Here is a 56,055-nt window from a genome sequence, read left to right as displayed (position 1 = left end):
GGTCAGGTTGTCGATGGCGCTGATCGCGATGATGCGGCCGACGGCCTCGTCGTATGCGACCTGCACCTGAACGGCGTTGGAACCGTGGACGGACGCCGTGGCGGGCCACTGGCCCTCGGGGAGCAGGTGGACGAAGGGCTCGTCGGCGTAGGCCTTCTCGTAGGCGGCGCGCACGGACTCCCCCGTCACCCCGGCCACGGCCCTGGCGCTGCAGGTGGCGAGGATGCCGCGGGGCATCGGCGCGAGCGTCGGCGTGAAGGAGACGGCGACCCGCTCCCCCGCGACCGCGCTGAGGTTCTGGATCATCTCGGGGGTGTGCCGGTGGCCGCCGCCGACGCCGTACGGGGACATGGAGCCCATGACCTCGCTGCCCAGCAGGTGCGGCTTGGGCGCCTTGCCCGCGCCGGAGGTGCCGGACGCGGCGACGATCACCGCCTCGGGCTCGGCGATCTGGGCGGCGTAGGCCGGGTACAGGGCGAGGGAGACGGCGGTCGGGTAGCAACCGGGCACCGCGATGCGCTTGGACCCCTCCAGCGCGGCGCGGGCACCCGGCAGTTCGGGGAGGCCGTAGGGCCAGGTGCCGGCGTGCGGGGAGCCGTAGAAACGCTCCCAGTCGGCCGGGTCGTTCAGACGGAAGTCGGCGCCCATGTCGACGACGAGGACGTCCGGGCCGAGCTGCTCGGCGACGGCGGCGGACTGCCCGTGCGGGAGCGCGAGAAAGACGACGTCGTGCCCGGCGAGGGCCTCGGGGGTCGTCTCCGCCAGCACGCGGTCGGCCAGCGGGAACAGGTGCGGCTGGAGCGCGCCCAGGCGCTGGCCCGCGTTGGAGTTGCCGGTCAGGGTGCCGATCTCGACCTCGGGGTGCGCGAGGAGCAGCCGCAGGACCTCTCCGCCCGCGTACCCGCTCGCTCCGGCCACCGCCGCACGTACCGCCATGTCCATCCTCCTCCAGATGGCATGACTATACGGTCCCATGCACTTTTATGCAATGTATTCCGGGGCAACGGCACATCCCTCGGTGACAGGATGTCCGACGGGGAGCGGGCGTGCCGAGATCACGGGGGCGAAAGTGACGGAGATCGTCCTGGCGGCGCTGGACGACGTGCCGTGGGAGCGGCTGGAGTCCGCTCTGGGCCATTCGGGCGCGGAGATGCGGCGCGCCCTGCTGCATCTGGCAGGCAGGGGCGGGGCGGCCACGGAGGAGGACTGCCACCCCCTGTATGACTGCCTCGCGCTGGGTACCGGACGCGTGCCCTCCGCCTCGACCGCCGCACTGCCTTTCCTCGTCGCCCTCGCCGGCGATCCGGACATCGGCGTCCGGACCGAACTCGTGCGGCTGACGGTGTACCTGTCCCAGACGGTGATCGCGGCCGAACCGGACCGGGTGGACCCGGGGTGGCACGAGACGTGGCGGAGTCAGTACCCCCGGTTCAGGGCGCTGCTCGCGGACCCCAGTCCCGAAATACGCCGGGAGGCCCTGCTTCTCACGGCGGAGCCCGATGTGCTGCTGGAGCGGTGGATCACCGAGACGGATCCGGCGGTGCGGCTGCCCCTGCTGCTCAGGCTGGGCGCCACCGCCGCGGGCTGCGCCGACGCCGAGGCGGCGGACCGGGTGCGCGCGGCGGCGGCCGAAGTGCTGCGGGCCGGATCTCCCGTCATGCGGGTCGCGGCCGTGCACGCCTGGGCCGCGTTCGCCCCTCGGGTGCCGGTCCGAGAGCTGGATCTGCTGGTGGAGATCCTGTCCGACCCGTCCGTGCGTCACCGCTTCGAGGAGATCTGGTACGAGCCGGACGTGGACGATGCCTTCAGCCGTGAGGACGTGGTCTCCCGGACGGCCCGCTTGCTGGAGTGTGCGCCGGCCACCGCGCTCTCCTTCGTCGTCCGCCTAGTCGGCGCGGCCCGCCGGACCGGCGACGCGCCTCTGTGCCGGGCCGCGCTGGACGAGGCGTGGCGACTGCTGGTGGTCCGGCCTGCCACGGCGTCCGAGCTGCTGCCTCTCGCAGGAGAGCTGCTCGCCGACCCGGACGCCGGTGTGCGGTACCGGGCGGCCCACCTGCTCGCGGTCCTGGGAGCGCGGGCGGCCCCCTACGCCGACGCGCTGGCCGCACTCCTGGACGACCCCGGCGAGGCCGAGTTCCTGGAGGGCACCGTCGGCGACCACGCCCGCTGGGCGCTGACGCGCATCGGCGACCCTCGGGCCCTGCCGGGACTGGTCGAGCGGCTGTACGAGCCGTACCGGGGTCACTACTCCCGCTCGTACACCACGGGCGATCCACGCCTTCCGGAGGTCGAGGAGGTGCTGGCCCCACTGCGGGCACACGCCAAGAGCCTGCTGCCCTCGGTGCGCGGACTGCTCCGTGACGACGGCGCGGACGGCCCGCTCACCGGCGCCTTCCTCAAGGTCCTGACCGCCTGGGGACCGGCCGCCGCGCCCGCCCTGCCGGAGGTGGCGGCCCTCCTGGACGACACCCGGCACTCGCTGACCGCGCTCGACGCCCTGGTGGCGATGGGGCCGGCCGCGGCGTCCGCCGAGCCCGCCGTGCGCGGTTGCGCGGTCCTCGACTTTCCCGCCAACCATCAGAGGGTGGCATGGGGGGCCTGGCGCCTCGGCGGCGACCGTGACCGGGCGTTGCGACTCGTCGGCGAGGCGGTGCGGTCCGAGGACCGGCCCTGCGGCGCCGCCCTCCTCCTGGGCGACTTCGGCCCGGCGGCCCTGCCGTATGCCGACCGGGTACGGCAGGTCATGGACGACTGCGACAACTGGTGCGAGGTGTGGGCGGCGGTCGCCCTGTGGTCGATCACGGGCGAGACGGAGCCGAGCCTGTCCGTCCTGGAGAAGCACGTCCTGCCGGTCGCCGACGGCGACGACTCCTTCGGCGCCTTCCTCGAAGCGCTGCGCGCCGTCACCCGGATCGGCACGGTCTCTCCGGCCGTACGGGCCGCCCTGCGCACGGTGCGGGGGTCGGACCGGCGGCTGTCGCCGTATCGGGACTACCGCGCGTTCCTGCGGGACGAGGAGATCCGGTCCGTGATCGACGAGGCGCTCGCCCTGCCTACGCCGACTCCACCTTCGGCAGCATGACCCACCGCGACACCACAAAGGTGACCGGAATCGCCGCCGCCGACGCCATCAGCGGAGCGAACTTGCTCCCCACGTGCAACATGTCGACGATCACGTACACCCCCACCGTGGTGATCACGAAATTCGTCGCGTTGGTCAGCGGGAACAGCAGGAATTTCCGCCAGGTGGGACGCGTCCGGTAAGTGAACTTCGCATTGAGAAAAAACGAGCCGATCATACTCAGGAAAAACGCGAGAATATGCGCGGCCAGGTACGGCAAATACATCAGAAAAAGCAGGTAAAGGCCGTAGTACGTCGCCGTGTTGACGACACCCACCAGAGCGAAGGTGATGATCTGCCCGGATATTGGGCGGGTGGGTCCGGTGGCGGTCGACAGGGTGGCGTTCGGCATCAGGGGATGAGGTCCTTCGTCGTGCCGCGGGTGCGGTCTTCCGTTCGGTCCACGTTCGTCGCCTTCACCAGGAAGTGCGGGCGCCCCTTGACCTCGTAGTAGATCCGGCCGGTGTACTCGCCGATGACCCCGAGCATGATCATCTGTACGCCGGCCAGGGCGGTGACGGCTGTAATGATGGTGACATAGCCGGGCGTCTGCACGCCGTTGACCATCGCGGCGCCCACGATCCACGCCGTGTAGGCGCCGGCGAGCGCCAGCAGGGTCATGCCGAGGTAGAGCGCGGCGCGCAGCGGACGGTTGTTGAAGGAGAGCAGCCCGTCGAGGCCGTAGTTGAGCAGGCTGCGGAACGACCAGGAGCTGCTGCCGTGTTCGCGCACCGCGTTCTCGTACTCGAAGGTGGTGCTGGGGAAGCCGACCCAGGCGAACAGGCCCTTGGAGAACCGGTTGTACTCGGTGAGGCTCACGACCGCGTCCACCACCCGGCGCGACATCAGCCGGAAGTCGCCCACGCCGTCCACGAGTTCGACGTCGACCATCCGGTTGATGAGCCGGTAGTAGAGGCGGGCGGTGAGGGTGCGGGTGACGCGGTCGCCCTGCCGGGTGCGCCGGGCGATGACCTGGTCATAGCCCTCGCCGCGCAGTTCGACCATCCGCTTGATGAGGGCCGGCGGGTGCTGGAGGTCGGCGTCCATGACGATCACCGCGTGGCCGGTGGCGTGCTTCAGGCCGGCCAGCAGGGCCGCCTCCTTGCCGAAGTTCCGGCTGAAGGAGACGTACCGCACGCGCGAGTCGCGCTCGGCGAGCCGGCTGAGGAGGGTCAGGGTGCGGTCGCGGCTGCCGTCGTCGACGTACACGAACTCCATGTCGTGGCCGAGCGGCAGGAGTTCGTTGGCGATCTTCTGGACCTGCTCGTGGAAGCGTTCTATGACGTCTTCCTCGTTGTAACAGGGTGCGACGATCGATATCAGCATGGGTTCTTCCCCCTGGGGACGGGTCAGTGAGCGGTGATCGTGCGCTCGCCGGAGCGGACGGCGGTTCTGCGGCGCAGGGCCGAGACGGTGCCGATGAGGATCAGGGCCAGCAGCGAGGCGCCGCCGACGGCGATGCCCAGGCGCAGGCCGGGCGGGTGGAACGTGCAGGTCAGACTGGTGGCGGAGGCGCCCAGCGGGACGGCGATCAGGCCGTGGAACTCGCTCGCCGCGACCTCGTCGCCGCCCGCGGAGCAGCGCCAGCCGGCGATCCGAGGGACGGCCACGACGGCGGTTCCCGTGCTCCCGGCGGGCAGTCGGGCGTGCAGGGTGCCGTCGGAGACGGTGACCTTGGTCGCGCCGGTGGACTTCAGGTGCTGTACGGCGGCGCGCAGTCGCGCGGTGTCGAGGCAGCCGACCGCGCCCTGTGCCGGGACGCGGCTGAGCCGGTTGGGCTTGAGGTCGATCCGGACCTGGCCCGCGGCGGGTACCGTGCCGAGCGGCTGCATCGCGGCGATCTTCGTGTTCTCGGCGTCGGACCGGTACAGCTTCTGCGCGCCGCCACTGGCGAGTTGGGCGGTGCCGGAGTAGTGCGGTGCCCACAGGAAGACGGAACTCCCGGGCCGGCAACGGGCGGTGATCGTCTGCGCTCCGTCGACCAGCAGGCCCCGTGCCGCGTCGCCCTTGTGCGCACCGCTGAGGGTGGTGCGGGGCAGGGTGTAGACGCGGGCGCCGAGCAGAAGTTCCTGGTTGCGGTACGGGGAGGGGCCGAAGGCGGCCGGGGTGGAGTGCGCCGCGGCGGGCCGTACCGTCACCAGCGGCGGGACGTCCTCGCGGGTGACGGTGGACGGGCCGCCGCCCTGGGGCAGCCACTTCTGGTGCGGGTCCGGCGGGTTGTGCACCCGGGCGCCCACCGAGAAGACCGCGTCGGTGACCGGGTTGTCGAGGCTCTGCAGGCTGCGGCCGCGCGAGGTCCAGCCGTCGCCCAGCGCGGTGAGGGTGCGGCTGAGGACGTCGGCGGTGAGACTGCTGTAGTACTGGGAGCCCTGGCCGCCGACCACCATGGGGTCGTTGGCGACGGTCTGGTCACGGCCGGGTTCGGTGCGGTACGCGGGCCAGGCGTCGGCGCTCGCGACCGCGTCCGCCTCCTGCTGCTGGCGGTCGCCCCAGGGCGCGTAGTCGTCCATCTGGCCGAGCCGCATCCGGGTGGCCACGGCCGAGGTGGCGGCGGCCTCGCCGAACTGCGCGCCGATCAGCAGCGCCACGGCCAGCCCGGCCAGCACCGGTCTGCTGTTCTTCAGGCCGAGCAGCGCGAGCCCGCCGAGCGCGCCCGCGACCGCGAGCAGCACCACCGGCCAGGTGTGGTGGCTGTGCTGCTGGGTGAGGGGGCTGCGGCTCGCGGCGGCGGCGATCAGGACCAGCAGCACGGCGGCCGCGCCGAGTGCCCGCAGGTCCGGAAGTCCGTAGGCCAGGGCATGCCAGGCGGCGATGACCAGCAGGGCGCAGAGCACGAAGGCCTGCCGGTAGGAGCTGCCGTTCGGGGCGGCGAAGGCGTGCCAGGCCAGGCTGGTCGGCGCCCACTGGAGCGACAGGGCCACCACGAGCACCAGGGCCGTCCAGCCGGCCCGCACCCGGACCGGGACCTTCCGGTGGAAGGGCAGGGCGAGGGCCAGCACCAGCGCGGTGATGCCGACGTAGAGGGCCGGGGAGCTGTAGCTGTAGGTGGTCGGGAGCAGCCGGGCGAGCAGGTCCTCGGTGCCGACCGGGGCGAAGTGGCCCTCGCGGCCCGGGTAGGCGTGCTTGGTGCCGGAGTACACGACGATCACCAGCGGCGCGGCCAGCCCGATGCCCAGCCCGACGGTCACCGCGGCCCGGCCGACCGCCGCCAGGGCGCGCCGCCACGGCAGTTCGGCGAGGACCAGCCGGAGCAGCAGCACCAGGGCGGCACCGAGGGTGGCCATGTAGGCGGTGTAGAAGTTGGCGATCCAGGCGAGCGCCACGATCGTCACCCCGAGCAGCGGGCGCCGGCCGGCCATGGCCCACTCGCCGACCAGGCACAGCAGCGGCAGTGCGATCAGGCCGTCGAGCCACATCGGGTTGTAGGAGGCGAGGGCGAGGCTCCAGCCGCACAGGGCGTAGGAGGCGCCCAGGATGCCGGCCGCCCACCAGCGGCCGCGGCGCAGGCTGAGCAGCAGCCAGGCCATGGCGGCGCCGGCGGCGGCCGTCTTCAGCACGGTGATCGCGTAGACCGCGAGGTCGATCTCGTCGCGCGGGAAGAGGGCGACAAGGAGCGCGAACGGACTGCTCACATAGGTGCCGAGGTCCGGCAGGAAGCTGGAGCCGTAGCCGGACTGCCAGTTGACGAGGAGGCCGCCGTCGGCCCTGCCGTGCAGCAGGTCCCACAGGTGGGCGTGGAAGGGCACGTACTGGTTGCCGAGATCGTTGACGCTGCGGGTGCGGGACCCGAACGGGTAGCTGCGGGCGATCACGTCGGCGGCACAGAACGCCACGGTGGTGAGAAGGGCCGCGAGCAGCGCGGATGCCGCTCTCGGATCAGCGCTCCGCCATTTCACGGAGCCGGTTTCCCGTTCCTCTTCGCCCCCTGCCGGTTTCGCCCCCTGTTCGCGCCCGGCCAGGGTGGTGCGATTCATTCTGTACGGCCCCCAGATAAAAAACGGGGGCGTCACTCCCCGCAGGTCGGTGTTTCGCCGACTTAGACGGGGTGAGGTTCCTGATGGTTGTGCCACGCCTGTGAAGTAATAACCAGAATTCCGAATCCAGATGCACGGTCGGAAAGAATTCGCGACTTCAGAGGGAACGGAAGATTTCCAGAAAGTGATTCACAGGTTAACGAGCCTGTGCGGCGCCCGTACCGGCACCGTGGCGGACCGCATCGCGCACCGCCGCCGGGGCGGGCCAGCGATGGGCCCGTTCGACGGCCTGGCCCCAGTACGTCCCCGTGACGATCAGCGCGGCCCCCAGGACGGAGAGCCCGGTGAGCCGCTCGCCGCCGAGGCCGGCGCCGGCCAGCAGGGCCCACACCGGTTCGGTGCCCAGCAGCAGCCCGGCCCGGGTCGCCGAGGTGCGCTGGACCGCCCAGGTCTGGGCGAGGAAGGCGAACAGGCCGCAGAAGAGGGCCAGATAGAGGAGCTGGGCCCAGGTGGTGGCACCGGTCCGGGCGAGCGCCGGCAGCCCGGGGGCCGCGGGCACCAGGAACAGGGCGGTGCCCACGGCACACTGCACGGCGGTCAGCTGCAGCGGGCGCAGGGCCCGGCCCGCGGTCACCCGGCCGACCAGCACCACATGACCCGCGCGGACCACGGCCGCCGCGAGCATCAGCAGATCACCGGCTCCGGGGGCGCGGAGCCCGTTGCCGGAGACGAGCAGTCCGACACCGGCCATGCACACCCCGGCGGCGAGGAAGAACCTTCCCGGCAGACCGACCCGGTCCAGGACGGGGGTGAGGACGAGGGTGAGGCTGATGATCAGGCCCGCGTTCCCGGCGCTGGTGTGGGCGACGCCGTACGTCTCCAGGACGAGGACGGCGGCCTGGGTGAGGCCGAGCAGACAGCCGTAGGCCTTCTCGTCCCGGGTGAGGCCGCCGAACCGGCGCAGCACGGCCGCGCACGCGAGCGCGGCGACGGCGTAGCGGAGGAAGAGCACGGTCGGGACGGGGAGGGCGTCCGTGGCGGTCTTGGCCGTCAGGTAGCTGGAGCCCCAGACGACGGCGACGGCCAGGAGCACCAGGTCGATGCGGCGGGTGGTCGGCATGCCGTTCACGATCCACGACCTGCATGTTGAAGTAAACGACGACCTTCTCAACCAACCCTTTAGCAAAGCTACACTCACATCGTGGACGAACGGCAGTTGCGGGTCCTGCGGGAGCTGGGCGAACTGGGCAGTGTCACGGCGGTCGCCGAGGCGCTGCGGGTGACGCCCTCGGCGATCTCGCAGCAACTGCGGCTGCTCCAGCGCTCGATCCCGGTCCCGCTCACCGAGCGGGCCGGCCGCCGGCTGGTCCTCACGCCGGCCGGGCAGGCCCTGGCGGACGCGGCGATCGGCGTGGAGACGGCGCTGGCGCGGGCCCGCCACACCATCGACGCGTACGTCGACGAACCCGACGGCACGGTGACGCTGGCGGCCTTCCACAGCGGGGCCGCCGCGTTCTTCCCCCTGCTGCTGCGACGGCTGGGCGGACCGGGATCCCCCCGGCTCGCCCTGCACGACGAGGACGTGGCCCAGGCCGACTTCCCGCCGCTGACCCGCAGCTACGACCTGGTCCTGGCCCACCGCCTGGACCACGCCCCGCCCTGGCCCCGGACCGCCACGGCCACCCCGCTGCTGCGCGAACCGCTCGACATCGCCCTGCCGGCCGGCCACCCGCTGGCGGCGCGGTCCGCCCTGACCGCGCACGACGTCGCCGGGCAGCCCTGGATCACCGTGCACGACGGCTTCCCGCTGCTGGCCACGGTCGAGGCCATCGCGGCGGCGGCCGGGCGCGGAGTCGACATCGTCCACCGCGTCAACGAGATCGCCGTGGTCGCCGAGGTGGTCGCCGCGGGCGGCGGAGTCGCCCTGATGCCCCGCTGGACGTCCCGCCCGCACCCGGGCGTCACCCTCAGACCGCTCAGCGGCATCGAGGCCCACCGCCACATCGACGTACTCCACCGCCCCGAGCGCACGGCCCGCAAGGCGGTGCGCACCGTTCTCGGCGAGCTCGTCGAAGCCGCGGAGGTCATCCGAAGCCGGGGTCACGGCTGACCCGGATCCCGTTTCTTCGGGAGCGCTCCTGCACTGCACTGCACTGAGCCTCCGCCAGCTTGAAGGCACAGGTCAAAGGGCTGGTGTGACGGTCTCCCGAGGTTCTCACGCTGGTCGGAGGCGGCAGTCTCCGGAGTAGATCGTCTGTCAGCGGTTGACTTCAGGATTCGTCAGGGCGAGCAGGGCGCGCAGGAGGTGGGTGGCGCGGGTGGTCTCCGTGCTCACTCGCAAGTCCAGTGCGTCGCACAGTAGTTCCGGTCAGGAACCCGAACTGCCGCAGCATAGTCGTCCTTCCGCCATCCCGACGGCGGCAGCTGCCTCGGCGACGCTCTCCCAGCCCTTCTGCTTGAGTACAGACGCGGCGACGAGGGCGGCGACCACCAAGAAGGCGGCGGAGATGTGGAACGCCGTCTGGACCGCGCGGTCACCGGGCCCGACGGCGGCTACCGTCTCGACGTGCCGGGCCCCGGCTCGTACGTCCTGATCACCTCGGCCGGAGGTTCCGCCGACGCCAGTAGCGGCAGCGGTTCTCCTGCCCGGGACCGGTCTCGATGTTCTGCCCGTTCTGTTCTTCGGGGCCGGTGACCCGGCACCGCCGGTCTCAGGACCAGGCGATCTCGCCATGGCGGTCGATGAAGCGTCCGGTGCCGGCACCAGGCCCCTCGGTGGCGAGGGCGACGATCGCGTCCGTGCCCTCGGTGACGGTCTGGGAGCCGCTGTGACCGTTTATGTCGGTCGCGGTGTAGCCGGGGTCGGCGGCGTTGACGCGAATGCCCTTGAGCCCTTTGGCGTACTGCGTGGTCAACATCGTCAGTGCCGCCTTCGAGGAGGCGTACAGCGGCACGGCGACGAGCGACTCGGACCGGCCGGGGTCGTGGGTGAAGGCGAGGGAGCCCATGCCGCTGCTGACGTTGATGATCACGGGGTCGTCCGAGCGGCGCAGCAGCGGCAGGAACGCGGTGGTGGTGCGGACGACGCCGATGACGTTGACGTCGAGGACGGCGCGGGCGTCGGCGGCGGTGAGGTCGCCGGGATCGCCGAAGGGACCCTGGACCCCCGCGTTGTTGATCAGGACATCGATCCTGCCCTCGTGCTCGGCGACGTCCGCGGCGGCGGCGGCCACGGACGCGTCGTCGGTCACGTCGACGGGGACGAAGCGTGCGCCCAGCGCGGCGGCTGCCTCCTCACCCCGCTCACGGTCGCGGGCTCCCAGGAGAACGGTGTGACCGCACGCGATGAGGCGGCGGGCGGTCTCGCGGCCGATGCCCTTGTTGGCTCCGGTGATGAAAGTGATCGTCATGCCTTCGATAGTTGCCTTGACGAGGGAGCCGGACCAGGGACGCTTCGACGGTGGGAAGACCAGTACCACCCTCGCGCCCCCGCATGTGATCGGGGACGCGGGAGGATGGAGAGCATGACGACGACACCCCCCGGAGCTGGACTGGGCGCGATGATCCGCACGTGGCGGAACCGGCTGCCCCCGTCAGCCGCTGGGCTGCCGGTCGTCCGCAAGCGCCGGGCTGTCGGGCTGCGGCGCGAGGAACTGGCCGACCTGGCCGGAGTGTCGGTCGACTACGTCGTGCGCCTGGAGCAGGGGCGGGCCACGACACCCTCGGCGTCGGTGGTGGCGTCCCTGGCGCGCGCTCTCCAACTGTCCACCGCCGAGCGGGACCACCTCTACCGGCTGGCCCAGATCGTGCCGCCGGCGGACGGCACGATCTGCGACCATCTCCCGCCCGGTATGCAACGGGTACTCGTCCGCCTCGGAGACGTACCGGTGGCCGTGTTCGCGGCGGACTGGCAACTGGTGTGGTGGAACCACGGGTGGGCCGCCCTGCTGGGAGACCCCTTGGCCTCGCCGCCGCGGATGCGCAACTTCGCCCGCGACAGGTTCCCGGTGGGCGCCGATCACACCCCCCTCGCGCTGTGGCCGGTCACCGAGACGGACCCCGACACCGCCGACGCCGCCCTCGTCTCCGATCTGCGCCGCGCCACCGGCCGCTTCCCCCGGGACAGCCGCCTGGCCGCGCTGGTCCGCGACCTGAACGCAGGCAACGAGAGGTTCGCCGAGCTGTGGGCGACGGGAGAGGTGACCGCGAACCGCGAGGTCCACAAGAGGGTCGATCACCCGTCGGTGGGCCCGGTCACGGTGGACTGCGATGTCCTGACCGACGGCGACACGGAGCTCAAGATTGTCATCATGACCGCCGCGCCGGGCAGTGAGGACGAGACCAAACTCCAGCTCACCACCGTCGTCGGCCCACCGGCCGGCACGCGCAACTGATCCGCCCCGCCCATCGGCCGACGGACGGCTCACGGTTTTCGTGACGCACCAAACCGTTGGACACGCACCGACGGGTGATCAGGACGGCCCGCCGGCGGACTGCCCGGACAGCGCCCTCGTTCCGCCTGGCCACGAACCGCGGTGCCCTGTTGACATCACCCTCGCCGCGCTGGGTGGTCGGTGGACGCCGCTGGTAGTCCGCGAGTTCCTACGCCGCGGTCAGACCACATACTCCGAACTGTCCGCCGCCCTGCCCGCTCTCTCGGACAGGCCGACCCAGTTGACCAGTGCGGGCGTCATCGAGCGTCACCGCACCCCGGGCCGGCCTCCGCGCGTCCGCTACGTTCTGACCAGCCAGGGCCGGGCGCTGGAACCAGTGGCGCGCAGCATGTGGGAGCGAGGCACAGCGCGACGGGACGCCCTCGACCAAACGCCAGACCCGTAGAACACGGCCTGAACCTCGTCAGTTCCCCGGTTCTTGCTCGCTGCGGCTGGACGGCCTTCTACGATCCGGTGCATGGATCCTGAGCTGCTGGAACGGATCACCGCGCGGCGCGCGGAACTGGACGAACTCGAAGAGCAGCTGGCCAAGCAGTCGGCGGAGGTACGGGCCGAGCGGAACGAACTCGCCGTCGCCGAACGCGTCCTTGAACGGGTGAGCGAACAGCTCGCCAACGAACGGGCATCGGTCACGCCGGCGCCCGGGCAGGTGGGCGGACGAGCGGTGACGCTGATCCCGCACCGCACGTCAGGCGTGGAGGAGAGCACACTCCCGCCGGACTACCAGCGCATTCTCGCCGCCGTGCGGCAGGCCGCCGGACCGGTCATGGCCCGGCAGGTCGGTGACGCGCTGGGAATCGACGTCAGTGTGCGGGCCAAGCTGGAACCGCTGCGCGGGAGACTGGTCAGACTCGTCGATCGCGGCTGGCTGCGGAAACTACCCGACGGCCGGTTCACCACCTGCCTGCGACCAGGGACGCCGGCGCCCGGAGTGGTGGGGTGCGGGCGTAACCGGGGTGCCCCCGGCGGCCGTTGGAACTGTGTGACGAGATCCAAAGAACGCGCCGACGACACCTGCCCGCTTGGTTACCAGTGCCGTCTGCCGCTGTCCACGAGCACCGTCAAGTACCTCGCCGATCTACTGCGACGCCACCTGAAGGCGATTCGGTCCAGGTGGCGGATCCTGCCGCCCGGGAGGATCACGGTGATCGTCTTGGCCGTGCCGCGCCACGACCAGCGCCTGGCCGACGTGGCCGGCGCCAGCAATGTGTCCGAGTCCACCGTCCGCCGCTGGCGCGACGAGCTGATCGCCCTCCTCGCCGCGCAGGCTCCGCGCCTGGACCGCGCCCTGAAGAAGGTGGCCAAGCAGGGCGGGGAGGTAGTCCTGATCGACGGCACCCTCATCCCCACCCGACGCCGCACAGGAAAGGCCGACCGACAAGACTCCTCCGGCAAATACCGCCATCACGGCCTGCACTTCCTCGCCGTGACCGACGAGAAAGGCCGCCTGATCTGGATATCCGCCGCCCGGCCCGGCCGCACCCACGACATCACGGCCGCCCGCCACGACCACATTCTGGCCCACCTGCGCGCCGCCGGTCTCGGCGCATTGGCGGACCTCGGCTTCCGCGGCCTCGACAACGACGTACGCGACCCCGTGATCGTCACCGGCTTCACAGCCACCCGCGCTCACAAGCTCACCCCCGGCCAGAAGACCGCCAACCGCGTCCTCGCCACCGGACGCGCACCGGTCGAACACGGATTCGCCCACCTCAAGAACTGGCGGACCCTCACCAAACTCCGCACCGACCCCGCCCGCGCCACCCACCTCCTGCGCAGCCTGCTCGTTCTGACGAACCTCGAAGTCAACCGCTGACGGATGATCTACTCCGCGGACTGTCGCCCACGACCAGCGTGAGCACCCCGAGAACCGGTCACACCAGCTCTTTGACCTGTGATTTCAAGTTGGCGGAGGCTCACCGCACCGCACCGCACCGCACCGCACGCATCGCACCGCCGGACGAGAGCGAGTCGCCGCATGCAGAGCCTGACCAAGCGCCGGTTGTCCGCCGCCGGACTCGACGCCCTCCTCCGGGAGGCGACGGGCGTCGGATGCCGGCTGGAGACGGAACTGACCGACGGCTGGTTCAACACCGCCTACCGGGTCCGTCTCGACGACGGACGCGCGGCCGTGGTGAAGCTCGCGCCGCCCGCCGAGGCCCCCGTGCTGCGGTACGAGCGCGGGATCATGGGCACCGAGGCCATGGTCTACCGGCGCCTGGCCGGCCTGCCCGACGGCGTGGTGCCGACCCCCGAACTGCTGTACCGGGGAGAGGACTTCCTCGCCGTCTCCGTGCTGGAGGGCACCCCCTGGGACAAGGCGGCCGAGCGTCTCCCGGCCGCCACCGCCTCGGCGCTGCGCCGCGAACTGGGCGCCATCACAGCCCGGTTGCACACCCTGACCGCCGAGGACGGCCGGTTCGGCTATCCGGCGCCCGAGGCGGAGCTGTCCGCCGCCGACTGGCGCACCGCCTTCACGGCCATGGTGGACGCCGTGCTGGAGGACGCGGCCCGCTGGGGCGCCTACCTCGGGGTGCCCGCCACCGGGATACGGACCCTGGTGGCCGAGGGCGGCCAGGCACTCGACCGGGTCACCGAGCCCAGGCTCGTCCACTTCGACCTGTGGCCGGGCAACATCTTCGTCGACGACCGGGCGGACGCGCCCCGGATCACGGGCCTCATCGACCACGAACGGGCCTTCTGGGGCGACCCGGCCGCCGAACTGGTCTCCCTGGAGTTCGGCGGGGACATCGGCCCGGACAGCGACCTGGTGGCCGGGTACCGGGCGGCGGGCGGCCACCTCGACCTCTCCCCCGCCCTGCGCCATCGCCTGGCCCTGTACGGCCTCTACCTGGGCCTGATCCTTGTCGTGGAGTGCGGCCCGCGCGGCTACGACGGGGACCATGCCGGCTGGACCCGGCGCTACCTGGCCGAACGGGTCGCCGCACTGCGCGCGCTGGAGTGACCCGGCGCCGGCTTGACCTGGAGCACACTCCAACTCCTAGCGTTCTCGTCGTGACCGGCGGACAACCGCTCCCGAGGAGAAGGGAAGAGCTGACATGAGCGACAGCACCACCCGTGAAGAGCGTTTCGCCCGTGGTCTGGAGGTCCTGCGGAAGGTCGACGGCGAGGCCGGGCAGCGGGTCATCGACTCGCTGGCCGACATCAGCCCCGAACTGGGCCACCAGATCGTCTCCTGGGGTTTCGGCGAGATCTACGCCCGGCCCGAACTCGCGCCGCGTGACCGCCAGTTGGTGACCCTGGGCATGCTCACCGCGCTGGGCGGCTGCGAGCCCCAGCTGGAGGTGCACATCAACGCGTCCCTCAACGTGGGCCTCACCCCGGAGCAGATAGTCGAGGCCCTGATGCACGCGGCCGGGTACTGCGGCTTCCCCAAGGCGCTCAACGCGACCTTCGTCGCCAAGAAGGTCTTCGCGGAGCGCGGGCTGCTGCCGGTCGGGCAGCAGCCCGCGCCGGACGCTACTTCTGCCTGATCCGCAGGAAGGTGACCGAGTTCGCCGGGAAGGTGTAGGTGAACCGGTCGGCGACGCCGGTGAAGGTGGGCGTGACCGGGGCGACCGCGGTGGACATCTCGGTGTTCACCGCGTCGGGCGCCGCCGCGAGGGTGGTCACCCTGGCCTTCTTGCCGACGTCGGCGCCGCCGAGGTCGAGGGCCGTACGGGCCGCCGCGGACTGGGCGTTGACGACCTTGACGATCAGGTCGCCGGTCTTCTTGTCCTCGGTGACGACCTGCCGGAACGGCTCGGCCGGCTTGTCGTCGGTGAAGCTGCCCCACTCCTGCCCGTCGAGGTACAAGGTCACCTGCCGGCCCCGCACCTTGATGTCGACGTCGTAGGCCCGGCCGGTGTCGACCGAACCGGGCTTGGCGATCAGTGTCGACTTGCCGCCGTCGACGGCCTGCTCGACCGCGGTCTGGGTGTTGTTCCAGCCGCCGATGTTCCACCAGTAGTAGTTGCCGGTGTCCTTGACGCCGAAGGCGACGAGGAAGCCCTCCTTGCCGGACTTCTTGACGGCCTTCACGTGCAGGTCGTAGTCGTGCCAGCCGGTGTCACCGGCCTGGACCATGGTGTTCTCGGCGGTGTCGGAGGTCTCGACGTACTGCCCGTCCTGGACCGCCCAGCTGCCGCCGCCGGTGTGCGTCCACTGGGCGGCGTCACCGGAGAAGTCGTCGGTGAGCAGCGTGTTCCCGTCGGCGCCGGTCACCTTGACGTCGTCGTAGGCGGCGCTGGTGTTCCAGGTGGACAGGCCGACGGCACCGGTGATCGGGGCGAGCAGGGAGGGGGTGCCGGTGGCCGTGGAGGGCACGACCTGGTCGCCGACGTTGTTCATGAACAGCTTCTGGACCTCGTAGTTCGCCGAGCCCCAGGAGGCGTGGTTGTTGAACCACACCATGTCCGGGCTCCACTGGACGTAGTCCTCGTTGGCGAACAGCGGGGCGTAGGAGGCGAGTTTGACGACGTCCGCGTTGCGTTCGAGGCCGGTCATGTAGGCGGCCTCGGCGAGGCCGTTCTTGAAGGTGTTGCCGCCGGAGGCGTACTCGCCGACGAAGACCTTCGGGCCGCTCCGGTCGTAGGCGTCGTAGCGGTCGTTGTTCTGCAGGAACCACTGCGGGCTGTTGTAGTAGTGCTCGTCGACCATGTCGACCTTGGCGTCCTTGTTGAGCTGCCAGGCCGTGTCGAAGGTCGTACCGGAGTCGTCCGGGCCGGAGTTGGAGATCACCTGCATGTACGGGTACTTCGCCTGGACGGCCGTCCGGAACTGCGTGAAGCGGGCGAAGAACGCGGCGGGCAGGTTCTCCTCGTTGCCGACCTCGATGTGCGTGAGGTGGAAGGGCTTGGGGTGGCCCATCCGGGCACGCAGCTTGCCCCACTTGGAGGTCACCGGGCCGTTGGCGAACTCGACTAGGTCGAGGGTGTCCTGGATGTGCCGCTTGAGCAGCGCGTCGTCGTCGACGGCCTGGTTCTGGCCGCAGCCGGTCACCAGGGCCGGCACGACGGGCAGCGGCATGGCGCCGATGTCCTCGGCGAAGCGGAAGTACTCGTAGTAGCCGAGGCCGTAACTCTGGTTGTAGCCCCAGAAGTCGGCGTTGGTGGCGCGGGTCTCGACCGGGCCGACGGTGTCCTTCCACTGGTAGGACCGCTTGCGCTGGTAGCCGGAGGCCTCGCTGTAGTCCTGCATGGAGCCGGTGTTGACCAGGCAGCCGCCGGGGAAGCGGACGAAGCCCGGGTGCAGGGCGGCGATCTTCTCGGCGAGGTCCTTGCGCAGGCCGTTGGGCTCGTGCTTGTAGGTGTCGCGCGGGAAGAGGGAGACCATGTCGAGCGCGGCGTCGTCCGCGGTGGCCACGGTGAGGCGGCCGGCAGAACTGGTCCGGGTGGCGGTGAAGGTCGCCTTGTACCGGGCCCAGCCGTTCTTCTTCACGGCCACCTGGCGGGCGGTGGCGAGGGCGCCGCCGGAGTCCTGCAACGACACGGTCAGTGATGTACGGCCCTCGGCGCGGGCCCAGACCGAGAAGTCGTACCTCTTGCCGTCCTCGACGCGGATGCCGGTGTTGTAGCCGGAGTTGGTGACGGCCGAACCGGCGGACAGGGACAGGTAGTTGCGGTTGCGGGCGTTCAGACGACCGTCGTCGTTCACGACCTGGGCGCCGCCGGTGACCGTCCAGGCGGTGAGCGGGGTGTACGACTTGTTGTCGTCGGCCGTGTACTCGAAGGACCGGTTCTGGACCAGCTCCGCGTACAGGCCGCCGTCGGCGGCGCGGTTGATGTCCTCGAAGAAGACGCCGTACATCGTCTTGTCGATACTGGCGCCCGGGGTGGCCGGGTCGACGGTGATCGAGTAGTCGGTGACGTCCTCGGCGTGGGCGGGGGCCGGGAGGAGGCCGGCAGCGAGAAGGAAAGCGCTTGCCCCGAGGCCGAGTCTCAGCCGGGTGCGCGTGGTGCGTGACATGGATACTCCGCGGCTCGTGAGGAGAATTGCATCGTCCGAAATACCGGACGGCGGTCAGCACTTCGAACGGCAAGATAGGTAAGGGGTCATGAGCGCGTCAATGGGGCGGGGGTGGCGGGCGCCTCGGCCGAGGACTGGGGGCGGCGTAGGGTTGTGGGCCGACGAAGGGACGACCGTGGGCGAGTTCTGGCCGGTGACGGACGTACTGGCGCATCTGGCCGGGCGGTGGCGGGTGGACCGGACCGTGCGGGACCTGGCGAGCGGGGACGAGGGCCGCTTCGAGGGGGCCACGGTGTTCCGCCCGCTGGACGGCGGCGGCCTGCTGCACGAGGAGTCGGGGACGTTCACCTGGCAGGGCGTGGCCCGGCCCGCCGAACGCACCCTGCGCTTCCTGCCCGGCCCGCGCCCCGGCACGGCGGACGTACGCTTCGCCGACGACCGCCCCTTCCACGACCTGGACCTGACATCGGGCCGGTACATCACCGACCACCCCTGCTCGGCCGACCTCTACCGGGGCGAGTTCACGGTCCGGGACGCCGACCACTGGCACACGGTGTGGCGGGTAGGCGGCCCGGCGAAGGACCTGGTGCTGGTAACCGAATACGCCCGCGACCGCTGAGGGACGATTCGGCAGCGCCCCGTAAGGGGCGCGGGGAACTGCGCGACCAGCCACGACGGCGCCGCAGCCGACCGACGACCCATCACGGCCCCTCCCAGCGGAGCGCTACGTACGGGAGGCCTGAGCCCACGCCGTGTCGAAGCGCAGGTTCCAGCGGCCGCCCCGGCCCGTCACCGTGGTGGTCGAGAGCGGGCGCACATCGATGTTCCAGTAGGTCGAGGGCGGCGCCTTGAGGGCGTAGACCAGCGCGGCCCGGATCACCGAGGGCTCGGCGACGGCGACGATGCGGCCGCCGTCGTCCACGGGACGGGTGTCGAGCCAGCCGCCGACCCGGGAGATGAACGCCAGCAGCGACTCGCCGCCGTGCGGGGTGGCGCGCGGGTCGCTGAGCCAGGCGTCCACCTGGTCCGGTTCCCTGGCCATCGCCTCGCCCAGCGTCAGCCCGCGCCAGCGGCCCATGTCGCAGTCGCGCAGGGCGAGCTGGACCAGCGGCGCGTAACCGAGGACGTCGCCGGTCGCGCGGCTGCGCGGGGTCGGCGAGCAGTAGCGCAGCTCGGCCGCCGCGAGGGGCAGCAGCTCACCGGCTACGCGCTGCACCTCGTCCCAGCCCGCCGTGTCCAGCGGGCGATCGTCCTCGAAGCGCTCCGCGAGCAGCGGTGAGCTGCGCGCGGCCGCGACGAACGTGACCCGAAGTGGCATGCGGCGATGGTGTGACGCGCATGTGCGCAGGTCAAGGGCGATCGGGCTGTGAGTTGTCGGACGTGGAGGAAATGTTACTCAGAGGTCAGGAGGTGTCCGACAAGTCGGCCGGAATGTCACTCGGGCGACGGGTAGTAGAGCGCCATCCACTGGTCCGGGTGTTCGAGCGGGGCAAATCCGAGCTTCGCGTAGACCCCGTGGGCGTCGTGGGTGGCCAGCAGCACGCGCCGCACGCCGGACGGCCGCAGGTGCTCGCGGACCGCGCCGACCATCGCCGTGCCCACGCCCTTGCCGCGTACCGAGGGGTCGACGTACACGTCGCAGAGCCAGGCGAACAGCGCCCCGTCGGTCACCACGCGCGCGTACGCCACCTGCTCCCCGGTGACGCTGTCGTAGACCCCGAAGTTGAGCGAGGCCGTCATCGCGCGCTCCTGCTGCGCCAGCGGGCGGCCGGTGGCCCAGTAGGCGTCGGTCGAGAGCCAGCGGTGGACGCGCTCGACGTCCACTCGGTCGGTGTCTGCGGAGAACTCGTAGCCCTCGGGGAGGCCGGGTGTGTCGCTCATGCGGGGATCCTCACCGGTCGGGCGGCCGGGCGTCGATCGGATTTCAGGTTCTGGGACGCAGCACCTCGTCGCACGCGGCCCGCAGCCGTCGTACCCCCTCCAGGATCTCCCCCGTCCCGGCGACCGCGGCGAAGCTCAGGCGGACGTGGGCGGCCGGGGCCTCGGCGCTGAAGTAGGGGCGACCGGGGGTGATGGCGACGCCCGCGCGGAGGGCGGCGGCGGTGAGGGTCGCGTCTCCCCCAGTGCCGAAAGCCTGGGAGGTGCCCCCAGTGCCGTCGGGCAGGCGCGGCCAGAGGTGGTAGCCGCCGGAGGGGATGTGCGGAAGGGCGAGTTCGGGGATGTGGTGGGCGAGGGCGCCGGTGAGCGCGTCGCGGCGGGTCTTCAGCTCGGCCGCGAGGTTGCGCAGGTGGCGGGGCCAGGCCGGGGAGCCGACGAGTTCCAGGGCGGCCTCCTGGAGCGGGCGGGGGACGAAGAAGGTGTCGACGATCTGGATGGCGCGCAGGCGTTCCAGGACCGGGCCGCGGGCGGCCAGGGCGGCCACCCGGAAGCTCGGTGAGGTGGCCTTGGTGAGCGAGCCGACGTGGACGACGACTCCGTCGGGGTCGTCGGCGGCGAGCGGGCGGGGCAGCGGGCCCGCGTCCGCGTGCACCAGCCGTCGTACGAAGTCGTCCTCGATCACGAACGCGCCGGCCGCGCGGGCGATGCGCAGCACCTCGGCGCGGCGGTCGGGGGCGAGCACGGCGCCGGTCGGGTTCTGGAAGAGGGGCTGGCAGACGAAGACCCGGGCGCCGGTGGCCCGGAAGGCGTCGGCGAGGAGGGCGGGCTTCACGCCGTCGGGGTCGACCGGGACCGGGACCGGGCGGAGGCCGGCGGCGCGGGCGATGGCGAGCATGCCGGGGTAGGTCGGCGACTCGACCAGGACGGGGGCGCCGGGCGGGGCGAGTGCGCGCAGGGCGGTGGCCAGGGCGGACTGGCCGCCGGACGCGATCAGCACCTCGGCGGCGGTGACCGCGCCGCCGATGTCCCGCGCGAACCACTCGCGCAGTTCGGGAAGGCCTTCGAGCGGCGGCCGGCCCCAGGCGCCGGGACGGCGGCCGGCCCGCGCCAGTGCCGCCGACATCGCGCGCTCGGGCTCCAGTGAGGCGTGCAGGTAGCCGCCGCTGAGTTCCAGGACGCCGGGCGGCGGGGCGGCCAGGCACACCGTGACCCCGGAGGCGTCGACGGTGCGCGGGACCACGTCGAGGGCGCCGTCGGCGCTCAGCGCCACCTCCTGCCAGGAGGTGTCCCCGGCGGGCTCGGCCGCGGTGCGCGGCGGGGCCTTGAAGGCACCGGCGCCGGGCCGGGTGACGACCAGCCCCTCCGCGACCAGCTGGGCAAGCGCCCGGGAGACGGTCACCGGGCTCACCCGGAACCGCTCGACCAGAGCCCGGCTCGAAGGGAGCTTTCCACCAGGTGAGTAGCGGTCGAGGTCCCGTCGCAGCTGTTCCGCCAGTTCCAGCACACTGCTACGCTCTTGCATGAGAGCACAGAGTAGCGCTACCGATCCGACTTCGATAGCGGTCAGCACGCCCCCGGCCGGCTCCCCGACCGACGCCCCGGCCGGCTCCCCGACCGACGCCCCGGCCGGCTCCCCGACCGACGCCCCGGCCGGCTTCCCGGCCGTCCGTTCCGCCCAGCGGCTCGGCACCCTGCAGGCCGCGCTCGGTGTCGTCGCCTTCTCCCTCACCTTCCCGGCCACGGCCTGGGGCCTGGAGGGCTTCGGGCCGTGGGCGCTGGTGGCGGTGCGCAGTGTGCTCGCGGCGGCCATGGCGGGCGGCTGCCTGCTGTTCCTGCGGGTACGGCTGCCCGAGCGCCGGCACCTGGCGGGGCTGGCGGTCGTCGCGGCCGGGGTCGTCCTCGGCTTCCCGATGCTGACCACGCTCGCTCTGGAGACCTCCACCACCTCGCACGCGGCCGTCGTGGTGGGCCTGCTCCCGCTGACCACCGCCCTCTTCTCGGCCCTGCGCATGGGCATCCGTCCCTCCCGCACCTTCTGGGCGGCGGCCCTGGCCGGCGCGGCGGCCGTGCTGGCGTTCACGGTCGCCCAGAGCGGCGGGGCGTTCACGGCGGCGGACGGTTATCTGTTCGCGGCCCTTGTGGTGTGCGCGGCCGGCTACACCGAGGGCGGCCGGCTGGCCCGGATCATGCCGGGCTGGCAGGTCATCGGCTGGGCGCTGGTGTTCTGCCTGCCGCTGACCGTGCCGGCCGCCGTGGTCGCGCTGTCGTACGAGCCGGTGGTCTGGAACGCGCACGGAGTGGCCGGTGTGCTGTGGGTGGCGGCCGGCTCGCAGTTCCTCGGTCTGGTGGTGTGGTACCGGGGCATGGCGGCCGTCGGCATTCCGAAGGCCAGCCAGTTGCAGTTGGCCCAGCCCCTGCTCACACTGGTGTGGTCGGTGCTGCTGCTGGGCGAGCACCTCACCGCGGCCGCTCCACTCACGGCCGCCGCCGTGCTCGTGTGCATCGCCGTCACCCAACGATCGCGATCGTGAGGAGGCCCTGGAGATGCGTGCATCCGAGGGCGACCAGCTTGTCCAGCACGGCAGGGTGGTCGGTCAGCACGACCAGGTCTCGGAAATCGTCCAGGTACTCGGCCCCGAGGGCACTCCGCCCTACCGGGTCCGCTTCGAGGACGGCCACGAGGCCATCATGTCCCCCGGTCCCGACTGCCAGGTCAGGCACCGGGAGACCCACCGGCAGAAGTAGCCCGCGACGAGACGAGGGGATCGCCGGCCGCTCGCGGTCAGCCCGGCGGAAGCGCGGGCTGCTGATAGTGGTCGGCGACCACCCGTGACAGCGCCCCGATCGGATCCGCGGCCACGTCCTTGGCCGCGAAGTACACGTGCCCGCCGACCTGCGGGTACTGGTCGGCCAGGGTGAGGTGCCGGGACAGCTCGGCCGGGTCCTGCCAGGCCGAGGGGGCGTCGGCGGCCCCTGCCTGGTAGAGCGCCTCCCCGATGTACAGCGCGGTCCCCGAGCCCTTGGCCACCCCCGCCCACCAGTCGACCACCTTGGCGTAGTCCGCGGCGGAGTTGCCGATCTGCCAGTACACCTGCGGGACGATGTAGTCGATCCAGTTCTTCTGCACCCACTTCCGGGTGTCCGCGTACAGGTCGTCGTACGTCTCGACGCCCGCCTTGGTGTCCGAACCACGGGAGTCGGTGGTGGCGTTGCGCCACACCGCGAACGGGCTGACCCCGAAGCGGGTGCCGGGCCGCAGCTTCTTCACCCCGTCGGCGATCTCGGCCACCAGCCTGTCGATGTTGTCCCGTCGCCAGGCCGCCCGCGACGAGAAGTCGCCGCCGTGGGCGTCGTACGCGGCGTCGTCGTCGAAGGTCTGGCCGGCCACCGGGTACGGGTAGAAGTAGTCGTCGAAGTGGACCGCGTCCACGGGGTACTTGGCGACCGCGTCGAGGATCGCCTGCTCCACGAAGGTGCGGACGGCCGGGATGCCCGGGTTGTAGTAGAGCTTTCCGCCGTACGGCACCACCCAGTCGGGGTGTTTGCGGGCCGGGTGCGAGGCGACCAGCCTGCCCGGGTCGGTGTTGTTGGCGATCCGGTACGGGTTGAACCAGGCGTGCAGTCGCAGGCCCCTGGCGTGCGCCTCCGCGACGGCGGTGCCCAGCGGGTCCCAGCCGGGGTCCTTGCCCTGGGTACCGGTGAGGTACTGCGACCAGGGCTCGTACGGCGAGGGCCAGAACGCGTCGGCGGTGGGCCGCACCTGGAACATCACGGTGTTGAGCCGGTAGTCGACCGCCTTGTCGAGGAAGGCGGTCAGCTCCTTGCGCTGGTCCGCGGCCGGCAGCCCGGTACGGGAGGGCCAGTCTCGGTTGGAGACCGTCGCCAGCCACATACCGCGCATCTCGGTGGCCGCCCGGCGGGGCCGTCCCGACGGCGCGGCCGGGCCCGGTGCGGCCGACGCGCCCGGTGCCGCCGACGCCGCCAGGGACAGCGCCGCCAGCGCGAACGCCCTGCGAGACACTCGTGCCATCGTAAGACCCTCTCACTCTCCGGATCCGTTCGGTCACGGATCGCCTTCGCGGCACAGGATGCCCCCACCCGGACGATCGATCATCGATACTTACGGGTAACGTGCACGAACGGAGCAGGCACCGGATCCGGAGGTCCTGCCGGCCGCCCGTAGATCAGCGAAGGGGACGATGTGACCGACATCGAGAAGGTCGGAGTCGTGGGCTGCGGCCAGATGGGAGCGGGCATCGCCGAGGTCATCGCCCGCGCCGGTCTGGACGTGCGGGTCGCCGAGACCACCGGCGAGGCCCTGGAGATCGGCCGCACCCGGCTGTTCGGCTCCCTGGCCAAGGCCGCCGAGCGCGGCAAGATCTCCGAGGAGGAGCGGGACGCCACGCTGGCGCGGCTGAGCTTCACCACGGACCTCGGCGAGTTCGCCGACCGCGACCTGGTGATCGAGGCGGTCGTCGAGAACGAGCAGGTGAAGACGGAGATCTTCCAGGTGCTCGACCAGGTGGTGACCCGCCCGGACGCGATCCTGGCCTCCAACACCTCCTCGATCCCGCTGGTGAAGCTGGCGGTCGCCACCTCCCGCCCCGACCACGTCATCGGCATCCACTTCTTCAACCCGGCCCCGGTGCAGAAACTGGTCGAGCTGATCCCCGCGCTCACCACCTCCGAGGGCACCATCAGCCGCGCCCAGCTCTTCGCCGAGAAGCTGCTCGGCAAGCACGCGATCCGCGCCCAGGACCGCTCCGGCTTCGTGGTCAACGCGCTGCTGGTGCCGTACCTGCTCTCCGCCATCCGGATGTTCGAGTCCGGCATCGCGGGCCGCGAGGACATCGACAACGGCATGGAGCTGGGCTGCGCCCACCCGATGGGCCCGCTGAAGCTGTCCGACCTGATCGGCCTGGACACCATCGTCTCCATCGCGAACAGCATGTACGCCGAGTACAAGGAGCCGCTGTACGCCGCTCCCCCGCTGCTCCAGCGCATGGTCGAGGCGGGCCGGCTGGGGCGGAAGACGGGGTCGGGCTTCTACACCTACGGCTGAGCACACCCCGGCGGTTACAGCGAGCGATGCGCCACGGGCCCGGCACCGTCACCGGTGCCGGGCCCGCGTGTTTCACACACCGTGTGCACCACGGGCACGCATATGCCCTTCGCACACTCTCCCCACGCGCTCACCAGGCGAGTTCACTCTTCATGCGCATGTAAAGGGATGCGGAACAACACCCTCGATCACGCAAAGGAGTGGACCGTGACCGCCGAACCGGAGCATCCCGTGGTCCAAGGAGAACTCGCAGAGTTACGTCGTCGCCTCGATGTGGCCTACGCCCAGGTCGAGGGAGGGCTGAACCTGCTCAGTCACCGGACCAAGGAGACCGCCAAGGAACTGGACGAGCTCAACACCCGCCTGGCCTCGCTGGAACACGCCCGCTGGCCCCTGCCCTCCCTCGCCGCGCTCACCGCACTGGGCGCCCTCGTCGTCACGGTCTGGCAGGCGCTGGCCCACTAGTCGTCGGTGAGCCTCATGTGATGCAACAGGAGTAACGCGGCCGCCATGTTGGCGGCCGGGACCTCCCCGCGGGCGATCATGTCCGGGACGAGCTTGAGGGGGACCCACTCCCGGCGGTCCGATTCGAAGTCGTCCACGGGGTGTCCGACGTACTCGCCCGAGTCGGACCAGTAGATGTGGTGCCGGGCGTCGGTGAGGCCGTTGGACGGCTCCACGGTCATGAGATGGTGCAGGGTTCCCGGCCGCCAGCCGGTCTCCTCCTCCAGTTCCCTGGCGGCCGCGACGGCGATGTCCTCGCCGTCCTCGACGACTCCCGCCGCGAGTTCCCAGCCCCAGCTGTCGGTGATGAAACGGTGGCGCCACAGGAGGAGGACCTCGCCCGCCTCGTTGACCACCGTCGCCACGGCCACGGGCCGCAGCCGTATCAGGAAGTGGTCGAGGTGCCGGCCGTCCGGCAGCTCGACATCTGCGAGATTGACGCTGAACCAGCGGTTTTCATACACAGTTTGTTCGTTCTGTTTCGTCCACTGCACGGTTCTGCCACCTTCCGCCGAGTAAGTGGCAATATCGCAGCAGCGGCTCTGAAGGCCTACCGCGCCTAGAGCGGTACGCGCAGTGCGCCGTCGATCAGTTCGGCGGCCTCGGCGGTTCCCACACCGCCGCTGCGCACGAGGTGCTCGCGTACCGCGCGGAGTCTGTCGCGCAGGCGCTGGGACTCCATTCCGCGGGCCTGCTCGGCCATCTGCACGGCCGTGGCCACCGCGTTGTCGGCGTTTCCCTGGCGCAGTTCGATGGTGCTCAGCATGGCGAGCCGGTGCACCCGGCCCCGGTCGTGGGCGGGGTTGTCGACGGCGGCCGCCGCGTGTTCACGGGCGGCGGCGAGCTCGCCGAGGCTGAGCAGCGCCTCGGCCACCTGCACATTGACCAGGCCGGGCTGGACATAGCCGGTCTCGTCGGGTTCGTGGCCCCGCCGGATGCGTTCGGCGGCCGTCTCGGCCCGCCGGATGCAGGACAGCGCGCTCGTGCCGTCGCCGAGGTGGGCGTACGCCTTGGCCTGCATCGCGTAGAGGTCGGAGGCGAGGGCGGGGGTGATGTGCTTGCCGGCGGTGCGCAGCGCGGCCTCCGCGAAGGCGACGGCCTGCCGGAACTCCCGCATGAACAGCGACTGGTTGACGAGCAGCGCGATGACGTAGGCGCCGAGACCCCGGTCCCCGCTGGCCTTTGCCAGCCGCAGCGCCTGGTGGAAGTAGCGCTGGGCGAGCCCGTGCGCGTCGGAGTCGTACGCGCAGATGCCCGCGATCGCCACCAACCCGCCGGTCGCCCGGTGCAGTTGACGCCCCGTGGCATCCGTGTAGCTGCCGCGCAGCAGCGGCGCCGCCTCGGCGTTGAGGAAGCCCACGATCCGGGTGCGGGTCGCCATGCCGCCGGCCTTGCGGTACATCTGCTCGTAGTGGGCCCGGGCGGCCCGCAGCATCTCCAGGTCGGCCGGGGTGACCCGGTGCCGCCCGCCGCGCGAGACGTCCACGTCCTCGGGCGGGTTCTCCCACTCCCACACCGGCATCACCGCGGGCGTGCCGGTGACGGCGGGGGCGCCGAGTATGTGCGGGCGCTGCTGTTCGTCGGAGCGCCACAGGGCGGTGGCCCGCTCCACGAAACCGGAGAGCGAGGTGGCGTGCGGGACGCTGGGTTCGCCGGGGACGCCGAGCCCGATGTCGTCGAGGGTGACCTGGCGGTGCAGCCGGGCGGCGAGCACCTCGCAGATCAGGTCCGGCACCTGGCCGCGCGGCCGCTGACCCTTCAACCACCGTGCGACGGCGGTGTGTTCGTAGCGCAGCGAGAGTCCACGGGTCCGGCCCGCCTGGTTGACGTGGGCGGCGAGCCCGGCGTGCGAGATCCCCGCCTCGTCCAGGATCGCGTCGAGCAGAGAGTTGGGCTGCATGGATGCCCCCCGGGTGGCCTGGTGCCGTCAGCGTAGTGCGGTTGCGTTCACACGGGGTGTGAACGAAGTGCGCGCATCCGTAGCGTGCGCGCACTGTCGCGGAGCGTGTCGGGCCGGTTGACTTAATTGCCTCGCAAGAGGCCGGCCGGGCCGCCGGCTCCCCCTCGTACAGTGCGGTGGCCTGGCCGTTGGCTTGGCCGACGTCCGGGGGCTAGCCGTGCGTTGTCGGCTGCGGGTGAGTGGGGGCTGGTCGCGCCCGCGCGGCGGAGCCGCTGATGTCATCGCCCCGCGCCCCTGAAGGGGCGCTGCGATGACGCGTGTTGCAGTCGTTCCGTAGGACCAGGAGTGCGATGTCGTCCGTCGGACGGCCGTTGGTGTGGCGCAGCAGGGCCGTGAAGACCGTACGAAGAATGGTCTGCGGGGAGACAGGCTCGTCTCGTACGGCTTGCGCCAATGTCTCCGGCAAGGAGAAGAAATGCCCCCTCGCGTCTCTGGCGTCCTCCGCACCGTCCGTATACAACACGAGTGACTCGCCGTCGAGCAGCTGTCCGCAATGGGTTGCGGTGAGGTCCGACGGCAGCGGGAACGGACCGAGAGGGGGCAGCGGATCGGCGTGCGAGAGAGCGTCGACTCGCGGCCCGCTCAGCACATACGGCCATGGGTGCCCACAGTTGATGGCCCGAAGCTCGCCGTCTCCCGCGATCTCCAGGAGCAGCAGCGTGACGAACTCCTCGGCCACCGGGCTGTCCGGGTCCTGGCCGCTGGACGGGTGCTCGGCCCTGGCTCGTTCGCGTAGGTGTCTGGCGAGGGCGCGGTCCAGGCGGCCGAGCACACGCCCCAGTTCGGGTTCGTCGTGGGCGGCCTCGCGGAAGCTGCCGAGAACCGCGGCAACGGTTCCGATCGCCGACAGTCCGTGCCCGCGTACGTCGCCCATCACGACCCGTACGCCGTGTTCGGTGGCGACGGCCTCGTAGAGGTCGCCGCCGATGCTCGCGCCCCGGTCGGCGGAGAGCTGGGCGGCGGCGACGTTCAGCCCGGCGAGCCGGGGCGGCAGCGGCCGCAGCAGCACGCTCTGCGCGGCGCCGGCGACCATCCGGGCCTGCCGCAGCTCCCGGAGCAGGGCCCGGCGGACATGCAGTATCAGCCCGGTGCCGACCGCGAAGAACACGGCGCTGGTGACGATCCGTGCACCGAGCCCGGTCTGCTCGGCCAGCGGGCATCCGAATTTGTAGCCGACCACGACGGCTCCCCACACCGTGGGCAGCCCCAGGGCGAGAGCACGGCGCCCGGGCCGTGAATTCGTCCGGGGCCGCCTGCTGCGGGGAACTCCGGCTTTGCTGCGGATCATGCCAATGGCCCCCATGTAGGCGCCTGACAGAACAGACGGACCGACCCCGAAAGGCCGGTCCGATTCTGTCGACGGCATGCCCCGAAAGGGCCATGTCTCCGATGGATCTCACCCAAATGAGTGACCACCCACGAGACACCCGCATTTATGCAGGTAGCAGTACATGTAAGCGCCCTCGCGGACGCGCCCCTTCAGGGGCGCGGGGAACTGCGCGATCAGCCACGACGAACCCGCAGCCGGCCGACAGCAGTTCCCCCTAGGGCGACTAGCCCCGAAGCACCGCTCCCGTACGCTCCCCGGCAAGGGCAACTGCCGCATCGCGAGCAGCCGACGCCTCTTCGACGGTCAACGTCCGATCACCCGCCCGGAACCGCAACGCGTACGCCAGCGACTTCTTGTCCTCGCCGAGCTGCGCAGCATTCTCGTAGACGTCGAACAGCCGGATGGCCTCAAGGAGTTCACCCGCCCCCTCGCGCAGCGCCGCCTCGACCTCCGCCGCCGGCACCGGCTTGTCCACCACGAGGGCGACATCCTGCGTGGCCACCGGGAACGTCGAGATGCCCGGCGCCTGCGGGGTGCCGTCGCCGACCTGCTCCAGGGCGTCCAGGTCCAGCTCCATCGCGCAGGTGCGCGCGGGCAGCCCCAGGGCCTTGAGCACGCGCGGGTGCAGCTCACCGGCGTGGCCCACGACCTGCTCGGTGCCGTCGGCGACGACCACCAGCTCGGCACACCGGCCGGGGTGCCACGGCCCGTACTGACCGGACCGGACGATCAGCTCGGCACCGGCCTCACGCGCCACCGCGCGCCCCGCCTCGACCGCGTCGGCCCAGTCGGCCGGACGGCCCTTGCCCCACCAGCCGGCCTGCTCGCGGGCGCCCGCGAGGACGACGGCGACATGGCGCGGCTGCTCGGGCAGCACGGCGTTCAGCGCGGCGAGCTCCGCGTCGGTCGGACGGCGGTCGACCGGCAGGTGACCGGCGATGCCCTGCTCCTCGCGCGGCAGGAAGACCAGGCCGGTCTCGAACAGCGCCAGGTCGTGCGCACCGCGCCCGTCGTTGCGGCGCAGCGCACCGAGCAGGCCCGGCAGCAGCGAGGTGCGGAGCGCGGGCTCCTCGTCGTTGAGCGGGTTGGTCAGCCTGACGACGCGGCGGGCCGGGTCGTCGGCGGCCAGACCGAGCTGGTCGAAGACCTGCTCGCCGACGAACGGGTAGTTCGGCGCCTCGACATAGCCGGCCCCGGCCAGCGCGCGGCCCACCCGGCGGTGCAGCCGCTGCCGGTGGGTGAGGCCACGGCCGGCCGGCGGCTTGGGCAGCGTGGAGGGCAGGTTCTCGTAGCCCTCCAGGCGGATGACCTCTTCGGCCAGGTCGTTCTGTTCGAGCAGGTCGGGCCGCCAGGACGGCACGGTGACGAGCAGCTCGTCCTGCCCGTAGACGTCGCAGCCGACCTCCTGGAGGCGGCGTACGACGGTCTCCCGGCCGTACTCGACACCCGCGACCCGGTCGGGGTGGTTCGCCGCGACGGTGATGGTGTGCGGCGCGGACGGCGCGATGACCTCGGTGACACCGGCCTCGGCGGTGCCGCCGGCGAGCAGCACCAGCAGGTCGACCGTGCGCTGCGCGGCGGCGGCCGCGGCCTGCGGGTCGACCCCGCGCTCGAAGCGGCGGGAGGCCTCGGAGGACAGCTTGTGCCGGCGGGCGGTGCGCGCGATGGCGACGGCGTCGAAGTGGGCCGCCTCGATGACCACGTCGGTCGTGGAGTTCGCCCCGTTCTCGGCGGCATCGTGGTCGGCGATCTCCGTGTTGGCGCCGCCCATGACGCCCGCGAGGCCGATCGGGCCGCGGTCGTCGGTGATGACCAGGTCCTCGGCGTGCAGCTTCCGCTCGGCGCCGTCGAGGGTGACGATCTTCTCGCCCTCGGCCGCGCGGCGGACGCCGATGGTGCCCTGGACCAGGTTGCGGTCGTAGGCGTGCAGGGGCTGGCCGAGCTCCATCATCACGTAGTTGGTGACGTCGACGGCGAGCGAGATCGGGCGCATGCCGACCTTCTGCAGGCGGCGCTGCAGCCAGATCGGGGAGCGGGCCTCGGGGCTCAGCCCGATGACCGTGCGCGCGGTGAAGCGGTCGCAGCCGAGCGGGTCGGAGACCTGGACCGGGTAGCCGAAGGCGTTCGGTCCCGGCACGTCGAGAAGGGCCGGGTCGCGCAGCGGCAGGCCGTAGGCGATGGCGGTCTCGCGGGCCACGCCGCGGATGGACAGGCAGTCGCCGCGGTTGGCGGTGACGGCGATGTCCAGGACCTCGTCGACCAGCTCCAGGAGCTCGATGGCGTCCTTGCCGACCTCGGTCTCCGGCGGCAGCACGATGATGCCGTGGGTGCCGTCGTCGCCCATGCCCAGCTCGTCGCTGGAGCAGATCATGCCGTGGGAGGTCCTGCCGTACGTCTGGCGCGCGGCGATGGCGAAGCCGCCGGGCAGCACGGCCCCCGGCAGGACGACGACGACCTTGTCGCCGACGGCGAAGTTGCGCGCGCCGCAGACGATCTCCTGGGGCTCGCCGGTGCCGTTGGCGGTGCCGACGTCGACGGTGCAGAAGCGGATCGGCTTCTTGAAGCCGTCCAGCTCCTCGATGGTCAGCACCCGGCCGACGACCAGGGGGCCCTTGAGGCCGTCGCCGAGCTGCTCGACGGTCTCGACCTCCAGACCGGCCGAAATCAGCTTGGCCTGCACATCGCGGCCGGTCTCGGTGGCCGGCAGGTCGACGTACTCCCGCAGCCAGGAAAGCGGGACCCGCATCAGATCTCCATCCCGAACGGCCGGGTGAACCGGACGTCACCCTCGACCATGTCTCGCATGTCCTCGACGTTGTGGCGGAACATCAGCATCCGCTCGATGCCGAACCCGAAGGCGAAGCCGCTGTACTTCTCCGGGTCGACGCCGCAGGCGGTGAGCACCCGCGGGTTGACCATGCCGCAGCCGCCCAGCTCGATCCAGCCCTCGGAGGAGCAGGTACGGCAGGGGCGGTCGGGGTTGCCGACGGACTCGCCCTTGCAGACGTAGCACAGCATGTCCATCTCGGCGCTGGGCTCGGTGAAGGGGAAGAAGTTCGGCCGCAGCCGGGTCTTCATGCCCTCGCCGAACAGCGACTGGACCATGTGGTCCAGGGTGCCCTTCAGGTCCGACATGGTCAGGCCCTCGTCGACGGCGAGCAGCTCGACCTGGTGGAAGACCGGGGTGTGGGTGGCGTCCAGCTCGTCGGTGCGGTACACGCGGCCCGGGCAGATCACGTAGACCGGCAGCTCACGGTCGAGCAGCGAGCGGATCTGGACCGGCGAGGTGTGGGTGCGCAGCACGACACCGGACTCGGTGCCGCCCTCGGGGCCCTGTACGAAGAAGGTGTCCGCCTCGCCTCGGGCCGGGTGGTCCGGGCCGATGTTGAGGGCGTCGAAGTTGAACCACTCGGCCTCGACCTGCGGACCCTCGGCGACCTCGTAGCCCATGGCCACGAAGATGTCCTCGATACGGTCGGACAGGGTGGTCAGCGGGTGGCGGGCGCCGGCCGGGACGCGGTCGTACGGCAGCGTGAGGTCCACCGCCTCCTCGACCAGCACCCGGGCGTCGCGCTCGGCCTCCAGCTCCTCCTGGCGGCCCGCGAGGGCCTTGTTCACCGCGCCGCGGGCCTGGCCGACCAGCTTGCCGGCGGCGGCCTTGGCGTGCGGGGGCAGCGCGCCGATCTCGCGGTTGGCGAGGGCCAGCGGGGAGGCGCCGCCGGTGTGGGCGACCTTGGCCTCCTGGAGCGCGTCGAGGGAGTCCGCGGCGGCGAAGGCGGCGAGCGCCTCGTCCCGCATGCGCTCGATCTCTTCCGGTTTCAACGCCTCGACCTCGACAGGGTCGTACGACTTATTCGGTGCCGACATCTCTTCCCGTGCTTCCGATTGTCCCCCAGCTAACGCTGGGAGGTGCCCCCAGGCGGATGGTCCCCAAGACCGTTGATCGGCCATGTGAAGGACACAAAGGTGCCAAAGGCCGAGTCTAACGGGGTGGAGGTGTACGAAGAGCCCGTGGGCCGTCAGGCGAGATACGCCGGCGCGCTCACGGGCAACGTAAATCGGAACTCGGCGCCGCCGCTGGGGGCGCGTCCGACGGTGATGGTGCCGCCGTGGGCCTCGACGATGCCCTTGACGATGTACAGCCCGAGACCGGTGCCACCGCGCTTGCTGCCCCGCCAGAAGCGGGTGAAGACGCGGTTCATGGATTCCTCCGGGATGCCGGGCCCTTCGTCGCTCACCGTGACCGACGTGGCTGCGTTCTCATGGCCGTCCCCTTCGCGCGGGGACGCCGTGGCCGTGATGTCAATGGTGACGGTTCCCTCGCCGTGCCGCACGGCATTTTCGATGAGGTTGCTGAGGACCTGGTCGACCTTGTCGGGGTCGGCCCAGAGCGCGGGCAGCGGCTGCTCGACGCGGAGCAGGAAACGGTCGGCGGGCTGCCCGGCGGCGACGTACGCCTGGATGTGCCGTCCGACGGCCGCGCCTATGTCCACCGGCTGCCGGCGCACCTCAAGCCGCCCGCTGTCGATCCTGGAGATGTCCAGCAGCTCGGCGATGAGCCGGGTGACCCGGTCGGCGTCCGCGTCGACCGTCTCCAGCATCAGCCGCTTCTGGTCGTCGGTGAACCGTTCCCACTTGGCGAGCAGGGTGGCGGTGAACCCCTTGACGGAGGTCAGCGGCGAGCGCAGCTCGTGCGCGACGGTGGCGATCAGCTCGGCGTGGCTGCGTTCGGTACGGCGCCGGGCTTCGGTGTCCCGCAGCGATACGACGACTCGGCGCACGGGCCCGGTCGGCTCGGTCCGCACGTACTTCGCGGACACCAGCACTTCCCGGCCGCCGGGCAGCAGGAGGTTGCGCTCCGGCTGGCCGACCCGGATGGCGAGGCCGCCGTAGGGGTCGGTGAGCTGCCACCAGCGCCGCCCCTCCAGATCCTCTAAAGGGAGGGCCTTCTCCAGGCGCCGGCCGAGGGCGTCGGCGGGGGCGGTGGCGGTGATGCGGGCGGCGGCCGCGTTGAAGCAGACGACGAGACCCTGCTCGTCGGCGATCACCAGGCCGTCGGGCAGTTCGTCGGGGTCGATGCCCAGCCCGGTGAGGTCGCCGTGCCGGGGTGCGGGTACCCGTCCGGTGCCGCGGCCCCCCGGCGCGTTGCTGGTGCCGACACTCATCCCCGTACTCCACCTCTCAGACGGCGCAGCAGGCCCCCGAGCTGGTCACCCTACTAGCTCTCGGTGACGGAACGGCACCCTCCGGAGGCGCGCTGTGCACGGGCCGATGCGTAGAGACATACGGCGGCGGCGGTAGCGAGGTTCAGGCTTTCGGCCTTCCCGTGGATCGGGACGCGCACGACGGCGTCCGCCAGCGCGCGGGTCTCCTCCGGGAGCCCCCAGGCCTCGTTCCCGAACACCCAGGCCGTGGGCCCGCCCATGGTGCCCTCGTCGAGCTCGTCGTCGAGGTCGTCGGTCCCGGCCCCGTCGGCGGCGAGGATCCGCACGCCGACGCCCTTCAGCCCGGCCACGGCCTCCTCGACGGGCACGCCGACGGCGACGGGCAGGTGGAAGTGCGAGCCGACGGAGGCCCGGACCGCCTTCGGGTTGTACAGATCGACGGACGCGTCGGTGAGTACGACGGCCTCCGCCCCCGCGGCATCCGCACACCGCAGCACGGTGCCGGCGTTGCCGGGGTCGCGGACGTTGGCGAGGACGGCGACGAGCTTGGGGCGGGCGGCGAGGATCTCCTCGAACGGCGTGTCCAGGAACCGGCACACCCCGACGAGCCCCTGGGGCGTCACGGTGGTGGAGATGTCGGCGATGACGTCCTCGGCGGCGAGGTGGATCCGGGCGCCGGCGGTCCTGGCCTCTCCGATGATGTCGGCGTACCGCTCCGCGGCGTCCACGGTGGCGAACAGCTCGACGAGCGTGGGCACGTCACCGACCCGATGCACGGCCGCCTCCCGCACGGCCTGCGGCCCCTCGGCGAGAAACAGCCGGTCCTTGCCCCGGAAGTTCCGCCGCCCCAGCCGCCGGGCAGCGGCGACACGGGCGGAGCGGGGGGAGATCAGCTCGGGGGTGGGCATCTTCGTTCTTCACCTTCAGCAAAAGATTTCCCGCCGCAACGGCGAGCGACCACGACGTACGTTTTCGGCGGTGCCGAGCCCTGGGCTGGGCCAACAGTTTCACTCACCGGCGCCGGCCGGGTGCCGCTGCGCCCACCCGTGCCGCCCTGGGGGCACGACTGCCCGCAGCTAAGACGTGCCCCGTAAGGGGCGCGGGGCCCCAGTCAATATGCGGCTCCGCCGCGTGGGCGCGACCAGCCCCCACCGGCCCGCGGCCGAAGGACAAGGCCGCGGCAGCAACAGCAGGACCCGCAAGCCATTCAGCCTGCGGGTCCTTCAGTCACGTCGGCTCAAAGCCAGCGCAGCGTCACGCCGCCTTGGGGGCGTTGACATCCGACGGCAGCGCCTTCTGGGCCACCTCGACGAGCGCGGCGAAAGCGTTGGCGTCGTTGACGGCCAACTCCGCCAGGATCTTGCGGTCGACCTCGACGTTCGCGGCCTTCAGACCCTGGATGAAGCGGTTGTAGGTGATGCCGTTGGCGCGGGCAGCGGCGTTGATGCGCTGGATCCACAGCTGACGGAAGTCGCCCTTGCGCTTCTTGCGGTCGTTGTAGTTGTAGACCAGCGAGTGGGTGACCTGCTCCTTGGCCTTGCGGTACAGGCGCGAACGCTGACCGCGGTAGCCGGAGGCCGCCTCGAGGATCGCCCGGCGCTTCTTGTGGGCGTTGACTGCCCGCTTGACGCGTGCCACTTGTTAACTCCTTGTAGCGGGGCCGCGGTTGGACTCACGCGGCCCGGAAACGACTGGGTCCCGGTTGGGCTGACTCAGGGCGCTGCGGGCGCCCGCGTGTCACTTGCCGAGAAGCTTCTTGATCTTCGCGGTGTCACCCGGGGCCATCTCGGCGTTGCCGGTGAGGCGACGCGTCACACGGGACGACTTGTGCTCGAGCAGGTGGCGCTTGCCGGCGCGCTCACGCAGGACCTTGCCGGAGCCGGTGACCTTGAAGCGCTTGCTGGCACCGCTGTGCGTCTTGTTCTTCGGCATAGCGCCGTTATCTCCTCGTCGGTGGCGCTCCGGTGCCCGGTCGCTAAACCGGGCACGGCGGAACGTCGCTCTTGTATCGGTTACATCCTGGGACTCTCGCCCCTGGGTGCTGACCTGGGGCGGGTTACCCCGGGGTCACGCCTCGACATGCTCCTCGGCGGGCGCCTCGGCCTCGACCTCGGCGGCTTCGTCCTCGGCGTCGTCGAATTCCGCGGCGTTCTGCGAGCGACCGGGGTTGGCCTTCGCTTCCGCCTTGCGGGCCTCCTGCGCCTGCCGGGCCTCGGCCATCGCCTCGGTCTTCTTCTTGTGCGGACCGAGAACCATGATCATGTTTCGGCCGTCCTGCTTCGGGTTCGATTCCACGAAACCGAGGTCCTGGACGTCCTCCGCGAGACGCTGCAGCAGTCGGTAGCCCAGTTCGGGCCGGGACTGCTCGCGACCACGGAACATGATCGTGATCTTGACCTTGTCGCCCTGCTTGAGGAACCGGACGACGTGACCCTTCTTGGTGTCATAGTCGTGCGGGTCGATCTTCGGCCGGAGCTTCATTTCCTTGATGACCGTGTGCGCCTGGTTCTTGCGCGCCTCACGGGCCTTCATGGCCGACTCGTACTTGAACTTGCCGTAGTCCATGAGCTTGCAGACCGGCGGACGTGCGCTCGCCGCCACCTCGACCAGGTCGAGGTCGTACTCCTGGGCAAGCTCCAGCGCCTTGGCAAGCGGAACAATCCCGACCTGCTCGCCGCTGGGACCGACAAGTCGCACCTCGGGAACGCGAATCCGGTCGTTGATGCGGGGCTCGGTGCTGATGGATCCTCCTCGGTAGCACCACGCGGCGGTCTGGCGGACAGCCGCGTAACGTCTGTTTTCGTAAGACCTAACCGCACCGAAGCAGAAAAAATGCCCCGGACGATCACAGGCGGGGCTCCTCGAACTACCGGAACACCGCCGCGAGGATCGCGGGGCGCAGAATCGGACGGAACGCCGTCGCCGTAAACGGCGAAGCGACCGTCTGACCGGTGACCTGCCGCCCGAGAGGGTGGCCAGGTGGGAGTTCGAAGCCTCCACTTGTGGGCCGGTTCAGCTAGCCGTGAGGCATATCTGTCCGGCCGGTCGTCACACAAGGCTAGCAGCAAAGCCGAGACAGGGCTAATTGAGACGACCTGGGGCTAAGTAAGAGCCCCCTCCCCCCTGCGCCTATCGTGTGGGGCATGAGTGAGACGCCCCTTCCCGGCCCCGGTGACGCCGGACAGCCCGACTTCGACGAGATGACCCGCGACATCGCCGAGGTCCCCGCGGTCGAGGTGATCGTGACGGTCGCCGTCAACCTGATGAGCGCCGCGGCCGTGAAGCTCGGTCTGGCCCCACAAGAAGGGGAGGGCGACAAGTACAAGGACCTGGACGAGGCCCGCAAGCTGGTCACCGCCCTCGCCGGGCTGCTCGACGCGTCCGCGACCGAGATCAGCTCCTTCCACGCGGCCCCGCTGCGGGACGGCCTGAAGTCGCTGCAGCTTGCCTTCCGCGAGGCCTCGATCGTCCCCGACGAGCCCGGCCAGGGCCCCGGCGAGAAGTACACCGGCCCGGTCTACGGCTAGCGTCCGGTCCAGCGTTCAGTCCCTGACGTACAAGGGCTCGCCCGGAGGCACGGTCCCGGCCGGCAGCAGTGCCAGGTCGAGGCCGTGCACCAGGCGGGCCCTCAGTGTCTCGTCGGCGGCGAGCCGCTCGGCGACGGCCCGGGCGGCCTCGGCGGGCTGCGCGGCCGCCGGGTCGAGGACCAGCGCCAGCGTGCCGTCGGCGGACCCGGGCCCGAGGTGGGCACGGAGCACGGCGGGCTCGGCGGCCACCGCGGCCCGGACGGCACCGACCACGGCCGGGTCGGCGAGCGGATCGGTGGTCGTACGCCCCTCGGCGAGGGCGAGCAGCGCGGCGCCGGTCAGTTCGAACGGCACCGGCCCCGACAGATCCAGCACCACCGTGTCGGCCTTCTCGTGCGCGGCTGCCTGGAGCGCCTGGTGCAGGGGTACGGCGACGGGCCGGGCCGCCGGGTCCCAGCGGGCCAGCGAGGCGGTGGAGGTGAAGGCCGGCAGCGCGGTGCGGTGGCCCGCCTTCAGGGTGGGGACGGCCATGTCGCTGCTCTTCTCGCGGCGCAGCCCGTTCTCGTCCTCCTCGGCCTCGCCGAGCACGGCGACCACCGGGACCAGCAGCCGGGCGCCCTTCAGCGCCTCCAGGACCGGACCGACGGCGCTGCGGTCCCCGGCCCAGGCGGCCAGCGCGGCGGCCAGCCGGGGGTCGGCGGAGCCGTCGTCGTCGGAGTAGCCGGAGTCGGGAATGTTCTTGTTCGCCACGGTCCCCGACCCTATCGGTGGGATGCTGCTGCGCTTGTGCGGCCCCCGAAACCCGTCCGACACGGGTTTCACCGGAATCTCAGATTTCCCTGACCTACTTCTAACGTCCAGCAAACGGCTCACACAGTCCCCGCCCCGAGCATCGCGGGCATGGAGTCCCCCAGAGCCACCTCAGGATCCCGCCGGGCCCGGCGCCGCGGCCGGCCGCGGCGCCGGGCCCTTCTCTACGTCTCCCTCGCCACGGTCGCCGTCGTCGGTGCCACCGCGGCGGGCACCGTGTACGTGAAGGCGCACGCGCACGGCAACGCCGTATCGTCGGCGGCGTCGCCGGCGCCGTCCTCCTCGGCCTCGGCCGCGGCGAGTGGGGAGGCATCGGTGGAACCCGTGACGGAGCCGGCCGTGGACCGGGACGCGCTGCTGAGTTCGGCGATGGGCAGGGTGACCGTGCCGTCCGCGGCGAAGGTCTCGGCGGCGGTCCTCGACCTCGACTCCGGCGACAGCGCGGCCTACGGCGACTCGGCCTTCGACACCGCGAGCATCGTCAAGGTCGACATCCTCGCGACGCTGCTGCTGCAGGCGCAGGACGCCGGCCGGCATCTGACGGCGACGGAGAAGGCGTACGCCACGAAGATGATCGAGAACAGCGACAACACGTCGGCGTCCGACCTGTGGGACATCATCGGCAAGGCCACGGGCCTGGACGCGGCGAACAAGCGCTTCGGACTGACCGGCACAGAGGGCGGCGACGGGGCGCTGTGGGGGTTGACGCAGACCACCGCCGCCGATCAACTCACGCTGCTCCAGCAGGTGTTCGGGGACGACTCGAAGCTGAGCGCGGCCTCGCAGGCGTACATCCAGGGGCTGATGAAGACGGTCGAGTCGGACCAGCGGTGGGGCGTCTCGGCCGCCGCCGACGGTTCGGAGTTCGCGCTGAAGAACGGGTGGCTGGCGCGCAGCACCACGGGGTTGTGGGACGTCAACAGCATCGGGCGGGTGACGGTGGACGGGACGGACTATCTGGTCGCCGTGCTGTCGAAGGGGACCGTGAGCCAGGCGAAGGGGATCTCGCTGGTGGAGGCGGCTGCGAAGGCGGCGGTGGGGGCGTTCACCGAAGCTGATTCGTCCGCGTCGGCTTCGGCTTCGCAGTAGGGGGAGGGTTCAGGGGTTCGCGGGCGGGTGCGGGCCGGCGGGGGCTGGTCGCGCCCGCGTGGCGGAGCCGCATATCAGAACAGCCCCGCGCCCCTTTGGGGCGCGTCTCCCTTTAGGCAGTAAAAAGTCAGGGTGTTTCAGACAGTCCTGCGGCGGCCTCGCCACAGCACCACCGCCGCCACCGCCAGTACCCCGCCCGTGCCGCCGGCCAGCGGGGCTGCCCAGTCCGTCGCGCTCGTCGCCTTCTCCTGCGGGTCCGGGCCGGAGCCGAAGTACTTCTTGTTGTACGACGCCGATGTCAGGTTCTCTGTCTTCAGCTTGGCCGCGGCCTTGATCGCCGCCGCCGGGTCGATCATTCCGAAGCCCCGGGAGTCGTCACGGCCGCCCGCCGGGGCGTCCCGGGCGGTGTCCTCCAGGAGCTTCTTGATCTGGGCCGGGGTGAGGCCCGGGTGGGCCGCCTTGACCAGGGCCACGGCGCCGGAGACGAAGGCGGAGGCGGCGCTGGTGCCCCAGCCCTCGTAGTACTTGTGGTCCGGGTCGGCGATGACGATGTCGACGCCGGGTGCGCTGACCGTGGCGTACCAGCGGCGGGTGGAGAAGTCGGCGCGGGTGCCGAACTTGTCCACCGCGGTGGCGGCGATGACGCCCGGGTAGGCGGCCGGGTAGGAGATGTGGTCGCCCTTGTCGCCGCCGTTGCCGGCCGAGGCGACGACCACGACGTTCTTCTTCAGGGCGTACTGGATCGCCTCGTCCTCGCTGGGCTCGGGGTGGGCGGAGTCGGAGTCGTCGCCGAGGGAGAGGTTGATGACGTCGGCGCCGTGGTCGGCGGCCCACCGGATGCCCTCGGCGAGGGCGTTGCCCCGGGTGGAGCGGGCCTTGCCGCGGGCGCTGTCACCGTCTTCGAGGATGACCCGGACGGGCAGGATCCTGGCCTCCGGGGCCACGCCCATCACCCCGTCCTCGTTCCCGACGCCATGGCCGTGACCGGCGATGATGCCGGCCATGGCGGTGCCGTGCCGGGCCCAGGTGCGGTCGCCGGGCTTGGCCCCGAAGCCGATCATGTCCTTGGCGGCCATGACGTTGCCGACGAGGTCCGGGTGGTCGGCCTCGACGCCGGTGTCCAGGACGGCGACGGTGATGCCCTTGCCCTTGGTGGTCTGCCAGGCCTCGTCGAGGTGCAGGGCGGACAGGCCCCACTGCTGGGCGCGGATGCTGTCCGCGTACGCGGTCGTGGACGGCAGCAGGGCGAGCGAGCCGGCGAGCAGCAGGCTCACCGCGGCCCCGGTTGCGCGGCGCTTCATGAGTGCTTCTCCGTTGCCGGGCCGGCGATGTTCTGGCGCAGTCGCCGTTCGATCCGGTCGGCCAGGCCCTGTGCCTCGTTGCCGAGGCCGGCCTGGGCCGCGGCCGTGGTGGCACCGGACGTCTCGGCGTCGGCGGCGGGCTGCGGGGTGTCGACGGTACGGCCGTCGGCCCAGCCGGACACTGCGTAGGCCACGACCGGGGCGTCGGTGAGCACGGAGATCGTCCAGGAGGCGCGCTGGTGCGGCCCGAACCGCTCGGCGGCGGTGTTCTTCGCCGCGTACGGGCGGGGCAGCAGGTCGGTACGGCGGTCCAGCCGCTCGTCGGTGAACCGCTTGGCGAGGGCGGTCATCCCGGCCGGGTCGGCCTTCGTGAACAGCAGGCCGACGGTCGTCACGTAGCTCTGGGTGGCGTCCGTGTAGGTGGCGCGGACCAGGCGCTGGCAGCCGACGGGGGCGAGCGCCTTGCGCAGCAGCGGGTCGAAGGCGTCGGCGCAGCCGCCGGCCGGGGCGACGGCGATCCGGGTCCAGGTGCGGTCGGCTCCGCCGGGGCCGGCGCCGGTGCCCTGCACGGTGGGCGGGAACAGTTCGTCGACCGGCACGTTGTGCCACAGGCCGGAGGCGGTGCTGAAGCTGGTCGCCGCGGTCGTGTCACCGCCGTCGTCGACGATCCAGCCCCCGGTCACCGCGCCGCCGATGAGTCCGAGGCCGAGCACCATGCAGGCGGCGGCAGCGGCGGTACGAGGCGCCACGCGACCGACCAACGACAGCCCCCGCCCACGCTCGTCGTACCCCTCGGGCTCACCGAACGTCACAACGGGCCGCTCCCGGCCCGGAGTTCCCGCGGCGGCGCTCCAGGACAAGGCGGGGTCCGGGGCGGGACCGAGGGTGTGGGCCGGCGGGACGGTGTCGCGGTGGGAAGGAGGAGCGGGGGCGGGACGCGGCACGGTGCCGGAGTCCCGGTGGGCCGGGGCGGTCGGCTGTGCCGGAGGAGTCGAGGGCCGCGGCGGCGCTCCCGCCCCGGACCGTGCGGGAGTGTCGACGGCCGGGAACGCCGTGCCGGTCGCCGACGAGGCCGCGGGCCGCGCCTGGAACCCGCTGTCCGGGAGCCCCGTGGGACGCGGCGGGCCGGAGGGTGCCCGGGCACCGGTCCGGTTCGGTGCTTCGGCCCCCGGAGCCTTGCCGGGCCGCGCCGGCGGCTCGGCCGGATACGGCGGAGCAGCGGGCGACGGGGCGCTCGTCGGACGCGGGGGAATACCGGTCGCCGCAGACTCCGCGGAACGCGGCGCGGCACCGGACGCCGGAGGGCCGGCCGGGCGCCGCGGTATGCCGGGCGCCGCGGCGCCCGTCGGGCGCGAGGGATCGCCGCTCGGCGCAGGCTCCGCAGGACGCGGCCCGTTACCCGCCGCCGAAGGACCCGCGGGACGCGGGGGTGCAACGGCCGCTGGAGGACCGGCCGGGCGAGGTGCGGCACCGGACGCCGGAGGGCCGGCCGGGCGCCGCGGTGTACCGGGCGCCGCGGCGCCCGTCGGGCGCGAGGGATCGCCGCTCGGCGCAGGCTCCGCAGGACGCGGCCCGTTACCCGCCGCCGAAGGACCCGCGGGACGCAGAGGTGTGACGGTCGGCGCGGGCTCCGCAGGACGCGGTGCGGCACCCGCTGCCGGAGGGGCCGCGGGACGCAGGGGGGTACCGGGCGCCGGGGCATCGGCCGGGCGCGGCGGGGTGCCGGTGGCCGGAGGGCGGGGTGGTGGTGGGGTGGCCTTCGGGGGTGTCGTGGGGCGTGGCGGGGCCGTCGGTACCGGGAACGTCCGCATGTGCGGGCTCCACGCGCTGCCCGAGTCCGGCGTGCCGATGCCGGTGGCCGGGAAGTCGCCGCGGGGCCGTTCGAACCGTCTGGGCCCGGTCGCGCCGGACGTGCCCCCGGCCGGGTCGCCGGACGGCGCGGCCGGACGCGCGGACGACGGCCCTGCGGTGCCACGCCGCTCGTCCGACGACGGCTCCGTCTCCTCCGCCGCGCGCAGGGGGCGGAGCGAGGTGGTCGGTTCCGACCCGGGCTGCGTGCGCCGTGACGACGGGCCCGGACCGTGGGACAGCCGGAACGGCGCGGTACGCCCGGTCTCCCGCCCGGAGGACGCGGGCGGCACCGGTCGGCCGGACTCCCGGCCCGAGGTCGCCGGCGGCACGGCCCGGCCGGTCTCCCGGCCGGAAGGCGCCGGGGGCAGGTCCGGGAAGCGGGCCGAGGCCGGGGGCGGGGGCGCGGTGGCCGCGCCCTGGGGCGGCGGGCCCTGCGGCGGGCGGAAGTTGGGGTAGCGGGGCCGAACGATGCGTTCGGCGGACGTCGAGCGGCCGACGGTCCGGTCCCCCGCATCCTGTTCGCCCTGCCCCACCGCACCGCCCCGACTCGTCCGGTCATCACGACTCTGCTGCCCGCCGGGCCGACCCGGCAGCTGGTCCTGCCCGGTGGTCCCGGCCTCACCGGTGGATACGTCCGGCCGCTGCGACCGGTTCACCCGGCTCGGCCGGTCGAAGAACCCCGGCCGGTCCACGCGGCCGGACGCACCGGACACGTGCGGGACATCACCCTGGCCGGTCCCGCCGTTGCCCGGCCGGGTTCCGTCGCCCGCCGGCGCGGGCTCACCCGGGGAACTCGCCGGGGCGGGGTCGGGCGAAGGTCGTCGAGGGATCGGGGCGTGCCGCGCTTCACTGCTCATGCGCCCCCCCGTTTCCTCGTGCCCGGGCCAACTCCTCGTACGGGCCGTCGTGCTCCCCGGCGCGGAGAGGTCCACCCCCGGGCACGCATACCCGCACGCGCGGATCCGCATCCCGGCGCGGGTCAGGCGGCCGGATTCGTTCCGCCGTACGTGCGCGTCACTCTACGGGTTGTCCGCGGGCGAGCGGGAACCAGTCCGCAGCCCCGGGGCATCTGCCCGGATCGTCCCCCTACCCTGCGGTAATCCTGTCTGGCAGGCTTCGTTCATGACTGCGCGCGCCGCCGACCGGGCCCGTTACGACCGGGCCACCGCCCACCTGGACGCCCCCCTCGCGATCGTGGATCTTGAGGCCTTCGACGCCAACGCGGACGATCTGGTGCGCCGGGCCGGCGGCAAGCCGATCCGGGTCGCCAGCAAGTCCGTGCGCTGCCGCCACCTGCTGGAACGGGTCCTCGCGAAGGAGGGCTTCGCGGGGATCATGTCGTTCACGCTCGCGGAGTCGCTGTGGCTCGCGAGGTCGGGGTTCGACGACGTCCTGCTGGCGTACCCGTCCGCCGACCGGAACGCGTTCGCCGAGCTGGCCGCCGACCCGAAGCTTGCCGCCGCCGTGACCGTGATGATCGACGACCCGGCGCAGCTCGACCTGATCGACGCCGCCCGGGACGGCGGGAGTGAAGTGGTCCGGGTCTGCCTGGAGTTGGACACCTCGCTGAAGCTCTTCGGGGGGCGGGTGCGGGTCGGGGCCAGGCGCTCGCCGCTGTACTCCCCCGCCCAGCTCGCCGACCTCGCGCAGATCGTCGTCCGGCGGCCGGGCTTCAGGCTGGTCGGGATCATGGGGTACGAGGGGCACATCGCCGGGGTCGGGGACGATGTCGCCGGCCGGCCGCTGCGGTCGCGCGCGGTGCGGCTGATGCAGGCCACCGCCCGCCGTGAGCTGGCCGAGCGGCGCGGCGCGGTGGTGCGGGCGGTCCGGGCGGTGGCGCCGGACCTGGAGTTCGTCAACGGCGGCGGCACGGGCAGTGTGCAGACCACGGCGGCGGAGGACGCGGTCACCGAGATAGCGGCGGGTTCGGGTCTGTACGTGCCGCGCCTCTTCGACAACTACACGTCGTTCACCGGCCGGCCGGCCGCGCTGTTCGCCATGCCGGTGGTCCGCCGGCCCGGTGTGGGGGTCGTCACGGTCCTCGGCGGCGGCTACCCGGCCTCGGGCGTCGCGGGCCCGGACCGGCTCCCGGTGCCGTACCTGCCGGAGGGGCTGTCGTACGACGCCCAGGAGGGCCCCGGCGAGGTGCAGACCCCGCTGCTCGGCTCCGCGGCGGACGACCTGCTGATCGGCGACAAGGTGTGGTTCCGGCACGCCAAGGCGGGCGAGCTGTGCGAGCGGTTCGCCGAACTGCAGCTGGTCGAGGGCGACCGGGTGACGGCGACCGTACCGACCTACCGGGGCGAGGGGCACACGTTCCTGTAGACGTCTAGGGCCTGTCGGCCGGGCGGATGCCCTTCGTGATCGCGTCCATGTCGGACAGCGGCGGTCCGTCCGGGCCCGCGTCGAAGACGAACCGGACGACGACCGGGGCCGGGATGCCGGTGTCGGACGGGAAGGCCAGGGACTGGACGTAGCCGCCCGGTCCGTCGGCCGTCCGGACCCGCCAGCGCACCAGGTAGCCGTCGCGGCCCGCCACCGCGACCCGCCCCGCCTTGACGACCCGGTGGGACCGGATGCCCCCGAAGGGCCGCCCGCCGCCGGGATCGCGGCCGTACGCCGCCTCGGCCGCGTCGGGTACGTCCCGTTCGGCGACGGTGCGCGGGGAGGCGCCGTCGGCGCTGCCCGCCGTACGGCTGATGACCTGGCCGTGGCGGCACCGGCCGGTGTCGGCCGGGCAGGCGTAGGTGCCGTCGGTGGTCATCACGACGTCGTCCTGGGCGAGGTACGAGGAGCCGGTCCAGCCGGCCGGCACCGGCAGGGTGATGCCGTTGAGCTGGTCGACCACGAGGGACGGGGGCGCTGCCGCGCTGGGGGCGGCGTGGACCGTGGTGTCGGCACCGCCGCCCGCCTCGTCGGTGCGGAGCACGGTCGCGCCGGAGACGATCGCCGTCGCCAGCACGGCGGCGGCGGATATCAGCGCGACCGCCCTGGCCCGTCCGGACGCCCCGGCCGCCGGGGCCGGCGGCGCGGGGAGGCCGGACGGGGTGCGCCGGTGCTCGGTCCAGGCCCGTCCGTCCCACCAGCACTCCAGGTGCGGGGCCAGTGGGTCGGCGTACCAGCCGGGCGGCGGGGTCATGCTCACTCCCGCACTGTAGGACGGGGGTCGGGGTCCGTACACGGACTCCTAGAGGGGCGTGACGTACGCCCCAGAGATCCCGCCGTCCACCAGGAAGTCGCTGGCGTTGACGAAGGAGGAGTCGTCGCTGGCCAGGAAGGCGACGGCGGCGGCGATCTCCTCGGCCTCGGCGAACCGGCCGAGCGGGATGTGCACCAGGCGGCGGGCGGCCCGCTCCGGGTCCTTGGCGAACAGCTCTTGCAGGAGGGGGGTGTTGACCGGTCCCGGGCAGAGCGCGTTGACGCGGATGCCCTCCCGGGCGAACTGCACGCCCAGTTCACGGGACATGGCCAGAACTCCGCCCTTGGAGGCGGTGTAGGAGATCTGCGAGGTCGCCGCGCCCATCCGGGCCACGAAGGACGCCGTGTTGATGATGGAGCCCTTGCCCTGCTGCCGCATGTAGGGGATCGCGGCCTTGCAGCACAGGTAGACGGAGGTCAGGTTGACCTCCTGGACACGCTTCCAGGCGTCGAGACCCGTCTCCAGGATGGAGTCGTCGTCGGGGGGCGAGATACCGGCGTTGTTGAAGGCGATGTCGACGCTGCCGTAGGTGTCGAAGGCGGTCTTGAAAAGGGCCTCGACCTGCTCGGCGTCGGTGACGTCGACCTTCACGAAGATGCCGCCGACCTCCTCGGCGGCGGCCTTGCCGCGGGCCTCGTCGACGTCGCCGCAGACGACATGGGCGCCCTCGGAGGCCAGCCGCCGCGCGGTGGCGAGGCCGATGCCGCTGCCGGCTCCGGTGATCACGGCGGTACGGCCGACGAGTCGGCGGCAGACGATGTCAGGGGTCTCAGCGGTCACTGTGCGGGGCCTTCCGTGCTGATGAAGACGTTCTTGGTTTCGGTGAAGGCGGTGAGCGCGTCCGGGCCGAGTTCCCGGCCGATCCCCGACTGCTTGAAGCCGCCGAAGGGGGTCCAGTAGCGGACGCTGGAGTGGGAGTTGACGGACAGGTTGCCGGCCTTGACCGCCTGGGAGACGCGCAGGGCGCGGCCCACGTCGCGGGTCCAGATCGAGCCGGAGAGGCCGTACTCGGTGTCGTTCGCGAGGCGGACGGCGTCGGCCTCGTCCTCGAAGGGGAGGACCACGGCGACGGGTCCGAAGACCTCCTCGACGGCCACGCGCGCGTGCGGCTCGACGCCGGTGAGGACGGTCGGCGGGAACCAGAAGCCGGGGCCCTCGGGGGCCTTGCCGCGGATGCCGGGCGCGTCGGCGTCGACGTAGGAACGGACGCGCTCCAGCTGGGACCTGGAGATCAGCGGGCCCATGTCGGTGGTCTCGTCGGCCGGGTCGCCGACGGTGACGGACTCGATCGCGGGGGCGAGGAGTTCCAGGAAGCGGTCGTAGACCGGGCGTTGGACGAGGATGCGGGTGCGGGCGCAGCAGTCCTGGCCGGAGTTGTCCAGGAAGGACATGGGGGCGGCGGCCGCGGCGGCCTCGATGTCGGCGTCGGCGAAGACGAGGTTGGGGCTCTTGCCGCCGAGTTCGAGGGTGACGCGCTTCACCTGGTCGGCGCAGAGCGCCATGATGCGCTTGCCGGTCCGGGTGGAACCGGTGAACACGATCTTGGCGACGCCCGGATGTGTCACGAGCGCCTCGCCCGCGATGTCCCCGCGGCCGGGCAGCACCTGGAAGAGGTGCTCGGGGAGGCCCGCCGCCAGGGCGAGTTCGGCGAGCCGGAGGGCGGTGAGCGGGGTCGTCTCGGCGGGCTTGAGGATCACCGCGTTGCCGGCGGCGAGGGCGGGGGCGGTGCCCCAGGCCGCGATGGGCATGGGGAAGTTCCAGGGGGCGATGATCCCGACGACCCCGAGGGGTTCGAGGAGGGTGACGTCGAGGCCGCCCGGGACCGGGATCTGCCGGCCGATGAGCCGCTCCACTCCCCCGGCCGCGTAGTCGAGCAGGTCGCGGACGTTGCCGGTCTCCCAGCGGGCGTTGCCGATGGTGTGCCCGGCCTCCCGGACCTCCAGCCGGGCGAGTTCCTCGCGGTGTTCGTCGACGACGACGGCGAACCGGCGCAGCAGCCGGGCCCGTTCGCCGGGCACGAGCGCGGCCCACCGCTGCTGGGCCTGCGCGGCCCGTCGTACGGCGGTGTCGACGTCCCCCTCCGCAGCCCCCGGGACGGTCGCGATCACCTCCTCCGTGGCCGGGTTGAGGACGTCGAGTTCGTACTGTTGCGACAAGTGATGCCTCACATGCGTTCGAAGGAGCGGCGCAGCTCCCAGTCGGTCACCGCGGCGTCGAAGGCCTCCAGTTCGACGCGGGCCATGTTGCGGTAGTGCGCGACGACCTCGTCGCCGAAGGCGGCCTTGGCGACGGGGCTGTTCTCCCAGAGCTCGGCGGCCTCGCGGAGGGTGGTCGGGACGTGTGCGAAGTCGGCGGTGTAGGCGTTGCCGGCGCAGGCCTCGGGCAGTTCCAGTTTCTGCTCGATGCCGTGGAGGCCGGCCGCGACCAGGCCGGCGACGGCGAGGTGCGGGTTGACATCGCCGCCGGGCAGCCGGTTCTCGAAGCGCAGCGAACGGCCGTGGCCGACGACTCTCAGCGCACAGGTGCGGTTGTCCTGGCCCCAGGCGACGGCGGTCGGGGCGAAGGAGCCCGGCTGGAACCGCTTGTAGCTGTTGATGTTGGGGGCGTAGAGCAGCGAGAAGTCGCGGAGGGCGGCGAGCTGTCCGGCGAGGAAGTGCCGCATCACGTCGGACATGCCGTGCCCGTCGGGCGCGGCGAAGACGTTGTTGCCGTCCGCGTCCGTCAGCGACAGGTGGATGTGGCAGGAGTTGCCCTCGCGCTCGTTGTACTTGGCCATGAAGGTGAGGGAGACGCCCTCCTGGGCGGCGATCTCCTTGGCACCGGTCTTGTAGATCGCGTGCTGGTCGCAGGTGACGAGGGCCTCGTCGTAGCGGAAGGCGATCTCGTGCTGGCCGGGGTTGCACTCGCCCTTGGCGGACTCGACGGTCAGCCCCGCGCCCGCCATCTCGTTGCGGATCCGGCGGAGCAGGGGCTCGATCCGCCCGGTCCCCAGTACCGAGTAGTCGATGTTGTACTGGTTGACCGGGGTCAGCCCCCGGTAGTTCGCGTCCCAGGCCGCCTCGTACGTGTCCTTGAACACGATGAACTCCAGCTCCGTACCGACCTGTGCGGTGTAGCCGAGTTCGGCGAGGCGCTCCAGTTGGCGGCGGAGGATCTGCCGGGGCGCGGCGACGACCGGGGAGCCGTCGTTCCAGGCGAGGTCGGCGACGAGCATCGCGGTGCCCGCGTTCCAGGGCACGCGGCGGAGGGTGGAGAGGTCGGGGTGCATGGCGAAGTCGCCGTAGCCGCGGTCCCAGGAGGACATGGCGTAGCCGTCGACGGTGTTCATCTCGGTGTCGACGGCGAGGAGGTAGTTGCAGCCCTCGGTGCCGTGGCGCAGGACCTCGTCGAGGAAGAAACGGGCGGCGAACCGCTTGCCCTGCAACCGCCCTTGCATGTCGGGGAATGCCAGGACGACAGTGTCGATCTCACCGCTCGCGACGAGGGTGTGCAGTTCCTCGACGCTCAGCGGGGGTGTGCGGTCTGCCACGGGAGCTCCTTCGGCTTCTTTCACGCAGCGCTTCTGGGGCCGGTCGGGGAGCTCTAAGGTATTGAAGAGAACCATTGCTTGGGAAGGGGGTACGGCCATATGTCGTTGGACGCGGACGGCGCCCTCGACGACCCGTTGACTCCGGTGCTGCGGCCGGTGCGGGCGGGCAACGGCTTCGAGGAGGCGCTGGAGCAGATCCTGCAGGTCGTCCGGCTGGGCCTGGTTCCCGGCGGCGAGCGGCTGCCCGCCGAACGGGAGCTGGCGGAGCGGCTCGGGATCAGCCGGGTGACGCTGCGCGAGGTGCTGAAGGTGCTCCAGGACCAGGGCCTGGTGGAGTCCCGGCGCGGCCGGTACGGCGGGACGTTCGTGCTGCCGCGCGCGGACGCGGGCGGCGAGGACGAACTGCGGCGGCGGATCGCCGAGGTCGACATCGAGGACGTGCTGCGCTTCCGGGAGGTCCTGGAGGTCGGCGCGGCGGGCCTGTGCGCGGCGCACGGCCTGACCGGTGAGCAGGCGCTCCGCCTCCGCGAGGCGCTGGCCCGCACACACGAGGCACCGCTGGCGGACTACCGCCGCCTGGACACCCTGCTCCATCTGACGATCGCCGAGCTGTGCGGCTCTCCCTCCCTCACCGCCCAGTACGCGGCGGTACGGGCGACGGTCAACGACCTCCTCGACTGCATCCCGCTCCTGGTCCGCAACCTGGAGCACTCGCAGCGCCAGCACATCGCCCTGGTGGAGGCGGTACTGGACGGGGACGCGGACGGCGCGCGGGAGATGATGCGGGAGCACTGCGCGGGGACGGCCGCGCTGCTGCGGGGGTTCCTGGCGTAACGGTCCACGCGCATGTCATAAAGGTAGGCACGCGCACCTTTGTGACACGGGAGGGGACCATGACCGGACGGCCGCTGATCGGCGTGAGCACATACCTGGAGGCCGGGGCGCGCTGGGGCGTCTGGGAGCTGGAGGCGGCTCTGCTGCCGGCCGGCTACCCACGCCTGGTCCAGCGGGCCGGCGGACTTGCGGCGATGCTGCCGCCGGACGCCCCGGAGCACGCGGCGGCGACGGTGGCCCGCCTTGACGGCCTGGTGATCGCGGGCGGCCCGGACGTGGAGCCGGTCCGCTACGGCGCCGAGCCCGACCCCCGCACCGGCCCTCCCGCCCGCGCCCGGGACGCCTGGGAACTGGCCCTCGTCGACGCGGCGCTGGCCGCGGGCATACCGCTGCTCGGCATCTGCCGGGGCATGCAGCTCCTGAACGTGGCCCTCGGCGGCACCCTCGTCCAGCACATCGACGGCCACGCGGAGGTGCCCGGCGTCTTCGGCCGTCACGAGGTGAAGCCGGTCCCCGGGACGCGGTACGCCGAGACGGTCCCGGAGGAGACCTCGGTCCCGACCTTCCACCACCAGGCGGTGGACCGCCTCGGGGCGGGGCTGCTGGCGTCGGCGCACGCGGCCGACGGCACGGTCGAGGCGATCGAACTGCCCGCCGGCCGCGGCTGGGTCCTCGGGGTGCAGTGGCATCCGGAGATGGGCGAGGACCTGCGGGTGATGCGCGCCCTGGTCACCGCGGCGGTCGCAGCCGCGTCCTGAGCCAGGCCAGGGCCGCGTCGCCCTGCGCCCGCTGGAACGGGCGCAGGGTGGGCAGCCCGGGCGGCGCGGGCCGCACCGAGTGCTCCAGGAAGAAGCCGGTGAGCGCGGCGAGGGCGGCGGTGACGGCATCCGGATCCGCGTCCCGGCCGAGCGGATGCGCACCGAACACGTCTTCCGGGTCCGGGCCGCCCTGTGCCGTGACGCACGGCAGCATGACCAGCAGGTCGAACCAGGGAGCGGCCCGCACCGCGTGCGGCCAGTCCACGAAGACGACCCCTCCGTCGTCCGTCAGCAGCATGTTGTCGGCACGCAGGTCGGCGTGGGCGAGGGTGTCACCGGCGACGGACTCGGGCCAGGGGGCGGCGAGTTCGGCCAGTTCGGCGAGGTGGGAGACGGTCCAGTCGTCGAGGATGCCGATGGCCGTGCCCGGCTTCTCGACCAGCTTGCGCCAGCCGTCGAATGCGTCGGCGAGACGCTCGGCGGCGGGTGGGGCGTCGACCGGGGACGGGGTGAGGGTACGGCCGAGGACGGCGACGGCGTCGAGGACGCGGCGGAGTTCGTCCGGGCGCCAGGGGATGTGCGGCTGACGGCCCTTCACCTCCTCGAACACGAGGGCCACCCAGGTGCCGTCGTCGTAGCTGCCGAGGAGGCGGGGTGCGGGGACGGCGGCCGGGAGGGCGGCGGTGTTGCGGGCCTCCGTGCGGTGCAGAGCGGGGCTGTCGGGGTTGCTGTCGGCGCTGACCGCCTTGACGAAGGCGGTGCGGTGGGCGGCGGTGCGGATTCTGGCGGCGACGCCCGGGGAGAAGCCGCCGGGCTGGGTGACGGCGTAGGTGACGGGGGCGCCGCCGAGGAGGTCGGCGACGGCGGTGCGGACGGGGGCGGGGAGGGCTTCCCAGGGGGTGCGGGTGCCTTCGGCGGGTGGGGCAGGGGTGGGCATGGGGGGATGGTGGGGGGTGGGGACCGGCCACCGCCAGGAATTTCCGCTCCCGCCGCCCCTACCCGGGGGTGCGGACCGCTCCTCTTCAGGTGACCGAGTCGGGTGGTGGGTGGGCGAAAGGTGTCTCAACCCCGGGTCAGGGAAAGCAGCTCGCGGGCCGGGCCGGTCGGGCGGTGGCCTGTCGGCCAGACCGCTCGTAGGTCGCGGCGCAGGGCGATGCCCTCCACCGGGATGCTGACCAGCCGCCGCATCGCCAGCTCCTCCCCCACCGCCAGTTCGCTGAGGACCGCCGGGCCCGCGCCGCTGACCGCCGACGCCTTCACCGCCGTGGTCGACGACAGTTCGATCAGCGGTCGGGCCAGCCCGCCCAGTGCCGCGTCGAGGACCTGCCGGGTGCCGGAGCCGCGCTCGCGGAGGATCAGCGGGGTCGCCGCCAGCTCCGCCGCCGCGAGCGGGCGACGACGGCGGGCCCAGGGGTGGGTGGGGGCGACCACGACGATCAGCCGGTCGTGGGCTATCACCGCCGAGTCCAGGCCGTGCGGGACCGTCAGCCCCTCCACGAAGCCCAGGTCCGCCTCGTCCGCGAGCAGCCGCTCCGCCACCGCCGCCGAGTTGCCGGCGAGCAGGGACACCGCCGTGTCGGGGCGCTGGGCGCGCAGTGCGAGCAGCCAGCCGGGCAGGAGGTACTCGGCGATGGTCATGCTCGCCGCGACCCGCAGCCGCGAGTCCCGCCGGTCCCGGAGCGCCTGGGCACCCGCGTCGAAGGCCTCCGCCGCCTCCACCACCCGCCGCGCCCAGTCGGTCACCAGCGCCCCCGCGTCCGTGAGCCGGGAGCCGCGCGGTGAACGGTCGACCAGGGCCACGCCCAGCTGCCGTTCCATGGAGCGGATCCGGCTGCTGGCCGCCGGCTGGGTGATGCCGACCTCGCGCGCCGCCGCCCCGAGGCTGCCCAGCCGTGCCACCGCCAGCAGCAGTTCCAGTGCGCCGAGGTCCGGCACCCGGTGCGCCAGCGTGCCGCCCCCCGCCCGCTCCTCCGTCTCGCTCATAAGACCAGCTTATGCCCCCATAGGTAAGGACTCCCTGGTCGGCGGCGCGAAGCAGCGGCACGTTGGACCCATGGTCACCGCAGTCCGCCATCTCGGCCCCAACTGGTACGCCTCCGTCATGGGCACCGCCGCCCTCGCACTGGGCGGCGCCGCACTCGGCTTCGACGGCCCGCGTCAGCTCTTCGTCGGCGTCTGGGCGCTGTCCCTGCTGCAACTCGTGGTCCTGCTGTTCGCCCGGGCCCTGCACTGGGCCTGCCACTCCGACCAGGCCCGCGCCCACCTCCGCGACCCCGCGGTGGCCCCCTTCTACGGCTGCCTCTCCATGGCCCTGCTCGCCGTCGGCGGCGGTGCCCTCGCCCTCGGGCGGGACTGGATCGGCGAGCCGGCCGCCGTCGCGCTCGACTCCGTGCTGTTCGTCGCCGGTACCGCCGTGGGACTCGTGGCCGCGGTCGCCGTGCCGTACCTGCTGGCCGTACGGCACCGGGTCGAGCCCGGTCAGGCCTCCCCGGTATGGCTGCTGCCGCTGGTCGCGCCCATGGTGTCGGCCGCGCTCGGACCGCAGCTCGTCCCGCACCTGCCGGCCGGGCAGCCGCGCGCGGCCCTGCTCTACGGCTGCTTCGCGCTCTTCGGGCTGAGCCTGCTGACCACGCTGCTGATGCTGACGCTCGTCTTCGCCCGGCTGGTCACCGGCGGTCCGCTGCCGCTCGCGCTGACCCCCACGGTCTTCCTGGTGCTGGGTCCGCTCGGGCAGTCGACGACGGCCGTGGGCGCCTTCGCGGACCTCGCTCCCGGGGTCGTACCGCCGCCGTACGCCGCCGGCTTCGGCCTCCTCGCTGTGCTGTACGGCGTTCCCGTCATGGGGTTCGCGCTGCTGTGGCTGGCGCTGGCGGCGGCGCACGTGCTGCGGGCGTGGCGGCAGGGGATGCGGTTCACCATGACGTGGTGGGCCTTCACCTTCCCCGTGGGGACGTGTGTCACGGGCGCGGCCGCGCTGGGGCGGCACACCGGGCTCGCCGCGTACCACTGGCTGGCGGTGGGTCTGTACGCCGTCCTCGTCGCCGGCTGGCTCGCGGCCGCCTCCGGGACCGTACGCGGGCTGCTCAGCGGCGAGCTGCTCGCAGGGCCTCGCCCAGCACCCGTGGCGTCTCGGCCAGTGACGGTCCGTACCACGTCAGGTGCCGTCCGCTGACCAGCCCGCAGGGCAGCCCCGGGAACGCCTCCGGGCCGTCGACGGCGGTGAAGCGGTAGGGCTCGTCCGGGAGGACGACCAGGTCGGGGGCCGCGTCGAGCAGTTCCCCGACCGGGATGCGGGGGTAGCGCTCGGGGTGGCCCTCGAAGAGGTTGCGTACGCCCAGCCGCGCCAGCACGTCACCCGCGAACGTGTCCCTGCCCAGGACCATCCACGGCCGCCGCCAGATCGGTACGACCGCCGTCGCGCGGGGGTCGGCGGGCGGCGGTGCGGACCAGGCCCGCTCCGCCTCGTCCAGCCAGCGGGGGCGGGCGGCCGCCCCGCACGCGGTGAGGACCCTGTCCAGCTCGCGGAAGGCCTGCGGCACGTTTCGCACCTCGGTGACCAGGACCTCCACGCCGGCGGTGCGCAGGGCGTCGAGGTCGGGGGCGCGGTTCTCCTCCTCGTTGGCGATCACCAGGTCGGGGGCGAGGGCGAGGATGCGGTCCAGGTCGGGGTTCTTGGTACCGCCGACTCGGGGGACGTCGAGGTCGGCCGGATGGGTGCACCAGTTTGTGGCGCCGACGAGGATCTCGGGGAGCGTTTCTGCGATTGCCTCGGTCAGGGACGGTACGAGGGAGACTGCGCGCCGTGGTCTTGTGCGGGTGCGTTGTGGCTGGTCGCGCCCACGCGGCGCCAGCCGCATATCAGATACCGCCCCGCGCCCCTTTCGGGGCGCTTTAGCCCGGGGCGTCTCAAGGCGGGGCGTCTCAGGGCGGGGTGCTTCAGTTCGGGGTGCTTCAGCGGGGGCGATCCTGGACCGCCTCGATGTGTTCTGCGACCGCCACCACGATCACCCTCGTGTCCGGGACCGTCGCACGCCAGCGGTGGCGGACTCCGCCGGTGAGGTAGAGGGTGTCGCCGCGGCCGAGGCGGTAGGCGCGGCCCTCGGCCTCGATCTCCACGGCGCCGTCGGCGACGTACATCAACTCGTCGTTGCGGTGCTGGAATTCGCGGCCGGCGTCGTGGTCGCCGGTGAACTCCGAGGCGTGCAACTGGTGGTGACCGCGCACCAGGGAACGCACTTTGGGGGCGAAGTCCGGCTCGGTGGCGTCGTCGGCCCGTACGACGTCGACGCTGCACGCCGGGTCGGCGGCGGCGAGGAGTTCGACGGCCGTGGTGCGCAGGGCGTCGGCGAGCTTCTCCAGGGAGGTGCGGCTGGGGCGGGCCCTGTCGTTCTCGATCTGGCTCAGGAAGGGCACCGACAGGCCGCTGCGCTCGGCGACGGCGGCGAGGGTGAGTTCCAGCGCACGGCGGCGCCGCCGGACTGCCGCGCCCACCCGCACGGGCTGCTGGTCTTTGTGGTCGCCCATCGCTCCGGCTCCCTCCTTCGCTAGTCGTTCCGTCCTTCGGGCGCCCCGCTGCGGCCGGGCCCCTCCTGATGGGTTCTCTGCACCCTACGCATGTTCGGCAAACCGTTTCAGGCGGCCGTCACATCCCCGTCACGTCCGGTGAGCGCGACCCTCACAGTTCGCGCCAGTGCGCGAGCTCGCCGGACCCACCGGGCGCGGACTCCCCCTTCGGGATGAACACGCTGACCAGGAGGGGCGGACGGCCGTCGGGGCGCGGCCGGGGGACGGGTGGCGTACCGGCTGCCGCCGGGGGTGCGCAGGCTCAGCCGGCCGGCCCGGCCGGAGACGGGGTCGTAGGCAAACGCCGACCGGCTCCCGAAGTCGTTCCGCGGGCGCGCCCCCTCGATCAGGACGAGGGGGCACCCCAGGAGTTCAATGCGCGAGCGGTCGCCGATGTTCCCGGTGGTGCCCCGGGCGCGGAGTGCCTGGTCGAGGTGCTGATCCGGGCGGGCCCGCCGGAGGGCGAAGTCCGGTGGGGCGGACCGGAGTCGGCGGTCGGTGGCGCGGTCGGCGCGGTGGTGGCCGGCCGGTTCCACGGTGTCGCCGCGGAGCGCGGTGCTGGCGGAGGTGTCCCCGGCACGGCGGGGCAGGGTGCGAGGCGCGTCGAACGCGTGGTCGGCCGTTCCGGACGGCAGGGCGGCAAGGCTTGGGCAGTGCCGTAGCGCTATGTGGTTGGCCGGATCCTTTTCGTACGCGAGGCCCCGTCCGCCGTTGCCGTCGGCGTGCGGGTCCGGGCAGGGCCCGACCCGGCGCCCGGCACCGGGTCGCCGTCAGTGCCGTACGGCATGATGCGTGGCGTGACCGCACGACTGATGCTTCTCGACACCGCCTCGCTGTACTTCCGCGCCTACTTCGGCGTCCCGGACTCCGTGAAGGCGCCGGACGGCACGCCGGTGAACGCCGTGCGCGGGCTGCTGGACTTCATCGACCGGCTGGTCAAGGACCACCGCCCGGACCTGCTGGTGGCCTGCATGGACGCCGACTGGCGCCCGCAGTGGCGGGTCGACCTCATCCCCTCCTACAAGGCGCACCGGGTCGCCGAGGAGCGCGCGACGGGACCGGACCGGGAGGAGGTGCCGGACACCCTCTCCCCGCAGGTGCCGGTCATCGAGGAGGTGCTGGACGCGCTCGGCATCGCCCGGGTCGGCGTCGCCGGGTACGAGGCCGACGACGTGATCG

General features: G+C 72.2%; 52 protein-coding genes (2 of these 52 only partly in view). 20 read left to right on the top strand and 32 right to left on the bottom strand.

The features are described 5' to 3' along the window. Positions 1–936, bottom strand: partial view of an N-acetyl-gamma-glutamyl-phosphate reductase gene (argC, locus tag SSP29_RS25625; RefSeq protein WP_089103154.1) — the 5' portion only. The gene continues 93 nt to the left of window position 1, outside the view; the window shows 936 of its 1,029 coding nt (coding positions 1–936); it begins with the start codon at positions 934–936; its stop codon lies beyond the left edge, outside the window. Between the two features lie 133 nt (positions 937–1,069). Between argC and SSP29_RS25620 the strand changes: the two genes are divergently transcribed. Next, positions 1,070–3,082 (top strand): hypothetical protein, encoded by a 2,013-nt coding sequence (locus SSP29_RS25620; protein ID WP_089103153.1) that lies wholly within the window; start codon positions 1,070–1,072, stop codon positions 3,080–3,082. Here the strand turns inward: SSP29_RS25620 and SSP29_RS25615 are convergent. The 4 genes from SSP29_RS25615 to SSP29_RS25600 form a co-directional block, all read right to left on the bottom strand. Further along, positions 3,054–3,473: a GtrA family protein gene (locus tag SSP29_RS25615; RefSeq protein ID WP_089103152.1), complete on the bottom strand. Its 420-nt coding sequence runs from the start codon at positions 3,471–3,473 to the stop codon at positions 3,054–3,056. The two genes, SSP29_RS25620 and SSP29_RS25615, sit on opposite strands and share 29 nt — an antisense overlap. Next, positions 3,473–4,447: a glycosyltransferase family 2 protein gene (locus SSP29_RS25610; protein ID WP_089103151.1), complete on the bottom strand. Its 975-nt coding sequence runs from the start codon at positions 4,445–4,447 to the stop codon at positions 3,473–3,475. Before SSP29_RS25610 ends, SSP29_RS25615 begins: the two co-directional genes overlap by 1 nt. Before the next feature lie 23 nt (positions 4,448–4,470). Next, entirely contained in the window at positions 4,471–7,095 is a 2,625-nt protein-coding gene (locus tag SSP29_RS25605) for a YfhO family protein (RefSeq protein WP_089103150.1), read from the bottom strand. Positions 7,096–7,291: 196 nt separating this feature from the next. Continuing rightward, entirely contained in the window at positions 7,292–8,215 is a 924-nt protein-coding gene (locus SSP29_RS25600) for a DMT family transporter (protein WP_089103149.1), read from the bottom strand. Between the two features lie 81 nt (positions 8,216–8,296). On the opposite strand from SSP29_RS25600, the gene SSP29_RS25595 reads away from it, so the two are divergent. Continuing rightward, complete coding sequence (locus tag SSP29_RS25595; RefSeq protein WP_089103148.1) at positions 8,297–9,205, top strand: LysR family transcriptional regulator; 909 nt, start codon at positions 8,297–8,299, stop codon at positions 9,203–9,205. Between the two features lie 601 nt (positions 9,206–9,806). Here the strand turns inward: SSP29_RS25595 and SSP29_RS25590 are convergent. After that, positions 9,807–10,505, bottom strand: a complete 699-nt coding sequence (locus SSP29_RS25590; RefSeq protein WP_089103147.1) for an SDR family NAD(P)-dependent oxidoreductase — start codon at positions 10,503–10,505, stop codon at positions 9,807–9,809. 105 nt (positions 10,506–10,610) lie between these two features. On the opposite strand from SSP29_RS25590, the gene SSP29_RS25585 reads away from it, so the two are divergent. The 5 genes from SSP29_RS25585 (at position 10,611) to SSP29_RS25560 (ending at position 15,043) form a co-directional block, all read left to right on the top strand. Then, on the top strand, positions 10,611–11,489 hold the full coding sequence (locus tag SSP29_RS25585; protein ID WP_150134899.1) for a helix-turn-helix transcriptional regulator: 879 nt from the start codon (positions 10,611–10,613) through the stop codon (positions 11,487–11,489). Then, entirely contained in the window at positions 11,425–11,934 is a 510-nt protein-coding gene (locus SSP29_RS61270) for a winged helix-turn-helix transcriptional regulator (protein WP_150134898.1), read from the top strand. Before SSP29_RS25585 ends, SSP29_RS61270 begins: the two co-directional genes overlap by 65 nt. A 72-nt stretch (positions 11,935–12,006) precedes the next feature. After that, positions 12,007–13,365 carry a transposase family protein gene (locus SSP29_RS59955; RefSeq protein WP_150134897.1) on the top strand — a complete coding sequence of 453 codons (1,359 nt, stop codon included), beginning with the start codon at positions 12,007–12,009 and terminating at the stop codon, positions 13,363–13,365. A gap of 162 nt (positions 13,366–13,527) precedes the next feature. Next, a complete protein-coding gene (locus tag SSP29_RS25565) occupies positions 13,528–14,514 on the top strand; it encodes a phosphotransferase family protein (RefSeq protein ID WP_089103144.1) in 987 nt (328 codons plus the stop codon). A 94-nt stretch (positions 14,515–14,608) separates the two neighbouring features. Beyond that, positions 14,609–15,043 carry a carboxymuconolactone decarboxylase family protein gene (locus SSP29_RS25560; protein ID WP_089103143.1) on the top strand — a complete coding sequence of 145 codons (435 nt, stop codon included), beginning with the start codon at positions 14,609–14,611 and terminating at the stop codon, positions 15,041–15,043. Here SSP29_RS25560 and SSP29_RS25555 read toward each other — a convergent pair. Then, on the bottom strand, positions 15,030–17,516 hold the full coding sequence (locus SSP29_RS25555; RefSeq protein ID WP_089103142.1) for an alpha-L-arabinofuranosidase family protein: 2,487 nt from the start codon (positions 17,514–17,516) through the stop codon (positions 15,030–15,032). The two genes, SSP29_RS25560 and SSP29_RS25555, sit on opposite strands and share 14 nt — an antisense overlap. 175 nt (positions 17,517–17,691) lie before the next feature. Between SSP29_RS25555 and SSP29_RS25550 the strand changes: the two genes are divergently transcribed. Beyond that, a complete protein-coding gene (locus SSP29_RS25550) occupies positions 17,692–18,135 on the top strand; it encodes a DUF6314 family protein (protein WP_089103141.1) in 444 nt (147 codons plus the stop codon). Positions 18,136–18,240: 105 nt separating this feature from the next. Here SSP29_RS25550 and SSP29_RS25545 read toward each other — a convergent pair whose 3' ends face one another. From SSP29_RS25545 to SSP29_RS25535, 3 genes are all read right to left on the bottom strand, one after another. Further along, a complete protein-coding gene (locus SSP29_RS25545; protein ID WP_089103140.1) occupies positions 18,241–18,834 on the bottom strand; it encodes a histidine phosphatase family protein in 594 nt (197 codons plus the stop codon). A 116-nt stretch (positions 18,835–18,950) separates the two neighbouring features. Beyond that, entirely contained in the window at positions 18,951–19,397 is a 447-nt protein-coding gene (locus SSP29_RS25540) for a GNAT family N-acetyltransferase (RefSeq protein WP_089103139.1), read from the bottom strand. A gap of 43 nt (positions 19,398–19,440) precedes the next feature. Beyond that, complete coding sequence (locus tag SSP29_RS25535) at positions 19,441–20,916, bottom strand: aminotransferase-like domain-containing protein (protein ID WP_089103138.1); 1,476 nt, start codon at positions 20,914–20,916, stop codon at positions 19,441–19,443. On the opposite strand from SSP29_RS25535, the gene SSP29_RS25530 reads away from it, so the two are divergent. Further along, entirely contained in the window at positions 20,915–21,925 is a 1,011-nt protein-coding gene (locus SSP29_RS25530) for an EamA family transporter (protein ID WP_089103137.1), read from the top strand. The two genes, SSP29_RS25535 and SSP29_RS25530, sit on opposite strands and share 2 nt — an antisense overlap. 13 nt (positions 21,926–21,938) lie before the next feature. Next, positions 21,939–22,139 (top strand): DUF1918 domain-containing protein, encoded by a 201-nt coding sequence (locus SSP29_RS25525; RefSeq protein ID WP_089103136.1) that lies wholly within the window; start codon positions 21,939–21,941, stop codon positions 22,137–22,139. A 37-nt stretch (positions 22,140–22,176) separates the two neighbouring features. On the opposite strand, the gene SSP29_RS25520 is transcribed toward SSP29_RS25525, so the two are convergent. Beyond that, complete coding sequence (locus tag SSP29_RS25520) at positions 22,177–23,424, bottom strand: glycoside hydrolase family 10-like protein (RefSeq protein ID WP_089103135.1); 1,248 nt, start codon at positions 23,422–23,424, stop codon at positions 22,177–22,179. Positions 23,425–23,595: 171 nt separating this feature from the next. Between SSP29_RS25520 and SSP29_RS25515 the strand changes: the two genes are divergently transcribed. Beyond that, entirely contained in the window at positions 23,596–24,456 is an 861-nt protein-coding gene (locus SSP29_RS25515; protein WP_089103134.1) for a 3-hydroxybutyryl-CoA dehydrogenase, read from the top strand. A gap of 207 nt (positions 24,457–24,663) precedes the next feature. Further along, complete coding sequence (locus SSP29_RS25510) at positions 24,664–24,921, top strand: hypothetical protein (protein WP_089103368.1); 258 nt, start codon at positions 24,664–24,666, stop codon at positions 24,919–24,921. Here SSP29_RS25510 and SSP29_RS25505 read toward each other — a convergent pair. The 10 genes from SSP29_RS25505 to infC form a co-directional block, all read right to left on the bottom strand. Further along, on the bottom strand, positions 24,918–25,454 hold the full coding sequence (locus tag SSP29_RS25505; protein ID WP_089103133.1) for an NUDIX hydrolase: 537 nt from the start codon (positions 25,452–25,454) through the stop codon (positions 24,918–24,920). The two genes, SSP29_RS25510 and SSP29_RS25505, sit on opposite strands and share 4 nt — an antisense overlap. Before the next feature lie 65 nt (positions 25,455–25,519). Then, entirely contained in the window at positions 25,520–26,860 is a 1,341-nt protein-coding gene (locus tag SSP29_RS25500) for an NsdA family TPR-like regulatory protein (RefSeq protein ID WP_089103132.1), read from the bottom strand. A gap of 211 nt (positions 26,861–27,071) precedes the next feature. Further along, positions 27,072–28,208, bottom strand: a complete 1,137-nt coding sequence (locus SSP29_RS25495; protein WP_089103131.1) for a PP2C family protein-serine/threonine phosphatase — start codon at positions 28,206–28,208, stop codon at positions 27,072–27,074. A gap of 265 nt (positions 28,209–28,473) precedes the next feature. Continuing rightward, positions 28,474–30,996, bottom strand: a complete 2,523-nt coding sequence (gene pheT, locus SSP29_RS25490; RefSeq protein ID WP_089103130.1) for a phenylalanine--tRNA ligase subunit beta — start codon at positions 30,994–30,996, stop codon at positions 28,474–28,476. Beyond that, positions 30,996–32,117: a phenylalanine--tRNA ligase subunit alpha gene (gene pheS / locus SSP29_RS25485; RefSeq protein WP_089103129.1), complete on the bottom strand. Its 1,122-nt coding sequence runs from the start codon at positions 32,115–32,117 to the stop codon at positions 30,996–30,998. The genes pheT and pheS overlap by 1 nt, the downstream gene beginning before the upstream one ends. 152 nt (positions 32,118–32,269) lie before the next feature. Continuing rightward, positions 32,270–33,415, bottom strand: coding sequence for a PAS domain-containing sensor histidine kinase (locus SSP29_RS25480; RefSeq protein WP_089103128.1), 1,146 nt, complete (start codon positions 33,413–33,415; stop codon positions 32,270–32,272). 53 nt (positions 33,416–33,468) lie between these two features. After that, positions 33,469–34,323 carry a TrmH family RNA methyltransferase gene (locus SSP29_RS25475; RefSeq protein WP_089103127.1) on the bottom strand — a complete coding sequence of 285 codons (855 nt, stop codon included), beginning with the start codon at positions 34,321–34,323 and terminating at the stop codon, positions 33,469–33,471. Between the two features lie 346 nt (positions 34,324–34,669). Further along, positions 34,670–35,053 carry a 50S ribosomal protein L20 gene (gene rplT / locus SSP29_RS25470; protein ID WP_020938960.1) on the bottom strand — a complete coding sequence of 128 codons (384 nt, stop codon included), beginning with the start codon at positions 35,051–35,053 and terminating at the stop codon, positions 34,670–34,672. A gap of 99 nt (positions 35,054–35,152) precedes the next feature. Further along, on the bottom strand, positions 35,153–35,347 hold the full coding sequence (rpmI, locus tag SSP29_RS25465) for a 50S ribosomal protein L35 (RefSeq protein ID WP_046726698.1): 195 nt from the start codon (positions 35,345–35,347) through the stop codon (positions 35,153–35,155). 135 nt (positions 35,348–35,482) lie between these two features. Beyond that, positions 35,483–36,157 (bottom strand): translation initiation factor IF-3, encoded by a 675-nt coding sequence (gene infC / locus SSP29_RS25460; protein WP_089103367.1) that lies wholly within the window; start codon positions 36,155–36,157, stop codon positions 35,483–35,485. A gap of 401 nt (positions 36,158–36,558) precedes the next feature. Between infC and SSP29_RS25455 the strand changes: the two genes are divergently transcribed. After that, positions 36,559–36,942 carry a DUF1844 domain-containing protein gene (locus tag SSP29_RS25455; protein ID WP_089103126.1) on the top strand — a complete coding sequence of 128 codons (384 nt, stop codon included), beginning with the start codon at positions 36,559–36,561 and terminating at the stop codon, positions 36,940–36,942. Between the two features lie 15 nt (positions 36,943–36,957). Here SSP29_RS25455 and SSP29_RS25450 read toward each other — a convergent pair whose 3' ends face one another. Next, entirely contained in the window at positions 36,958–37,692 is a 735-nt protein-coding gene (locus tag SSP29_RS25450; RefSeq protein ID WP_089103125.1) for an SseB family protein, read from the bottom strand. Positions 37,693–37,842: 150 nt separating this feature from the next. On the opposite strand from SSP29_RS25450, the gene SSP29_RS25445 reads away from it, so the two are divergent. Beyond that, positions 37,843–38,841 carry a serine hydrolase gene (locus SSP29_RS25445; protein ID WP_089103124.1) on the top strand — a complete coding sequence of 333 codons (999 nt, stop codon included), beginning with the start codon at positions 37,843–37,845 and terminating at the stop codon, positions 38,839–38,841. A gap of 137 nt (positions 38,842–38,978) precedes the next feature. Here SSP29_RS25445 and mycP read toward each other — a convergent pair whose 3' ends face one another. Beyond that, the gene (gene mycP, locus SSP29_RS25440) at positions 38,979–40,142 is read right to left on the bottom strand and encodes a type VII secretion-associated serine protease mycosin (protein WP_089103123.1); all 1,164 of its coding nucleotides are present in this window, start codon (positions 40,140–40,142) and stop codon (positions 38,979–38,981) included. Then, positions 40,139–40,954, bottom strand: coding sequence for a hypothetical protein (locus SSP29_RS25435; RefSeq protein WP_089103122.1), 816 nt, complete (start codon positions 40,952–40,954; stop codon positions 40,139–40,141). Before SSP29_RS25435 ends, mycP begins: the two co-directional genes overlap by 4 nt. A 997-nt stretch (positions 40,955–41,951) precedes the next feature. On the opposite strand from SSP29_RS25435, the gene SSP29_RS25425 reads away from it, so the two are divergent. Further along, positions 41,952–42,449: a hypothetical protein gene (locus SSP29_RS25425; RefSeq protein WP_145968951.1), complete on the top strand. Its 498-nt coding sequence runs from the start codon at positions 41,952–41,954 to the stop codon at positions 42,447–42,449. Positions 42,450–43,115: 666 nt separating this feature from the next. Further along, on the top strand, positions 43,116–44,318 hold the full coding sequence (locus SSP29_RS56305) for an amino acid deaminase/aldolase (protein WP_089103119.1): 1,203 nt from the start codon (positions 43,116–43,118) through the stop codon (positions 44,316–44,318). A 4-nt stretch (positions 44,319–44,322) separates the two neighbouring features. On the opposite strand, the gene SSP29_RS25415 is transcribed toward SSP29_RS56305, so the two are convergent. The 4 genes from SSP29_RS25415 to SSP29_RS25400 are packed head-to-tail and all read right to left on the bottom strand — an operon-like array spanning position 44,323 to position 48,721. Then, a complete protein-coding gene (locus SSP29_RS25415) occupies positions 44,323–45,132 on the bottom strand; it encodes a DUF2510 domain-containing protein (RefSeq protein WP_089103118.1) in 810 nt (269 codons plus the stop codon). A gap of 48 nt (positions 45,133–45,180) precedes the next feature. Continuing rightward, a complete protein-coding gene (locus SSP29_RS25410; RefSeq protein ID WP_089103117.1) occupies positions 45,181–45,972 on the bottom strand; it encodes a 3-oxoacyl-ACP reductase in 792 nt (263 codons plus the stop codon). Further along, positions 45,969–47,348 (bottom strand): aldehyde dehydrogenase family protein, encoded by a 1,380-nt coding sequence (locus SSP29_RS25405; RefSeq protein ID WP_089103116.1) that lies wholly within the window; start codon positions 47,346–47,348, stop codon positions 45,969–45,971. Before SSP29_RS25405 ends, SSP29_RS25410 begins: the two co-directional genes overlap by 4 nt. 8 nt (positions 47,349–47,356) lie before the next feature. Beyond that, positions 47,357–48,721: a glutamine synthetase family protein gene (locus SSP29_RS25400; RefSeq protein ID WP_089103115.1), complete on the bottom strand. Its 1,365-nt coding sequence runs from the start codon at positions 48,719–48,721 to the stop codon at positions 47,357–47,359. Positions 48,722–48,820: 99 nt separating this feature from the next. Between SSP29_RS25400 and SSP29_RS25395 the strand changes: the two genes are divergently transcribed. Together SSP29_RS25395 and SSP29_RS25390 are read left to right on the top strand one after the other, a co-directional pair. After that, positions 48,821–49,555: a FadR/GntR family transcriptional regulator gene (locus tag SSP29_RS25395; protein ID WP_089103114.1), complete on the top strand. Its 735-nt coding sequence runs from the start codon at positions 48,821–48,823 to the stop codon at positions 49,553–49,555. Between the two features lie 59 nt (positions 49,556–49,614). Further along, entirely contained in the window at positions 49,615–50,313 is a 699-nt protein-coding gene (locus tag SSP29_RS25390) for a gamma-glutamyl-gamma-aminobutyrate hydrolase family protein (protein ID WP_089103113.1), read from the top strand. Here the strand turns inward: SSP29_RS25390 and SSP29_RS25385 are convergent. After that, positions 50,285–51,250, bottom strand: coding sequence for an aminoglycoside phosphotransferase family protein (locus SSP29_RS25385; RefSeq protein ID WP_089103112.1), 966 nt, complete (start codon positions 51,248–51,250; stop codon positions 50,285–50,287). The two genes, SSP29_RS25390 and SSP29_RS25385, sit on opposite strands and share 29 nt — an antisense overlap. A gap of 125 nt (positions 51,251–51,375) precedes the next feature. Beyond that, positions 51,376–52,296: a LysR family transcriptional regulator gene (locus SSP29_RS25380; protein WP_089103111.1), complete on the bottom strand. Its 921-nt coding sequence runs from the start codon at positions 52,294–52,296 to the stop codon at positions 51,376–51,378. Between the two features lie 70 nt (positions 52,297–52,366). Here SSP29_RS25380 and SSP29_RS25375 point away from each other — a divergent pair, with 70 nt between their 5' ends. Further along, a complete protein-coding gene (locus SSP29_RS25375) occupies positions 52,367–53,485 on the top strand; it encodes a TDT family transporter (protein ID WP_089103110.1) in 1,119 nt (372 codons plus the stop codon). On the opposite strand, the gene SSP29_RS25370 is transcribed toward SSP29_RS25375, so the two are convergent. Further along, positions 53,397–54,170 (bottom strand): helical backbone metal receptor, encoded by a 774-nt coding sequence (locus SSP29_RS25370; protein WP_089103109.1) that lies wholly within the window; start codon positions 54,168–54,170, stop codon positions 53,397–53,399. The two genes, SSP29_RS25375 and SSP29_RS25370, sit on opposite strands and share 89 nt — an antisense overlap. A gap of 94 nt (positions 54,171–54,264) precedes the next feature. Then, positions 54,265–54,837 carry a helix-turn-helix domain-containing protein gene (locus SSP29_RS25365; RefSeq protein ID WP_089103108.1) on the bottom strand — a complete coding sequence of 191 codons (573 nt, stop codon included), beginning with the start codon at positions 54,835–54,837 and terminating at the stop codon, positions 54,265–54,267. An 827-nt stretch (positions 54,838–55,664) separates the two neighbouring features. Here SSP29_RS25365 and SSP29_RS25355 point away from each other — a divergent pair. Further along, on the top strand, positions 55,665–56,055 hold the 5' portion of the coding sequence (locus SSP29_RS25355; RefSeq protein WP_245883217.1) for a 5'-3' exonuclease. Its footprint extends 539 nt past the window's final position; 391 of the gene's 930 nt are visible here — the first part of the coding sequence; it begins with the start codon at positions 55,665–55,667; its stop codon lies off the right edge, out of view.

This window comes from Streptomyces hyaluromycini (assembly GCF_002217755.1).
In the GTDB taxonomy this organism is placed as follows: Bacteria; Actinomycetota; Actinomycetes; order Streptomycetales; family Streptomycetaceae; genus Streptomyces; species Streptomyces hyaluromycini.
This window is presented reverse-complemented; position numbering and strand designations above follow the sequence as displayed.

Coding starts and splice junctions, on each gene's coding strand:
- SSP29_RS25615 (WP_089103152.1), bottom strand. CDS start 3,473: ATGCCGAACGCCACCCTGTCGACCGCCACCGGACCCACCCGCCCAATA.
- SSP29_RS25610 (WP_089103151.1), bottom strand. CDS start 4,447: ATGCTGATATCGATCGTCGCACCCTGTTACAACGAGGAAGACGTCATA.
- SSP29_RS25605 (WP_089103150.1), bottom strand. CDS start 7,095: ATGAATCGCACCACCCTGGCCGGGCGCGAACAGGGGGCGAAACCGGCA.
- SSP29_RS25600 (WP_089103149.1), bottom strand. CDS start 8,215: ATGCCGACCACCCGCCGCATCGACCTGGTGCTCCTGGCCGTCGCCGTC.
- SSP29_RS25590 (WP_089103147.1), bottom strand. CDS start 10,505: ATGACGATCACTTTCATCACCGGAGCCAACAAGGGCATCGGCCGCGAG.
- SSP29_RS25585 (WP_150134899.1), top strand. CDS start 10,611: ATGGAGAGCATGACGACGACACCCCCCGGAGCTGGACTGGGCGCGATG.
- SSP29_RS59955 (WP_150134897.1), top strand. CDS start 12,007: ATGGATCCTGAGCTGCTGGAACGGATCACCGCGCGGCGCGCGGAACTG.
- SSP29_RS25565 (WP_089103144.1), top strand. CDS start 13,528: ATGCAGAGCCTGACCAAGCGCCGGTTGTCCGCCGCCGGACTCGACGCC.
- SSP29_RS25560 (WP_089103143.1), top strand. CDS start 14,609: ATGAGCGACAGCACCACCCGTGAAGAGCGTTTCGCCCGTGGTCTGGAG.
- SSP29_RS25555 (WP_089103142.1), bottom strand. CDS start 17,516: ATGTCACGCACCACGCGCACCCGGCTGAGACTCGGCCTCGGGGCAAGC.
- SSP29_RS25545 (WP_089103140.1), bottom strand. CDS start 18,834: ATGCCACTTCGGGTCACGTTCGTCGCGGCCGCGCGCAGCTCACCGCTG.
- SSP29_RS25540 (WP_089103139.1), bottom strand. CDS start 19,397: ATGAGCGACACACCCGGCCTCCCCGAGGGCTACGAGTTCTCCGCAGAC.
- SSP29_RS25530 (WP_089103137.1), top strand. CDS start 20,915: ATGAGAGCACAGAGTAGCGCTACCGATCCGACTTCGATAGCGGTCAGC.
- SSP29_RS25535 (WP_089103138.1), bottom strand. CDS start 20,916: ATGCAAGAGCGTAGCAGTGTGCTGGAACTGGCGGAACAGCTGCGACGG.
- SSP29_RS25525 (WP_089103136.1), top strand. CDS start 21,939: ATGCGTGCATCCGAGGGCGACCAGCTTGTCCAGCACGGCAGGGTGGTC.
- SSP29_RS25520 (WP_089103135.1), bottom strand. CDS start 23,424: ATGGCACGAGTGTCTCGCAGGGCGTTCGCGCTGGCGGCGCTGTCCCTG.
- SSP29_RS25500 (WP_089103132.1), bottom strand. CDS start 26,860: ATGCAGCCCAACTCTCTGCTCGACGCGATCCTGGACGAGGCGGGGATC.
- SSP29_RS25495 (WP_089103131.1), bottom strand. CDS start 28,208: ATGATCCGCAGCAAAGCCGGAGTTCCCCGCAGCAGGCGGCCCCGGACG.
- pheT (WP_089103130.1), bottom strand. CDS start 30,996: ATGCGGGTCCCGCTTTCCTGGCTGCGGGAGTACGTCGACCTGCCGGCC.
- pheS (WP_089103129.1), bottom strand. CDS start 32,117: ATGTCGGCACCGAATAAGTCGTACGACCCTGTCGAGGTCGAGGCGTTG.
- SSP29_RS25480 (WP_089103128.1), bottom strand. CDS start 33,415: ATGAGTGTCGGCACCAGCAACGCGCCGGGGGGCCGCGGCACCGGACGG.
- SSP29_RS25475 (WP_089103127.1), bottom strand. CDS start 34,323: ATGCCCACCCCCGAGCTGATCTCCCCCCGCTCCGCCCGTGTCGCCGCT.
- rpmI (WP_046726698.1), bottom strand. CDS start 35,347: ATGCCGAAGAACAAGACGCACAGCGGTGCCAGCAAGCGCTTCAAGGTC.
- SSP29_RS25455 (WP_089103126.1), top strand. CDS start 36,559: ATGAGTGAGACGCCCCTTCCCGGCCCCGGTGACGCCGGACAGCCCGAC.
- SSP29_RS25445 (WP_089103124.1), top strand. CDS start 37,843: ATGGAGTCCCCCAGAGCCACCTCAGGATCCCGCCGGGCCCGGCGCCGC.
- mycP (WP_089103123.1), bottom strand. CDS start 40,142: ATGAAGCGCCGCGCAACCGGGGCCGCGGTGAGCCTGCTGCTCGCCGGC.
- SSP29_RS25425 (WP_145968951.1), top strand. CDS start 41,952: ATGTGCGGGCTCCACGCGCTGCCCGAGTCCGGCGTGCCGATGCCGGTG.
- SSP29_RS56305 (WP_089103119.1), top strand. CDS start 43,116: ATGACTGCGCGCGCCGCCGACCGGGCCCGTTACGACCGGGCCACCGCC.
- SSP29_RS25415 (WP_089103118.1), bottom strand. CDS start 45,132: ATGACCCCGCCGCCCGGCTGGTACGCCGACCCACTGGCCCCGCACCTG.
- SSP29_RS25395 (WP_089103114.1), top strand. CDS start 48,821: ATGTCGTTGGACGCGGACGGCGCCCTCGACGACCCGTTGACTCCGGTG.
- SSP29_RS25390 (WP_089103113.1), top strand. CDS start 49,615: ATGACCGGACGGCCGCTGATCGGCGTGAGCACATACCTGGAGGCCGGG.
- SSP29_RS25385 (WP_089103112.1), bottom strand. CDS start 51,250: ATGCCCACCCCTGCCCCACCCGCCGAAGGCACCCGCACCCCCTGGGAA.
- SSP29_RS25380 (WP_089103111.1), bottom strand. CDS start 52,296: ATGAGCGAGACGGAGGAGCGGGCGGGGGGCGGCACGCTGGCGCACCGG.
- SSP29_RS25375 (WP_089103110.1), top strand. CDS start 52,367: ATGGTCACCGCAGTCCGCCATCTCGGCCCCAACTGGTACGCCTCCGTC.
- SSP29_RS25370 (WP_089103109.1), bottom strand. CDS start 54,170: ATGCGGCTGGCGCCGCGTGGGCGCGACCAGCCACAACGCACCCGCACA.
- SSP29_RS25365 (WP_089103108.1), bottom strand. CDS start 54,837: ATGGGCGACCACAAAGACCAGCAGCCCGTGCGGGTGGGCGCGGCAGTC.